59 protein-coding genes and 3 pseudogenes (1 of these 62 running past the window's edge) are annotated in these 55,385 nt (G+C 64.4%); 36 read left to right on the top strand and 26 right to left on the bottom strand.

Annotated elements, in window-relative coordinates:
* From U0023_RS29820 to U0023_RS29810, 3 genes are all read right to left on the bottom strand, one after another.
* On the bottom strand, positions 1-228 hold the 5' portion of the coding sequence (locus U0023_RS29820) for an aldo/keto reductase (RefSeq protein WP_009489657.1). Its footprint begins 606 nt before the window's first position; 228 of the gene's 834 nt are visible here — the first part of the coding sequence; the start codon lies at positions 226-228; its stop codon lies beyond the left edge, outside the window.
* A 15-nt stretch (positions 229-243) separates the two neighbouring features.
* A complete protein-coding gene (locus tag U0023_RS29815; RefSeq protein ID WP_009489658.1) occupies positions 244-1,269 on the bottom strand; it encodes an LLM class oxidoreductase in 1,026 nt (341 codons plus the stop codon).
* Between the two features lie 62 nt (positions 1,270-1,331).
* Positions 1,332-2,513, bottom strand: a complete 1,182-nt coding sequence (locus U0023_RS29810) for an MFS transporter (protein ID WP_009489659.1) — start codon at positions 2,511-2,513, stop codon at positions 1,332-1,334.
* A 159-nt stretch (positions 2,514-2,672) separates the two neighbouring features.
* Here U0023_RS29810 and U0023_RS29805 point away from each other — a divergent pair, with 159 nt between their 5' ends.
* From U0023_RS29805 to U0023_RS29795, 3 genes are all read left to right on the top strand, one after another.
* Positions 2,673-3,596: a LysR substrate-binding domain-containing protein gene (locus tag U0023_RS29805; RefSeq protein ID WP_009489660.1), complete on the top strand. Its 924-nt coding sequence runs from the start codon at positions 2,673-2,675 to the stop codon at positions 3,594-3,596.
* Positions 3,597-4,642: 1,046 nt separating this feature from the next.
* Positions 4,643-5,668: a purine-nucleoside phosphorylase gene (locus tag U0023_RS29800; RefSeq protein ID WP_009489662.1), complete on the top strand. Its 1,026-nt coding sequence runs from the start codon at positions 4,643-4,645 to the stop codon at positions 5,666-5,668.
* A 134-nt stretch (positions 5,669-5,802) separates the two neighbouring features.
* Positions 5,803-6,324, top strand: a complete 522-nt coding sequence (locus U0023_RS29795; RefSeq protein ID WP_009489663.1) for a nucleoside hydrolase — start codon at positions 5,803-5,805, stop codon at positions 6,322-6,324.
* Here the strand turns inward: U0023_RS29795 and U0023_RS29790 are convergent.
* The 6 genes from U0023_RS29790 to U0023_RS29770 all read right to left on the bottom strand — a co-directional run bounded on the left by U0023_RS29790 (position 6,306) and on the right by U0023_RS29770 (position 10,692).
* Positions 6,306-6,662 carry an integration host factor subunit alpha gene (locus tag U0023_RS29790; protein ID WP_009489664.1) on the bottom strand — a complete coding sequence of 119 codons (357 nt, stop codon included), beginning with the start codon at positions 6,660-6,662 and terminating at the stop codon, positions 6,306-6,308. The two genes, U0023_RS29795 and U0023_RS29790, sit on opposite strands and share 19 nt — an antisense overlap.
* 330 nt (positions 6,663-6,992) lie before the next feature.
* On the bottom strand, positions 6,993-7,208 hold the full coding sequence (locus U0023_RS35785; RefSeq protein WP_083861304.1) for a GcrA family cell cycle regulator: 216 nt from the start codon (positions 7,206-7,208) through the stop codon (positions 6,993-6,995).
* Positions 7,209-7,367: 159 nt separating this feature from the next.
* Positions 7,368-7,622, bottom strand: a complete 255-nt coding sequence (locus U0023_RS29785) for a WGR domain-containing protein (RefSeq protein WP_009489665.1) — start codon at positions 7,620-7,622, stop codon at positions 7,368-7,370.
* 207 nt (positions 7,623-7,829) lie between these two features.
* Positions 7,830-8,132, bottom strand: coding sequence for a GCG_CRPN prefix-to-repeats domain-containing protein (locus tag U0023_RS29780; RefSeq protein ID WP_009489667.1), 303 nt, complete (start codon positions 8,130-8,132; stop codon positions 7,830-7,832).
* A 392-nt stretch (positions 8,133-8,524) separates the two neighbouring features.
* Entirely contained in the window at positions 8,525-9,970 is a 1,446-nt protein-coding gene (locus U0023_RS29775; protein ID WP_009489668.1) for a GntP family permease, read from the bottom strand.
* Positions 9,971-10,092: 122 nt separating this feature from the next.
* Positions 10,093-10,692 (bottom strand): HupE/UreJ family protein, encoded by a 600-nt coding sequence (locus U0023_RS29770; protein WP_009489669.1) that lies wholly within the window; start codon positions 10,690-10,692, stop codon positions 10,093-10,095.
* Positions 10,693-11,186: 494 nt separating this feature from the next.
* Between U0023_RS29770 and U0023_RS29765 the strand changes: the two genes are divergently transcribed.
* The 12 genes from U0023_RS29765 (at position 11,187) to U0023_RS29715 (ending at position 19,587) form a co-directional block, all read left to right on the top strand.
* Positions 11,187-11,489, top strand: coding sequence for an urease subunit gamma (locus tag U0023_RS29765; RefSeq protein WP_009489670.1), 303 nt, complete (start codon positions 11,187-11,189; stop codon positions 11,487-11,489).
* Positions 11,490-11,522: 33 nt separating this feature from the next.
* Positions 11,523-11,972: an urease subunit beta gene (locus U0023_RS29760; protein WP_009489671.1), complete on the top strand. Its 450-nt coding sequence runs from the start codon at positions 11,523-11,525 to the stop codon at positions 11,970-11,972.
* A 51-nt stretch (positions 11,973-12,023) separates the two neighbouring features.
* Complete coding sequence (locus tag U0023_RS29755) at positions 12,024-13,745, top strand: urease subunit alpha (RefSeq protein ID WP_009489672.1); 1,722 nt, start codon at positions 12,024-12,026, stop codon at positions 13,743-13,745.
* A gap of 12 nt (positions 13,746-13,757) precedes the next feature.
* Positions 13,758-14,378: an urease accessory protein UreE gene (gene ureE, locus U0023_RS29750; RefSeq protein ID WP_009489673.1), complete on the top strand. Its 621-nt coding sequence runs from the start codon at positions 13,758-13,760 to the stop codon at positions 14,376-14,378.
* Positions 14,329-15,078, top strand: coding sequence for an urease accessory protein UreF (locus U0023_RS29745; RefSeq protein WP_009489674.1), 750 nt, complete (start codon positions 14,329-14,331; stop codon positions 15,076-15,078). The genes ureE and U0023_RS29745 overlap by 50 nt, the downstream gene beginning before the upstream one ends.
* Positions 15,079-15,090: 12 nt before the next feature.
* Positions 15,091-15,735 (top strand): urease accessory protein UreG, encoded by a 645-nt coding sequence (gene ureG, locus U0023_RS29740; protein WP_009489675.1) that lies wholly within the window; start codon positions 15,091-15,093, stop codon positions 15,733-15,735.
* The gene (locus U0023_RS29735) at positions 15,732-16,682 is read left to right on the top strand and encodes an urease accessory protein UreD (RefSeq protein WP_009489676.1); all 951 of its coding nucleotides are present in this window, start codon (positions 15,732-15,734) and stop codon (positions 16,680-16,682) included. Before ureG ends, U0023_RS29735 begins: the two co-directional genes overlap by 4 nt.
* Before the next feature lie 62 nt (positions 16,683-16,744).
* Positions 16,745-17,761, top strand: coding sequence for an urea transporter (yut, locus tag U0023_RS29730; RefSeq protein ID WP_009489677.1), 1,017 nt, complete (start codon positions 16,745-16,747; stop codon positions 17,759-17,761).
* A 182-nt stretch (positions 17,762-17,943) separates the two neighbouring features.
* Positions 17,944-18,480, top strand: a complete 537-nt coding sequence (locus U0023_RS29725; protein ID WP_009489678.1) for an NAD(P)-dependent oxidoreductase — start codon at positions 17,944-17,946, stop codon at positions 18,478-18,480.
* Between the two features lie 62 nt (positions 18,481-18,542).
* Positions 18,543-18,719: a hypothetical protein gene (locus tag U0023_RS35780; RefSeq protein WP_407667454.1), complete on the top strand. Its 177-nt coding sequence runs from the start codon at positions 18,543-18,545 to the stop codon at positions 18,717-18,719.
* A complete protein-coding gene (locus U0023_RS29720; RefSeq protein WP_009489679.1) occupies positions 18,649-18,888 on the top strand; it encodes a Rossmann-fold NAD(P)-binding domain-containing protein in 240 nt (79 codons plus the stop codon). Before U0023_RS35780 ends, U0023_RS29720 begins: the two co-directional genes overlap by 71 nt.
* Before the next feature lie 351 nt (positions 18,889-19,239).
* Positions 19,240-19,587, top strand: a complete 348-nt coding sequence (locus U0023_RS29715) for a hypothetical protein (protein ID WP_009489680.1) — start codon at positions 19,240-19,242, stop codon at positions 19,585-19,587.
* A gap of 20 nt (positions 19,588-19,607) precedes the next feature.
* Here the strand turns inward: U0023_RS29715 and U0023_RS29710 are convergent, their stop codons facing one another.
* From U0023_RS29710 to U0023_RS29695, 4 genes are all read right to left on the bottom strand, one after another.
* On the bottom strand, positions 19,608-20,489 hold the full coding sequence (locus U0023_RS29710) for a hypothetical protein (protein WP_009489681.1): 882 nt from the start codon (positions 20,487-20,489) through the stop codon (positions 19,608-19,610).
* The gene (locus U0023_RS29705; protein WP_322883895.1) at positions 20,431-21,378 is read right to left on the bottom strand and encodes a hypothetical protein; all 948 of its coding nucleotides are present in this window, start codon (positions 21,376-21,378) and stop codon (positions 20,431-20,433) included. The genes U0023_RS29710 and U0023_RS29705 overlap by 59 nt, the downstream gene beginning before the upstream one ends.
* Before the next feature lie 103 nt (positions 21,379-21,481).
* Positions 21,482-21,694: a hypothetical protein gene (locus tag U0023_RS29700; RefSeq protein ID WP_009489683.1), complete on the bottom strand. Its 213-nt coding sequence runs from the start codon at positions 21,692-21,694 to the stop codon at positions 21,482-21,484.
* A 478-nt stretch (positions 21,695-22,172) separates the two neighbouring features.
* On the bottom strand, positions 22,173-22,379 hold the full coding sequence (locus U0023_RS29695; RefSeq protein ID WP_009489684.1) for a hypothetical protein: 207 nt from the start codon (positions 22,377-22,379) through the stop codon (positions 22,173-22,175).
* A 913-nt stretch (positions 22,380-23,292) separates the two neighbouring features.
* On the opposite strand from U0023_RS29695, the gene U0023_RS29690 reads away from it, so the two are divergent.
* The 4 genes from U0023_RS29690 to U0023_RS29675 all read left to right on the top strand — a co-directional run bounded on the left by U0023_RS29690 (position 23,293) and on the right by U0023_RS29675 (position 25,472).
* Positions 23,293-23,862: a DUF1269 domain-containing protein gene (locus U0023_RS29690; RefSeq protein WP_009489686.1), complete on the top strand. Its 570-nt coding sequence runs from the start codon at positions 23,293-23,295 to the stop codon at positions 23,860-23,862.
* Positions 23,863-23,893: 31 nt separating this feature from the next.
* On the top strand, positions 23,894-24,169 hold the full coding sequence (locus U0023_RS29685) for a YXWGXW repeat-containing protein (RefSeq protein ID WP_009489687.1): 276 nt from the start codon (positions 23,894-23,896) through the stop codon (positions 24,167-24,169).
* 267 nt (positions 24,170-24,436) lie between these two features.
* A complete protein-coding gene (locus U0023_RS29680) occupies positions 24,437-24,922 on the top strand; it encodes an EF-hand domain-containing protein (RefSeq protein WP_009489689.1) in 486 nt (161 codons plus the stop codon).
* Between the two features lie 52 nt (positions 24,923-24,974).
* A complete protein-coding gene (locus U0023_RS29675; RefSeq protein ID WP_009489690.1) occupies positions 24,975-25,472 on the top strand; it encodes an EF-hand domain-containing protein in 498 nt (165 codons plus the stop codon).
* Between the two features lie 156 nt (positions 25,473-25,628).
* Here the strand turns inward: U0023_RS29675 and U0023_RS29670 are convergent, their stop codons facing one another.
* From U0023_RS29670 to U0023_RS29655, 4 genes are read right to left on the bottom strand one after another with little or no spacing between them, the layout of a single operon-like run.
* Positions 25,629-26,306 (bottom strand): HdeD family acid-resistance protein, encoded by a 678-nt coding sequence (locus U0023_RS29670; RefSeq protein WP_009489691.1) that lies wholly within the window; start codon positions 26,304-26,306, stop codon positions 25,629-25,631.
* Positions 26,303-29,461, bottom strand: a complete 3,159-nt coding sequence (locus U0023_RS29665) for an efflux RND transporter permease subunit (protein ID WP_009489692.1) — start codon at positions 29,459-29,461, stop codon at positions 26,303-26,305. Before U0023_RS29665 ends, U0023_RS29670 begins: the two co-directional genes overlap by 4 nt.
* On the bottom strand, positions 29,458-30,567 hold the full coding sequence (locus tag U0023_RS29660; protein WP_009489693.1) for an efflux RND transporter periplasmic adaptor subunit: 1,110 nt from the start codon (positions 30,565-30,567) through the stop codon (positions 29,458-29,460). Before U0023_RS29660 ends, U0023_RS29665 begins: the two co-directional genes overlap by 4 nt.
* A gap of 8 nt (positions 30,568-30,575) precedes the next feature.
* Positions 30,576-30,800, bottom strand: coding sequence for a hypothetical protein (locus U0023_RS29655; RefSeq protein WP_009489694.1), 225 nt, complete (start codon positions 30,798-30,800; stop codon positions 30,576-30,578).
* Positions 30,801-31,206: 406 nt separating this feature from the next.
* On the opposite strand from U0023_RS29655, the gene U0023_RS29650 reads away from it, so the two are divergent.
* From U0023_RS29650 to U0023_RS29625, 6 genes are all read left to right on the top strand, one after another.
* Positions 31,207-31,482 carry a hypothetical protein gene (locus U0023_RS29650; protein ID WP_009489695.1) on the top strand — a complete coding sequence of 92 codons (276 nt, stop codon included), beginning with the start codon at positions 31,207-31,209 and terminating at the stop codon, positions 31,480-31,482.
* A 421-nt stretch (positions 31,483-31,903) separates the two neighbouring features.
* Complete coding sequence (locus U0023_RS29645; protein ID WP_009489696.1) at positions 31,904-34,276, top strand: sensor histidine kinase; 2,373 nt, start codon at positions 31,904-31,906, stop codon at positions 34,274-34,276.
* Between the two features lie 136 nt (positions 34,277-34,412).
* On the top strand, positions 34,413-35,045 hold the full coding sequence (locus U0023_RS29640; RefSeq protein ID WP_009489697.1) for a response regulator: 633 nt from the start codon (positions 34,413-34,415) through the stop codon (positions 35,043-35,045).
* Positions 35,046-35,063: 18 nt separating this feature from the next.
* On the top strand, positions 35,064-36,518 hold the full coding sequence (locus U0023_RS29635) for a Na+/H+ antiporter NhaC family protein (RefSeq protein WP_009489698.1): 1,455 nt from the start codon (positions 35,064-35,066) through the stop codon (positions 36,516-36,518).
* 12 nt (positions 36,519-36,530) lie between these two features.
* Positions 36,531-37,064 (top strand): MgtC/SapB family protein, encoded by a 534-nt coding sequence (locus U0023_RS29630; protein WP_245272874.1) that lies wholly within the window; start codon positions 36,531-36,533, stop codon positions 37,062-37,064.
* Positions 36,980-37,252 carry a hypothetical protein gene (locus tag U0023_RS29625; protein ID WP_009489699.1) on the top strand — a complete coding sequence of 91 codons (273 nt, stop codon included), beginning with the start codon at positions 36,980-36,982 and terminating at the stop codon, positions 37,250-37,252. The genes U0023_RS29630 and U0023_RS29625 overlap by 85 nt, the downstream gene beginning before the upstream one ends.
* Before the next feature lie 16 nt (positions 37,253-37,268).
* Here the strand turns inward: U0023_RS29625 and U0023_RS29620 are convergent.
* Positions 37,269-38,335 (bottom strand): annotated as a pseudogene (locus U0023_RS29620) (AI-2E family transporter).
* Between the two features lie 208 nt (positions 38,336-38,543).
* Here U0023_RS29620 and U0023_RS29615 point away from each other — a divergent pair.
* The 4 genes from U0023_RS29615 (at position 38,544) to U0023_RS29600 (ending at position 42,247) form a co-directional block, all read left to right on the top strand.
* The gene (locus tag U0023_RS29615; RefSeq protein ID WP_009489702.1) at positions 38,544-39,617 is read left to right on the top strand and encodes a trypsin-like peptidase domain-containing protein; all 1,074 of its coding nucleotides are present in this window, start codon (positions 38,544-38,546) and stop codon (positions 39,615-39,617) included.
* Positions 39,614-39,967 (top strand): PDZ domain-containing protein, encoded by a 354-nt coding sequence (locus U0023_RS29610; protein WP_009489703.1) that lies wholly within the window; start codon positions 39,614-39,616, stop codon positions 39,965-39,967. The genes U0023_RS29615 and U0023_RS29610 overlap by 4 nt, the downstream gene beginning before the upstream one ends.
* A gap of 111 nt (positions 39,968-40,078) precedes the next feature.
* Positions 40,079-40,534: a response regulator gene (locus U0023_RS29605; protein WP_009489704.1), complete on the top strand. Its 456-nt coding sequence runs from the start codon at positions 40,079-40,081 to the stop codon at positions 40,532-40,534.
* A gap of 291 nt (positions 40,535-40,825) precedes the next feature.
* Entirely contained in the window at positions 40,826-42,247 is a 1,422-nt protein-coding gene (locus U0023_RS29600; protein WP_083861310.1) for an alpha/beta hydrolase, read from the top strand.
* Between the two features lie 130 nt (positions 42,248-42,377).
* Here U0023_RS29600 and U0023_RS29595 read toward each other — a convergent pair whose 3' ends face one another.
* Positions 42,378-42,974, bottom strand: a complete 597-nt coding sequence (locus U0023_RS29595) for a hypothetical protein (protein ID WP_009489706.1) — start codon at positions 42,972-42,974, stop codon at positions 42,378-42,380.
* A gap of 97 nt (positions 42,975-43,071) precedes the next feature.
* On the opposite strand from U0023_RS29595, the gene U0023_RS29590 reads away from it, so the two are divergent.
* The 3 genes from U0023_RS29590 to U0023_RS29580 all read left to right on the top strand — a co-directional run bounded on the left by U0023_RS29590 (position 43,072) and on the right by U0023_RS29580 (position 44,959).
* Complete coding sequence (locus U0023_RS29590) at positions 43,072-43,263, top strand: hypothetical protein (protein ID WP_009489707.1); 192 nt, start codon at positions 43,072-43,074, stop codon at positions 43,261-43,263.
* A gap of 208 nt (positions 43,264-43,471) precedes the next feature.
* A complete protein-coding gene (locus U0023_RS29585; protein WP_009489708.1) occupies positions 43,472-44,065 on the top strand; it encodes a DUF3611 family protein in 594 nt (197 codons plus the stop codon).
* 174 nt (positions 44,066-44,239) lie between these two features.
* Positions 44,240-44,959 carry a CBS domain-containing protein gene (locus U0023_RS29580; RefSeq protein ID WP_009489710.1) on the top strand — a complete coding sequence of 240 codons (720 nt, stop codon included), beginning with the start codon at positions 44,240-44,242 and terminating at the stop codon, positions 44,957-44,959.
* A 1,385-nt stretch (positions 44,960-46,344) separates the two neighbouring features.
* Here U0023_RS29580 and U0023_RS29575 read toward each other — a convergent pair.
* Positions 46,345-46,653, bottom strand: coding sequence for an IS110 family transposase (locus tag U0023_RS29575; protein WP_322883894.1), 309 nt, complete (start codon positions 46,651-46,653; stop codon positions 46,345-46,347).
* On the opposite strand from U0023_RS29575, the gene U0023_RS29570 reads away from it, so the two are divergent.
* Positions 46,631-46,771: a hypothetical protein gene (locus U0023_RS29570; RefSeq protein WP_322883919.1), complete on the top strand. Its 141-nt coding sequence runs from the start codon at positions 46,631-46,633 to the stop codon at positions 46,769-46,771. The genes U0023_RS29575 and U0023_RS29570 overlap by 23 nt on opposite strands.
* A 156-nt stretch (positions 46,772-46,927) precedes the next feature.
* On the opposite strand, the pseudogene U0023_RS29565 reads toward U0023_RS29570, so the two are convergent.
* Positions 46,928-47,071, bottom strand: a pseudogene (locus U0023_RS29565) (IS110 family transposase); the annotation flags it as partial.
* Between the two features lie 17 nt (positions 47,072-47,088).
* Positions 47,089-47,304: a hypothetical protein gene (locus U0023_RS29560; RefSeq protein ID WP_009489714.1), complete on the bottom strand. Its 216-nt coding sequence runs from the start codon at positions 47,302-47,304 to the stop codon at positions 47,089-47,091.
* 249 nt (positions 47,305-47,553) lie between these two features.
* On the opposite strand from U0023_RS29560, the pseudogene U0023_RS29555 reads away from it, so the two are divergent.
* A pseudogene (locus U0023_RS29555) lies at positions 47,554-47,760 on the top strand (DDE-type integrase/transposase/recombinase); the annotation flags it as partial.
* 195 nt (positions 47,761-47,955) lie between these two features.
* Here U0023_RS29555 and U0023_RS29550 read toward each other — a convergent pair.
* The 4 genes from U0023_RS29550 to U0023_RS29535 all read right to left on the bottom strand — a co-directional run bounded on the left by U0023_RS29550 (position 47,956) and on the right by U0023_RS29535 (position 52,532).
* Positions 47,956-48,543: a hypothetical protein gene (locus tag U0023_RS29550; protein ID WP_009489718.1), complete on the bottom strand. Its 588-nt coding sequence runs from the start codon at positions 48,541-48,543 to the stop codon at positions 47,956-47,958.
* A 41-nt stretch (positions 48,544-48,584) separates the two neighbouring features.
* A complete protein-coding gene (locus tag U0023_RS29545; RefSeq protein WP_009489720.1) occupies positions 48,585-49,007 on the bottom strand; it encodes a low affinity iron permease family protein in 423 nt (140 codons plus the stop codon).
* 347 nt (positions 49,008-49,354) lie between these two features.
* Positions 49,355-49,618, bottom strand: a complete 264-nt coding sequence (locus tag U0023_RS29540; protein ID WP_040638063.1) for a GlsB/YeaQ/YmgE family stress response membrane protein — start codon at positions 49,616-49,618, stop codon at positions 49,355-49,357.
* Positions 49,619-49,799: 181 nt separating this feature from the next.
* Positions 49,800-52,532 carry a UPF0182 family membrane protein gene (locus U0023_RS29535; RefSeq protein WP_009489724.1) on the bottom strand — a complete coding sequence of 911 codons (2,733 nt, stop codon included), beginning with the start codon at positions 52,530-52,532 and terminating at the stop codon, positions 49,800-49,802.
* Positions 52,533-53,621: 1,089 nt separating this feature from the next.
* Here U0023_RS29535 and U0023_RS29530 point away from each other — a divergent pair.
* Both U0023_RS29530 and U0023_RS29525 read left to right on the top strand, forming a co-directional pair.
* Positions 53,622-54,350, top strand: a complete 729-nt coding sequence (locus tag U0023_RS29530; RefSeq protein ID WP_009489728.1) for a vWA domain-containing protein — start codon at positions 53,622-53,624, stop codon at positions 54,348-54,350.
* Positions 54,350-55,060: a DnaJ domain-containing protein gene (locus tag U0023_RS29525; protein ID WP_009489730.1), complete on the top strand. Its 711-nt coding sequence runs from the start codon at positions 54,350-54,352 to the stop codon at positions 55,058-55,060. The genes U0023_RS29530 and U0023_RS29525 overlap by 1 nt, the downstream gene beginning before the upstream one ends.
* Positions 55,061-55,385: the final 325 nt, after the last annotated feature.

Genomic DNA, 55,385 nt, shown 5'->3' with positions numbered 1-55,385 from the left:
CTCGACCCAGACCTTGGTGGTCAGGAAGATATCGCCGCGCGCGACGCCCGAGGTCGCGATTGCGTCGCCGACCTCAGCCTCGTTGCCGTAGATCTGCGCGGTATCCACGTGGCGGAAGCCGACCTTGAGCGCATGCGGGACGATCTTGAGCACCTCGGCGCCGGGCATGCGGAAAGTACCGAAACCGAGGGCCGGAATGCTGGCGCCATTGGCAGTCACAGTATGCATAGTTCACTCCTTTGGTTATTCCGCAGCGGTCTTCGCTGGCGAGGATCGGGGCTTGAGAACGGGCAGGACGTCGCGCGCCAGCTCGTCGATCACTTCATCGAGGGGCCGCCGCGACGGTCGCAACAGAAGGGCCAGATGATCGACGCCAGCGTCTTCCAGCGCATGCAGACGGCCGATCAAGGTGTTGCATCCGATGCGTGCGCCGAAGCGGCGCGGCGTTGCCGGCTCGTCGGGGTCTTCAGCAAGATCGAGATGGAAGGCGCTGATGAAGGCGCCGCGCGGCAGGCCGTGTCCCTTCCGGGTCGCGCTCCAGTCGCGGGCCTGGGCGGCGAGCCGCTCCAGCCCGTTCGGATAGACGAACCGGCCCTCCATGTTGGCAGCGATCCAGTCCGGCGACTGCCGACCCTGACCGGCGATGATCATCGGGATGTGCGCCTGCTGTGGTTTCGGCAGCAGGTCGAGGTTTGGTTCGATCCGACCGTCGCCGAGCGGCAGGCCGCCCGTCTTCCAGGCATCGCGCAGATAGGAGACGGCGCTGCGAAACGCCTCACCGCGGCTCTCGAAATCAAGTCCGAGCAGCGGATACTCCACCGGACGGTCGCCGGAGGCGACGCCGAGGATCAGGCGGCCGCCCGACAATTGGTCGACCGAGGCCGCCGCCTTGGCGACCATCATCGGATGGCGCAGCGGCAGGACGATAGCCGCCGTGCCCAAAGCCACATTCTCCGTAATTCCCGCGAGGAAACCGAGATTGACGAAGGGATCGTAAACGGAGCCGGCATCGCCGAAATTGTAAGGATCGAATACCGGCACGTCACGCATCCAGACGGCGGCGAAACCGGACCGGTCGACCTGGCGGACAAGTTCGGGATAGTGGGTGAGATCGGGAACGCCAAAGGGACGGCCTTTCCTGACGCGCTGTTCTTCGCGTTCCGGCGACCAATCGTTATCGAGGGGAAGCTCGATGCCAAGAGTCAGGCCGCCTGCAGGATTGCGGATGAGATCAAGCGCGGAAGAACGTCCTGTGTTTGAAGGGGACATCAGAATTCTCCGGATTAGACTGGGCGGGAGAGGCCCGGCGTTTTGCGCCGGGCCTGTCGGGATCAGGCCGTCTTGAGAGCCGGGGCCGAGCGGCGGTCGAGCGCGCCGCTCCAGATGGTCAGAAGCAGGGCGACGGTGACGAGGATGGCGCCGACCCAGGGGGTTGCTCCGAGACCGAGCGGCGATTCGACGACCAGACCGCCAAGCCAGGCGCCGATGGCGATGCCGAGATTGAAGGCGGCGATATTGAGCGCCGAGGCAACATCGACGGCGCCGGGACGGTGCTCCTTGGCGAGCTTCACGACATAGAGCTGCAGACCCGGCACGTTGCCGAACTGGAGGAAACCGAGCGCCGCGAGGGTAACGATCGCCAGGATCGGCGAGACAGCGGTGAAGGTCAGGATGACCAGTACGATCGCCTGTAGGATGAACAGGCCGATCAGCGCCTTGACCGGGTTGTTGTTTGCGATCCGGCCGCCGGCGATGTTGCCGATGGCGATCGCGACGCCATAGAGCACGAGGATTAAGCTGACGCTCTGCTCGGAGAAGCCGGTGATTTCCTGTAGGATCGGCGCCAGGAAGGTGAAGGCGACGAAAGTGCCGCCGTAACCAAGCGCCGTCATCGCGAACACGATCAGCAGGCGGCCGGAGCCGAGAACGCGGACCTGATCGAGCAGGCTTGCCGGCGGCGCTTTCTTCAGGTTGTTCGGCAGAAGCACGGCGATGGCGAGGAATGCGACGACGCCGAGGGCAGCCACGGCCCAGAAGGTCGCACGCCAGCCGAGGATCTGGCCGATATAGGTGCCGAGGGGAACACCGGTGACGATGGCAACCGTCAGGCCCATGAACATCATGGCGATGGCCGAGGCACGGCGGTTTTCCGGCACCAGATCGGCGGCGATGGTCGAGCCGACCGAGAAGAAGACGCCGTGGGCAAAGGCTGCGAGCACACGGGCGACGAGCAGCAGCTCATAGCTCGGTGACAGTGCTGCAATCGTGTTGCCGACGATGAACAGGGCCATCAGGCCAAGCAGCAAAGGCTTTCTTTCGATCTTGCCGGTGAGCGCGGTGAGGACCGGCGCGCCAAAGGTGACGCCGAGCGCATAGACGCTGACGATCAGCCCGGCGAGCGGCAGGGTGATGCTGAGATCGCTCGCAACCGTCGGAAGAAGCCCGACAATCACGAATTCGGTGGTCCCGATCGCGTAAGCCGCGATCGTTAAGGCAAAGATGGCTAAGGGCATGACAACTTCCTCTCCGCCTCACCGTCCGTGTGAGGGGGCTGAGACAGCAACGCTGTCGGTTGATGGATTGCTGCGCCGCAATATGGCGGATGAGGACTTGCGGGATAATCCAGAGTATTGAAAAAATACCTTTGAACTCAATTCATAGGTTATTTCGACGTGGACAATCGCGCTGGGGAAATGGAAGTGTTTGTAGCGACGGCGGAATTGCAGAGCTTTTCCGCCGCGGGACGGCGGTTGAAACTCTCACCGTCAGCGGTCAGCAAGCTCGTGACCCGGATCGAGGACCGGCTCGGCACCCGTCTTATGGTGCGTTCCACCCGGGCGATGAAGCTCACCCCGGAAGGTGAGATCTATCTTGCACGGGCGCAGCGCATTCTGGCGGAGATTGCCGAGACCGAGCAGATCGTCGCTGGCGGCGGCAGGATGGTTCCGCGCGGGCTTCTTCGGGTCAACGCGTCGGTGGGGTTCGGTGAGCGATACCTGCTGCCGCTCATTCCAGCGTTTCTGGATCTCTATCCCGACGTTCAGCTCGACGTCTCGCTAACAGACGGCGTCATCGGGCTGATCGAGGAGCGTACGGATATCGCCATACGCTCGGGCCCGATGAGTGACTCGGCACTCAAGGCGAGGAAATTGTTGGAGAGCCGGCGCGTGATCGTCGCCTCTCCTGCCTACCTCAAAACGCATGGCGTCCCGAAAACGCCACAGGATCTTGCGGATCACAACTGCTTCAGCTTCAACTTCCGGCGTAGCCTCAATGAGTGGCCGTTCCGCGACCCGGGATCATCCGAGGTCTATCGTCTGCCTGTTTCGGGCAATACGTCGGTCAACAGCGGCATGATCATGCGCCGCCTCTGTCTTGCCGGCAGCGGGCTCGGACGGGTCGGCCAGTTCCATGTCCAACCGGATATCGACGCAGGTGTGCTCATCCCCGTGCTTGAGAATTACAATCCCGAAGACATCGAATTGATTCATGCGGTTTTTGTCGGACACGACCATCTTGCGGCTCGCATCCGCGCGTTCATCGATTTTTTGGCGGAACACGTCAGTGGAGAAAGAAACGAGAAATCGATCTCGTAAGGAGATGTCACATTAACGGCGAATACTACCCTGTACTCATCGAGGAAAAATCTCGTAGTAAGGAGAATCAATGACTTGGGTTGTGCAAAAACCAACCTTGTTGGTCAGCCCAACGGCTATACTCAGTTAATGTGACATCCCCCCTTTGGTGCCGACGTAGAGCGCATCGCCGCAAACAGCCATGGCGCGGGCAGCCGGCACACGGGCGAACACCGCCACGCGGGCTCCGGGTGCGGCGTGAACAATTTGGCCAAGGCACTGTGGGACCAAACCAGCGGTGGCAAGGCTGGCCAGGGCTAAGGACCGGAACGGCTTGTCGAGGTGCATCATGTCCTCGCAACCGGATCGACCAGCTCATTTATGCACCCACCGCTGAGTTTGGAAACTCACGAGTTCGCGGGAACTGGCGAGATCATGGATAGTGCAACCCGCGCTCTGCCAGGATCCGCTGGCCACGAGGATCAGACCCCTGCTCTCCCCTGCGCCCGGCGCTCCCCGCGGCAACTGGCATCGTGCTGTCCTCTTCCCTACGGGTTCAAGAGCATTGGGGCAGCAAGCGCTTATCGATTGGTGGGCCAGCCCAGTAGGTGTGAGGAACGGCCCATCATCACCCTGATGAAGTGCAGCACCAGCTGGCGCACCTTAGGCGCCGGCTGATTACTTCGGCAGGCGCTCCAGCTCGATCCGCGAGGCAGTGCCAGTGGCATGAAGAGTATGCTGCGGATGGTGCGCAGAGCCTAGTTAGAACCTTGGCCGCACTATCGGGTGATCCGCCAGGAGGGCTTCGACCCGGCAAGCGTTGGCCTCGTGCTACGGGCGATCAGCAACATCCAAGCCTAAACCACCTATCGAAGCTTGGCTGAGATGTCTACTCGATGACCAAACTTGCGATCTCAACGAGCCCTCTGCCTGCATGACAAGCACTAGAGATCGAACATTCCGATAGCCCTGATCCGGCTGGGTTTGCTAGACCGAACCCAGCCGACACCCCAATAGCCGTCTGGCTGCTGGGGAGAAATTGCGATTGCAGACTTGAGGAGCTGATGATGTTACGTCAATTTGGAGCCGGTCTTCTGGGCGTTGTGGCCGCGAGCCTCCCGCTGGCTCTTTCCGCACAGGAAGCCCCGCAGCACATCAGCCCCAAGGTCATGGTGATTACCATGTTTGCCGGTGAGGCCAAGCCCTGGCTGGATAATGAGCGATTCACCCGGAAAGTAGCGGTTCCTGGCCTGTCCAAGGCCTTTCCCGAGGTGTCGTGCACTGACGCCGGTCTGTGCCTGATGACCACCAGCATGGGCTATGCCAATGCGGCCAGTTCCGTTTCGGCTCTGATCTACAGTGGCCGCTTTGACCTCTCACAGACCTACTTCCTGATTGCCGGTATTGCCGGTGTTGATCCTGCCGATGGGACCCTGGGATCGGCCCACTGGGCACGCTTTGCGGTCGATGGGGGCCTACAGAATGCGATCGACGCCCGCGAAATGCCCAGTGACTGGAGCACCGGCTATGTCGCCATTGGCGCGAGCCGACCGGGCGAGAAGGTCGAACTCAGGTACGGAAGCGAAGTCTACCGGTTGAACGAGGAGCTTCTGCAGAAGGCGTACAGCCTGACCAAGAATGTGGAACTGAACGATGGCGACGCCGCCAAAGCCTATCGGGCGCGATATGCAGCCGCTCCGGCGAACGCAGCGCCAAGTGTGAGCATCTGCGATACGATCTCCATGGATACCTGGTGGCACGGTTCGAAGCTCGGTGCGGCCATGGAGGCATGGGCGAAGCTGATCACGAACGGCGAGGCCAACTATTGCACCACACAACAGGAGGATAATGCGACCCTCACGGCCCTTCGGCGCGGCGCGGACGCCAATCTCCTCAACTTCGACCGGATCGCCATCCTTCGGACCGCGTCGAACTTTGATCGGGAAGGATCAGGCCAGACCCCCGTGGAGTCCCTGACGGCAAAGTCGGGCGGCTATATTCCGTCGGTCACGAACGCGTATCGGGTTGGCGGCAAGTTCGCTCATACGATTGTAACAGATTGGCAGAGCTGGAATGCAGGGGTTCCGAAGTAAGGCTGCTAGCGTCGCCCATCCGGCCCTTCACAGAACTGGGTGGGCGGTCACAATCATGCGGGGATCGCAGCACTTAAACTTTGCCTTAGCATTTGCTGAAAGCAGAGGCCCGAGGTGCTCGTGAGCGCAAATGGATGAAGCAGGTTATCATCGACACTGACCCTGGCTCAGATGACGGGGTCGCCATCTTGACGGCCTTGGGCTCTCCTCTGATCGAAGTCCTCGGAGTCTGCGCTGTCGCCGGCAACGTTCCCCTTCATCATACTGTCCGAAATGTTCGCAAGATCCTGGAGCTTGCCGAGCGTCAGGACGTCAAGGCATTCACCGGAGCCGAGGCTCCTCTGACGCGTTCTCTGTTCACGGCTGAGTACGTGCACGGCAAGACAGGATTCGACGGATACGATCTGCCGGAACCAACGATGCCTATTCAGCCTCAGCATGCGGCTGACTTCATCATTCAAGAGGTCATGAGCCGGCCACCGAAGTCCATAACGATCTGTGCCCTTGGCCCCTTGACGAATATAGCAATGGTCCTGGAGCGGGACGGACGCATAGCCGAGCGAATCGAACAGATCGTCTGGATGGGCGGTGCTTTGTCGGAAGGCGGCAATGTGACTCCTGCAGCCGAGTTCAACTGCTACTCTGTTGCCGCTTGAGCTAACACAAAGGGCCCTTTCCGCCGCCTTGAGTGGGATCGGGATGTGCCGCCGTTGATCCGGGACTTCAGAAGCGGTGAGGCGCTGAAGGTCAGAGTTCGACTGGGCTCGACCGGTACTGTCTCGCCTGTCTTGGGATTGCGCCCGATCCGACCGCTCTTTTGGCGCACATTCAAGAGGCCAAAGCCCGACAGCTTCACGCTCTCACCCGATACAAGCGCATCTCCGATGGCCCCAAGAACCTGCCCGACCAACTCCGCGGATGCGGCTCGGGAGAGGCTCACCGTGTTGCAAACCACCTTGGCCAGATCGGTCCGGGAGATCGTCTTGCCCACCATGAGAATCCCTTGGGCTCTCGCTGAAGAAAAAGGCCGCTGTTGCCAGCGACCTGAGGTGCAGAGGACCTACCTCTGAAAGGAACGACGCCGTGGGTAGAGAAGCATCGACCCGCAATGGCATTATCAAATAGCGCCCGTAAATGAAATGAAATTTCTTCAGACGGCCTATGCGAGCAATGCATGAACAGTATGCACTCAGTGGGTGCCGCGACAGGAGGCGTAGGCTAGCCTGCAATTGTTTATGGCGATCACAGCAGGCTCAGGCCTGTCACCCAGCAAAGGTGATTTCTGGAGCAATGATCTGCCCATAGAATGGCAAACCTGAATTTCTTACCCAGGGGGTTTTCCAGCACCTGATCCCGCCATGGGTGTCCGCGCGTAGACCAGACGCCGGTGCCACGGGCACCAGCTTGAGCCCTCCTGCGTCTCACTTCCGCAGAAGATTGCTTTGAAATGCTCGTCCGAGACGATGAAACGGCACTGCCGCGTCTGAAGTTTAAACAGCGTGGTTCGGGTCTGCGGTGACGGCTCTCTGATCTCAGGCATGGTTCCGGCATCCAGTCCAGGGACCAGGGTGCAACACGAGGAGGGATCAGGAGAGTTCCACGCCTACTTGAACTATCAGCAATTAGATTGATGCTCCCGGGATTGCGGAGGTCACCGCGCCGCGAGGCGCTTGGGGATCCTTCCCACTCCGCCAATGGCTCAGAGATCGGTATAACCCTTGTGGCGCTGGGCTCTTGCCCAGCCTTCCAGCGCGTCCAAGGCTTGGCTCTCACTGGAGAAGTTCTCGACCTTTTCCTGGCCCTTCGACCCCACGAAACCCTCGTTGCGCACCAGCCGGATCGGGCCGAACAGGTCCCGTTCGATCATCAGGCTGAAGAACCGCGTCCTGCCCTGCTCCGGCTCGCGCCGATAAAGCACCAGGTGGTGCTTGATGGGTGACCGGGCGTCAGGCATCGTGGGAGAATTCTTAGTCGGGTTTGCCCTTCTGGAGCGTCTTCTCCATCTCGCGCATCATCGCGGCCTCGATCTCGTCGAGGTTGACCTTGACGACGCCACCATCAGTCTGAGCCTTCGCCCGGGTCACCGGCACCTGCTTGGTCTTGGGTCGGGTGAAACTACGCTCAGCATAAACCCACCCACCACAGAGGTCCTGCGGTATCCCTAATACCGCCGACGGTAATAAGCCCTAGGATAGCCGTAGTATGGGCGCCCGTAATAGGGGCGACGATAGCCATAGTATCGCCGCCCGTAGTAGCCGCCACGGTAGTAGTAGCGGGGCGCAGCATAATAGCCGCGATAGTAGTTCGGTCGACAGTTGCCATAGGGTCCCCGGTGAAAGCCAGGGCCGCAGCCCTGCGCTGCCGCGGCGGGCGCGAAGCCGATCCTACCCTGCTCCAGTGAGACCATCCCGAGCCAGGCACCGAGCAAAAGGGCAGCAAACGTTATCAGTCTCAGCGGTTTCATGACACGCGCTCCTTGGATCGAGGATGCTCGACGTTGGCGGTGTTCAACACGCCAGGCCCTCGCAAGACGCGATGGCGATTATAGAAACATACCAAAGCGCTGTCGCCTCAATGTTGAGGGACACTGCCTTTCCAACTTAGCACAAAAAACGGCTTAAAGGCCAGGAACGGGTCAACCTTTCACCTTCCGGCTGCCCAACGAACGTCGGCTCATGACCGCCGAAGCGGACCAAGTGCCTACGTCTCAGGAGTGCCAAAAGGCGACGTTCCGGTCTCCTGACTCGGCGCTACTACTCGCCCGAGATGTTCTGGTGGAGCCGGCGGTGCCGCATCCCTCGGGAGAAATACCGCTCGATGTGTTTGGCGCCAGGCGTCGCAGTGATGTCCCGGTCGTCAGAACGACCCGAAAACCGAGCCCAGCACCAGGACGGCGACAAGGGCGATGATGCAACTGACGATCACGGTCATCACCATGTCCAGATAGCTTTCACCGTGGGTCAGGCCGCTGATTTGAAGGAGCAGTAACACCGTGCCGTTGTGGGGAAGGGCGTCCAGCGTTCCAGCGCTCATCGTCGTGATCCGGTGCATCAATTCGGGATCGATGTTGTGCTCACTGGCAAGGCGCATGAAGTCGCCGCCGAAAGCATTGAGAACGATTGCCATCCCGCCGGACGCGGTACCGGTCAATCCCGCCAGCACATTCATCGCGACGGAAAGCGAGACCAGCGGTCCTCCCTGGATCGCGAAGACCGCATCGCGAACCGTCTCGAACGCCGGTAGTGCAGCAACGACCGCACCGAAGCCGACGAGACTGGCGATCATCAGCATCGGCAAGGCCGCGGAGTTCGCGCCGGCGTCCAGGCTTTCGCGGGGGGATGGCAGGCGCCGGAAGTTGACGAGAAGGACAGTCAGGTTTGCGGCCGCCAAGGCAACGATGACCGACCAGACGCCGCTCACGGCCCCGAAGGACGTCCCGCCCCACCGGGGCTCGGACAGGAACGAGAAGTCGAGGCGCGGGAACACGACAAGCGACATCAGGAAGTTCGTGACGATGACGACGACGAGGGGCAGCACGGCCAGGACGAAGGGCGGCCCGTTCTCGGCCCGCTGGCCATGCTGCAACTCGGCCGGGTCGAAGTCGCCCGCCGGCGCCGCCTGCTCGCGAACCATCTCGTCAATGACAGGAGTGGTTCCCGTCCCGCCGGTGTAGCCTTCACCAGCCTTGCGCGCGGCGGCCTCGGCCCGGCCGAGCCACCACATGCCAAAGGCGACGATGATCGCCGACGCTATGAGGCTCAGCCCAGGGGCCGCGAAGGTCGTCGTGCCGAAGTAAGGCATCGGAATGGCGTTGTTGACCGAGGGGGTTCCCGGCATCACCGACATGGTGAACGTGAAGGCACCAAGCCCGATGGCCGCTGGCATCAGGCGGGCCGGGAGGTCCGCGGCCTTGAACATCTCCCGCGCCATCGGTACAAGAACGAAGAAGGCGACGAAGACGCTGACACCTCCATAGGTGACGACGGCCGAGGCGAGCACGACCGCAAGCATCGTCCGGCGCACCCCCAACTGCTTGGTCAGGAAGCGCGCGATCGCGCTGATCGAACCGCTGTCGTCCATGAGCTTGCCGAACAGACCGCCGAGCAGGAACATCGGAAACCATTGCGCGACAAACCGTGCAGCCCCGCCCATGTAGGTCTGCGTCCAATGGGCAAGCAGCGGCTCACCGGAGATCAGGGCAGCCAGAAGTGCCGCGGCCGGGGCAACCATGAGGACGCTCCATCCCCGGTAGGCCAGCCACATGAGCAGCGCGAGTGCGACCAATATCCCGATGAGACCCATGACAGACCTTCTTTCCAGGAACTGGGGTGCAGCGGCTCAATTGCCGCTGAGACGTCCAGGCTCCGGCCCGGAACTCACCAAGTGGCCGGTTCCGCGCATGTCATGGCAGGTCCCATGGCAGCTCAGAGGGCAACGGACAGGGCAGCGAGGCCATAAAGGCCAATGGCCGCCCCACCACCACCACGCAGGACGCGCGGGCCCAGTTGTCCGCCCTTAATGCCGGCCAGCAGTGCAGCGCCGGTTCCGATGCCGATCAGCAGGACCGTCCCCATCACGAAGCCGGCTGCGTAAGCGAGACCGGATGCTCCGGCAGGCATCTCGGCTCCATGGGCATAACCGTGGAAGACGGCAAGCACGGCGATAAGGCCTGCGCCCGTTAGGGATGACAGATGAGACGGATAGGCGACGGCAAGCCCTAGTGCGACCAGGGAGCCGGCGATCCAGACCTCGAAGGACGGGAGGTCGAACCCGGTCATCCCGAGAACGGCCGCTCCTGCCATGACGGAGATGAATGTCAACGGCAGCAGCCACAGGGCTCTCCCGCCGATTAGGGCGGCCAATAGGCCGACGGACACCATGGCCAGGACATGGTCGATCCCGCTGATGGGGTGAGCGATGCCATAGGTGAACCCTGCCGCATCACCGTGCCCGGTATGCGCAAGCGCAGCGGTTGGAGCCAACATGACGGCCGAAGCCAGTGCCGCAATGATAGGACGAATCATGGCTTTCTCCTTCTCGCTCAAGGACAATCCTGGGCCTGCTCCCCTGCGCCGGGGAACGAACCGGGAAACAGATGGACCGCAACAGATCTTGCGTCGGACCTCCGGCGATCGAACCGGTCCTGCACGGCGCGCATATCTTCCCCCCTCTCGGGACGCCTGACCATTGGGAAAAACCCTTGGATCGTGCGGGGACAATACGGGGCGGGACCGATCGGAACGCTGGTCTTGAGCTAACTGCCGGCACCGCCGGCATGACACGTCCCCTGCACGCGGGGAGCCGCCTCTGAATCGCAGCCGAATGTTTTCGATGTTTCTGCTGACATTTCCGGCAGGGGTTCAGGGTTACACCCGATGGACGGGCGGCTCCCCGGGGATACACTCTCGGCCAGCAGCGGTTCGCATCGTTGCTAAGCCGATCGAATGACGGTCATCGAGCCCCACTTGAGCCCATGCCCCAGCGTCTGTGGCCTGGGGAACAAGACCTGGAGGAAGCGATGCAACTCACCCCGCGCGAGTTCGACAAACTCCTCATTTACATGATGGCCGATGTCGCCTTGAAACGAAAAGCCAAGGGCCTGAAGCTCAACTATCCGGAGGCCGTCGCGGTCATATCCGCCGTTGCGCTCGACGGCGCCCGAGCCGGCAAGACGATCGAGGACGTGACCAAGGACGCCAGCGGGGCATTGACCGCTGCCGATGTCATGGACGGTGTCCCCGATCTCATTCCCATTGTGCAGGTCGAAGCCATCTTCACTGACGGGAGCCGTCTCGTCACCGTTCACAGGCCGATTCAATAACCGGGATGTTTCGTTCAACGAGGAGGTGGCAAGATGGGTGGACCGAAGACAGGACCGGCCGTTGACCCCGACGTTGACCCGGCGACATTCGACGTACCGGTCGGCGGCTACGTTTGCAGCCCGGCGCCAATCACCTTTGATGACGACAGGGCGGAGACGACGCTCAAGGTGCGCAATACCGGCGACCGACCGATCCAAGTCGGGTCGCATTTTCACTTTTTCGAGGTCAATCCTGCCTTGGAGTTCGACCGTCCCGCGGCGTTCGGTCTCCACCTCAACATTCCATCATCCACGGCAACCCGCTTCGAGCCCGGCGACGAGCGCGAGGTGCAGCTCGTCCCCTATGGCGGCGAGCGTGCCGTCTTCGGGTTCAACAATCTCGTCGACGGTCCGACGGCCGGAAATGATGCCGCCAAACGCAAGGCAGCGGCCGTGGCGCTGGCTGAGCAGCGGGGCTACCGCTCGTCGCCACCGACATCCTGAACCGGACCTTGGTTCGGAGGGACGCATCGATCCACTTGTCTGGAGGCTTTCATGCCAACCATCTCGCGACAGGAATACGTCGGCCTTTTCGGCCCGACGACCGGCGACCGCATCCGCCTGGGCGATACCGGCTTGTTCATCGAGATCGAACGCGATCTGCGTGGCGGCCACGGCGACGAGATTGTCTTCGGCGGCGGCAAGAGCATGCGCGAAGGCATGGGCATGGACAACCAGGTGACGCGAGCAAACGGCGCCCCCGATCTGGTGATTACCAACGTGACCATCGTCGACGCCGTCCTCGGTGTGGTGAAAGCCGATATCGGGATCAAGGACGGCCGCATCTGTGCCATTGGCAAGGCCGGCAATCGCCAGACGATGGACCGGATCACGCCCGGCCTCGAGATCGGGCTCGCCACCGATGCGATCTCGGGATCGCATCTGATCCTGACGCCCGGCGGCATCGACACGCACATTCACTTCATCAGCCCCCAACAGGCCCAAGCGGCGCTTTCGAACGGCACCACCACGCTGATCGGCGGAGGCACCGGCCCGTCGGATGGCTCCAATGCCACGTCGGTCACGTCTGGTCCCGGGAACGTCACGATGATGTTGCGGGCGTTCGAAGGCTGGCCGATCAATGTCGGCATCCTTGGCAAGGGCCACGGGCATGGCAAGGCCGCGCTGGTCGAACAGATCGAGGCCGGCGCCGTCGGCTTCAAGTGCCACGAGGACTGGGGCACCAGCCCCGCAGCTCTGCGCTCGGCGCTCGCGGTCGCCGACGACATGGACGTCCAGGTCTGCATCCACACCGATACGCTCAATGAATCCGGGTTCGTCGACGACTCGATTGCGGCATTCGAGGGCCGCGCCGTGCACTCCTTCCATACCGAAGGTTCGGGCGGTGGCCATGCCCCGGACATCATCAAGATCGCCGGCCTCCCCAACGTCCTTCCGTCCTCGACCAACCCCACGCTCCCCTACGGGATCAACTCGCAGGCAGAGCTCTACGACATGATCATGGTGTGCCACCACCTCAGTCCCGACATCCCGTCGGACGTAGCATTCACCGAAAGCCGCATCCGGGCCGAGACCATCGCGGCGGAGAACGTTCTCCAGGACATGGGCGTGATCTCGATGTTCTCGAGCGATTCCCAGGCGATGGGCCGGATCGGCGAGTGCTGGCTGCGGTGCATCCAGACGGCGGATGCGATGAAGACCCAGCGCGGCAAACTCCCTGAGGATGCCTCGGGCAACGACAACCACCGGGTGCTGCGCTATGTCGCCAAAATCACGATCAATCCGGCGATCACCCATGGCATCGCCGACATGCTCGGCTCGATCGAGGTCGGCAAGATCGCCGACCTCGTGCTGTGGGAACCGGCCTTCTTCGGGGCGAAGCCGAGGATGGTCATCAAGGGCGGGTTCATCAGTTGGGCAGTCATGGGCGACCCCAATGCATCCCTGCCCACGCCGCAGCCGGTTTACTACAGACCAATGTTCGGCGCCTATGGCAATGCCCTGCCGGAGACCTGCATCACCTTCGTGTCTGGTGCGGCACACGCCTCCGGGGTTAAGGAACGGCTGGGACTGCGGCGGCAGGTTCATCCGGTCGGGAACGTGCGCAAGATCGGCAAACGCGACATGGTCCGCAATACCGGCACCCCCAACATCGAAGTGAACCCAGAGACATTCGCCGTCACCGTCGACGGCACGCACGCGACGGTGCCGCCATTGAAGTCGGTTTCCCTGAACCAGAAGTATTTCTTTAGCTGACAGGATCGTCGCATGGTCATCATCGAAACGGTTTTGGGCAATATCGGCGATCCGGAATGGGCTGCCCGTCTGAAGGATGCCGAGATCGACGTGCTGCATCTCGATCAATGGGAGGCGCAGAAGAGCCGCTTCCGAAAGGCCAGCAGGAAGGGTTCGGTGCTGGCTGTCTCCCTCAGCCGGGACACCCATATCCGCGACGGCGACGTGATGCTGTGGGATCCGCAGGTTCCTCTAGCCGTCATTGCCAGGATCGAGCTGCGCGACGTCATGATCGTGCATCTGGATGACCTTATGCACGCTGCCCCCGAGGTGGCGATGCGGACCTGCATCGAGCTCGGTCACGCCATGGGCAACCAGCATTGGCCGGCCCTGGTCAAGGGTCATGTCGTCTACGTGCCGCTGACGATTGACCGCAAGGTGATGGATTCGGTCATGCGAACGCACGCCTTCGAGCACGTCCAGTACGAATTCGCGCCCGGCACGGAGGTCATCTCGTATCTCACCCCCCACGAGTCGCGCCGGCTCTTCGGCGGGGCCGAGGGCCCGGTGCATTCGCATGTTCATGAACACGGAGGGCATGTCCATGAACACGGAGGGTCGGCACATTCCCACCGAGAGCATCGCCATGGCTGATGCTGCCACGACGGTCCAGGTGTCGGCGCTCGCACACATGCTGCAATTCGGCGACTCGATGTTCCCGATCGGCGGATTCGCCTTCTCGTCCGGGCTGGAATCGGCGGTCCAGAAAGGCGTAGTCACCGATGCATCGACCCTGCTCGCGTTCACCCTAACGGCGGTTCAACAGGCGGCTCGCGGCGACGGGATCGCCTTGATCGCCGCCCATCGAGCGGCAATGGCAGGCGACGTCACCGAGCTCATTCGCATCGATGAGGCGGTCTACGCCCGCAAGCTCTCAGACGAGGCGCGGACCATGTCGGTGCGCATGGGCAGGAAGTTCACCGAAATGGGCGTGCATGTCCTGGGCGCTCCGCTGCTCCACGTGTGGCATGACCGTATCCGGAAGGGACAGGGACACGGATGTTACCCGGTCGCGCTGGCGATCAACTTTGCTGTCCAGGACCTGTCCGAGCTTCACGCCTTCGCAGTGCACCACTACGGGATCGCGGCACCCATTCTCGGCGCGGCGCTGCGGCTGATGAAGGTGAGCCATCTCGAGACGCAGAGGATCCTCTATGAACTGAGCGAGCACATCGAGGCGGCCCACGAGCGAGCGGCCAAGGCGCGCCTGACGGACATGTCCGGCTACGCGCCCCTCATGGAGATCCTGGCCGCGGTCCACATCAAGGCACACGTGCGCCTGTTCATGAATTGATGGGAGAGGCGAATGACCAAGAAAACCACGCGCATCGGCATCGGCGGCCCCGTCGGCTCCGGGAAGACCGCGATCGTTGAGGCGATTACCCCACGGTTGCTCGAGCGCGGCATCAAGGTCCTCATCATCACGAACGACGTGGTCACGACCGAGGATGCCAAGCACGTGCAGCGCTCCCTCAAGGGAGTCCTGTTGCAGGAACACATCCTCGGAGTGGAGACCGGCGCGTGTCCCCACACGGCCGTCCGCGAGGACCCGAGCATGAACCTCGCGGCGGTCGAGGACATGGAGGAGCGCTTTCCGGACAGCGACGTGATGTTGATCGAAAGCGGGGGCGACAACCTGACCCTCACCTTCTCGCCGGCGCTCGTCGACTACTTCATCTACGTCATCGACGTTGCGGCGGGGGATAAGATCCCGCGGAAGAACGGGCCCGGCATCACGCATTCCGACATCCTGGTCATCAACAAGACCGATCTCGCCCCCTACGTCGGGGCAAGCCTCGATGTGATGCGGGACGACTCGACCCTGATGCGGGGTGGAAAGCCTTTCCTGTTCACCAACTGCAAGACCGAGGAGGGCATCCCGGAACTGGTCGAGATGATCGAACGGGAGTTCCTGTTCGACATCAATGTGGCCGAGAGGGCATCGGCATGATACAGGCGGGCTCGCCGCCGTGGGCGGCGGCCGAAGCCCTAGGCGCGTCCGTTCCGGAACTGGCCGCGTTCCAGGACGAGCCGGCTCAGATGAAGAGCGGCACCGTTGGCAAGACGGGCTACCTGCGGCTTGGGTTCGAGACCCGCGGCAGCCGGACCATCCTGGCGACCCTCGAGCGCCGTGTCCCGTACCTGGCCCAGCGTGCGCTGTATTGCGACCAGGAAATACCCGGTCTGGCCACCGTGTTTCTCATCACGACCACGGGTTGCATTCTCCAGGGAGACCGGATGGCCCTCGACCTCCAACTCGGTCATGGGGCGCAGGCGCAGGTTACGTCACAATCGGCCACCAAGATCCATGGGATGGATGCCAACTACGCGGTCCAAACTCAGACTGTTACGCTGGCTGAGGACGCCTACCTCGAGTTTGTTCCCGAGCCCATCATCCCTCATCGGCGTGCACGCTTTGTCAGCAACACACAGGTCTGCGTTGCACCGTCGGCCACGTTGCTCCTGTCGGAGATCCTCCAGCCCGGCCGGAAGCATCATCATCCTGACGAATGTTTTGGCGCAACCGTGATCTCGCTGTCGGTTGCGGCGGTGCGCCCGGATGGCCGCACGTTGTTCACGGAAAAACTCGTGATCGAGCCCGAGTGCTTTGCGATGCGGCAGACGGGTGTGATGAATGCCTTTGATGTGTTTGGCAACGTGATCCTTTGCACGCCCAAGGACAAGGCGGAGCGCATCCTTGAGCGGGCGGAGGCTGACGTTCAAATGGCTGACGGCGTGGCTTTCGGGGCTTGCCGGCTGCCGAATGACGCAGGCCTAGTCTACAAGGTGCTGGGCCACGATACGGCCCGGGTGAAGGCCAAGGTGCGGGAGTTCTGGGGAGTCGTGCGCAAGGAAGTCACCGGTGCGGACCTCCCGCCGCCGTTCCTATGGCGATGACAGGACAGTCGGCCTTGTGGCAATGCGTCGTTGGAGGACATAGCCGTATCGTGGAGGTGACGATGCAGGGGCTTCTTGCAAAATGGGACATCCTGTGCACGTCGTCGGCTGTCTTGCGGTTCGTGGACGCCAACCTGCGTGGCATCGGGCAGGTGATGTTCCAGGACAACCCGCTGACTGGCCTTCTCTTCCTCATCGCCATTGCCTGGGGCTCATACGCGGCTGGCGTGCCGCACGTGGCGATCGCGGGTGTGGTCGCCGTCATCATCGCGACCTTGACGGCTTATTGGCTTCGGCTCGACCCAGCGTCCATAGCAGCGGGCCTTTACGGCTATAACGGAGTGCTCGTCGGGCTCGCCTTGGCGACGTTTCTCGCGCCCGGAACGTTACTCTGGGGCTACGTGGTGCTGGGAGCGGCGGTCTCGGTCGTCGCCACGTGCGGGATCGCCAACGCATTAAAGCCCTGGGGTGCCTCCGCCCTGACCTTTCCGTTCGTTGTCGTCACATGGCTGCTTCTGCTGGCGTCCTACGGCTTTTCTGGGCTGATGGGCACGGCGCTCCCGACCGGCAGTGTTGTCGTTCCCTTCCAGGCCTACGAGGCAAGCCCGCTCCAGGTGATAGATCTTGTCGGAGGAACCCTCCTGAGCATTTCGCAGGTCTTCCTGAAGGCGAGCGGCCTTGCGGCCTTGATTTTCCTCATCGGCCTCGCGGTGAATTCCCTCGCCTCGGCTGTGTTCGCCCTCGGGGGCGCAATCTTGGCGGTCCTGACTGCCCATCTCCTGGGCGCCGAGAGCAGCTTGATCACCGGGGGCCTTCTCGGCTTCAGCCCGGTCCTGACGGCGATTGCGCTCGGAACGGTCCTCTATCGGCCAAGTGGTCGCGCCGCCATGTATGCTGCGGTAGGAACCGTGTTCACGGTGATCGCACAATCGGCCCTGAACGTTGCCTTGATGCCATTGGCCATCCCGGCACTGACCGCCCCCTTCGTGCTCGTGACATGGCTGTTCTTCCTTCCACGGAGCAGTGTCGAATCATCTTCATCAACTGTCCCCGGTGCCATCGACGCCAGCCCGCCGTGACACGTGCATTGACCTCTGTGCGCGGACGGGCGCTGTCGGCTGCCGCTCACGGTGATGAACCATCCTGGCCGTTCCACTGGGGGCCTCCTGGTCTGTCTCGCCTTCCTCGGCTGGAGTGCGTGTGTGCCCGGTCCCCGAACCCGGCCGGCGGCTGACCTGAATGATTTCGGTGGAGAGCGGCGATGAAGGTGGCGATCTTCGAGGAAGCGGAGTGGGAGCGCCAAGCCTATGCGGACCTGGGACCGGACTACGACGTGACGGCCGTTCCCGATCCCCTGAGTGCGCGTACGTTCGCGCAGGCCGATGCGGAGATCGTCTCGACCCGCACTGGATTGGACCTCGGCGCCGACATGCTCTGGCGGTTTCCAAGGCTGAGGATGGTGGCCACACGCTCTACCGGCTTCGATCCTGTCGATCGGGAATTCTGCCGCAGGAACGGGATCGTCGTCTGCAACGTACCGGGCTACGGCGACGTGACGGTGGCCGAGCATGCCTTCGCCCTTCTGCTGTCCATCGGTCGCCACCTGCCCGCTGCCGTCGACCGCACCCGACGCGGAGACTTCTCGCAGGCCGGGCTGCGGGGCTTCGAACTCTCGGGCAAGACCCTCGGGGTGATCGGGACGGGCCGCATCGGTCGCTGTGCGATCCCGGGGCCGCGCAGGCGCTCGGATTCCGGTACGAGGCGTTCGATGCGGTCCTGCGGCAGGCGGACGTGGTGACACTGCACGTGCCCGCAACCCCGTAGACGACCGGCCTCCTCTCGGACCGGGAGTTCGGTCTGATGAGGAAAGGTACCGTCCTAATCAACACCGCCCGCGGCGAGATCGTCGACGCTCCGGCCCTCGTCCGCCCTTGTCGAGGGGAAGCTCGCAGGAGCCGGCCTCGACGTGCTGCCGGACGAGACCCTGGTCGGGGACGAGGCCCGCCTCTTCGCCGAGGGCACGGAAGGCCAGCATGACTTGCGTGCCCTCGTGGCCAGTCAAGTGCTCCTCCGGTTTCCGAACGTGCTCGTGACGCCTCACAATGCCTACAACACGAACGAGGCCGTGCGGCGGATCATCGACACGACCATCTCCGATATCGAGTCCTCTGCGGCAGGCCAGCCCGGGAACGTGGTGTTGGACTGACGCAGCCAATCGGACGCCATGCGTGAAGGCAGCCTTCCCGTTTCGTGCCGCCGGGCACGGGCGCCACGCCCGCGACCGGCTCGGGAAGGATGATTGAGACGCCTTCTGCTGGAGACATTCTTTCTGTCTGAAGGCCATCGCGGCTCGTGGTTTCGGCTGGGTTGCAGCCCGTCCGGGCCGCCCGCATCAACGGGACCGCCGGACAACCCACATCGCGAGGATGCGCCCCATGGCCTTTTTTCGCGGCGCGTCGGGGATACCCGGACACACAGTCAGGGCATCACCCGATAGTCCGTGCGGTTGCGATGCGGGAGAATGGCGCGAGCGTACCGTCCGAAGGGGAGGATGGACATGCGATGGCCCGATGTCGACGGGAACTCCAAGACCCTTGTCACCCTGGGCCTGGTGGCCGAGGCGGCGGCGGATCTCGACAGGGCCCGGTGCCGCTGCACGCAAGCCCGGGAGATCCTGACGGGCGTGCGCGAGAGGCTCGACCGGGTGCTCGACGATGCCTTCCGCGAGGGCTCGTTCCGTCCGATCGAGGATCTCTTCCGCGAGGAGGAGGCTGCATTGGCCCGGTACGAAGAGGCCGCGGCGCGGCTGGCCGCGGCCAGGGAACGCTGTGCCGGCCTGCGGGTGGCGCTGGCCACCGAGCGGGAGCTGATGCGGCAGCTAGATCCGGGTCATCGCCCTCACTGACGGCAGCGGAACCCGGCAGATCAGCGCGGTTTAACGAGCCCGGAGAACCCCGCAAGGGCCAGCAGGCTCAACACCCATCCCACGAGGGACTGGAAGTGATGGTAATGCAGTGCAGCCTCCCCTGAAGGCTTCAGCGGATCCGGCCGCCAGTACGTCTTCTGGTCCATCTCGAGCACGGGCAGCAGCACGTCGAGCGAGTAGATCCAAGCGTTGAACCGAGGATAGCTCGACGCCTCCCATTGGCGCCGGAAGCACGCAAGCTGGGTCTCGCCCTGATCGGCGAGTCCGCTCGCGACCTCCTGGCGCGCGGCGAGGAGGCGCTGATCGGATCGACCCACTCCGCACAGCGTCCACTCGCGCGAGCGCAGGACGACCGGGCTGTTCGGCTTGAAGGCACCCTGCCGCTCGGCATAGCCGAAAACACCGACGCCGAGGGCCCAGAAGACCGCAAGCCAGGCCAATGCGAGCAGGGGCTGGCGTCCATAGACGACCGTGATCGCGAGAAGGCCGTCCTTGGCCGCGAGGGCCGCACGCCAGAGGCGATTGCGCGCACGCTTGCGGCGCGCATGCCGCTGTTGCCGCTCCTTCTCGATCAGGACCGCATTGGCATCCTCGTCATGCCCCATCTCGCGCAGGACCGACGCGAGTTGCTCGTAGGGTTGCGGCCAGAAGTCCTCGCCCCAGCGTTCCGGCACCTGCCGCGACAGCCAGTCGAGACGGCTTTCGGCGTCCACCGGCGCGCCGATGAAGGCCCCATAGCGGCACCGGTTCAACCGGAGGTCGCCCTTCCGGGGCCAGCACAGCGCCTCGTCATGCATCGTCCCGACGGACGCACCCGTCAGGTCAAGCGCTCCGTCGATCCTGGCGTCCTGCCGCAGGAAGAATGCCCCCGATTTCGGCACGGCTGAGTTGCAAGGCATCATCGCTGGGGTTGGCGATCCCCATGGACGTACAGTTCAAGTCCCCCGCGATGCTGGCTCCCAGCAAGCGCACCTCGCCATCCACAGTGGCGGAGCGCAGCAGAACGCTGCCGCCGACGTCGATCGCCTCGGCCGCGATGGCAACGTCGTCCGGTTGGAAGACTTTGGCCCCGGTACCATCGAAGTCGGCCACGAGCCGCGCGCCCCGCAAATTGATGCCGCCACGAACATCCGTGCCGCGGGCAAGGACATTGCGCACCTCAATGCCCTCGGCATTGAGGGCAAAGCTCCCGAGCGACTTGATGACGGCGCCATCGCACACGAGATTGCCGCCCAGCCCTGCGTCGGTCAGGCGGATCTCGCCGTCGACGCGGACTCCGCGCAGGTACAGCCCACCGCGTACGTCGAGCCGCTCCGCCTGAAGGCCAGGCAGTGACGAACCGTCGAGAAACGCACGGTCGATGACGGCAGACGTGAACACCGGTACGGCGTCGAAGCGGCAGTCCTTCAGCCCAATGTCGCGAGGCACCCGGCATGCCTCGAGGTCGAGAATGCCCTGGATCCATGCGCCGCTGAGCCTGACGCCCTTCTCGTGCGGCCGGTGCCCCTCGTCGCCTCCGAGGATGAGGAAGCGCAGGAACGGCGCCCGAATGGCCCGTGCCGCATCGTCCGAGGTCGGCGGCGTGCCGTCGCCGAGGCGATCGAGGCTGCCGCTGAGGAGCCGGGACAGGACCTCCTCCTCGGCTGGCAGGAGGGGTCGCAAGGCGTCGAGACGGGTCACGCCGGACGTCCCGGACACCCCTTCGACGCTCCCCGGACCAATCCGCCCGTCCTTCATGGAACGGCCGCCGGGGACTTTCCCCTCATCCATCGGGCTCTGGGGAACCAATGCCGCGGCGCCGATGGCTGATGCGCAGGCGAAGGACCGGGAAAGACAGGAACAGATGTTGAAGTACCCTCTGATTCTCGGTCGCTCATTGGTGGTCGCGAAGCCTCTTGCGGAATTCCCCGGGGCGCCGGTGCCCAGGCTCATGCCTGACATCACCAGTGATCCGGCTCTTCGGCGGACCCCGGGTGACCTTCAGCGGGTCGCTGGCCGGGAACGTGTCCTCGAGTTCCTCGTCCAGATCCCGATCCAGTTCCTCGCGCCGCTCCTCGGCCGTCGGCTCGCGTGGGTTGCGTGCCATGTCGCGTCCTCATCAAGTCGCGTCAGCCGCCGTGCCCCGCATTCCCGGCAATCTGCCATCGGGAAAAGAGAAGCCGTCGCGAAACGGCTCAGGTGGCAGCCTCGTAGGAGGTATCATCGGGAGCGGGAACGGGCTGCGTATCGAAACTTACGTATCGGTGGGCTCGGCGCAATCGGGCATAACCCTGATTTCGGGCCGGGCGAATCCTACCCGAACCTGGAATGCAGCGCCGGGCCGGTCCCGGGCCAACCGGTCCGGCACCCGCCGGACGGCTGTCCCAAGGAGTTGCGACGTGACGACCGCAGGATTCCCATGCCCCTCCCCCACCTGCTTGCCCGCCGGGCATCGTGCCCGGCCCTTTCCGCGTAGGTGCAGCGGATGCGCTCAGTTGCTCCGAAGCACGTGGTGCACCGTCGCAGCAAGTTCTTGTCCCAGGACGTGGCGGCATGATTGCACTGTACCGATCAATCGTCCCCGGTCAGAGCGGGCCGCTCGCATTGCGCCGTGCGATCTTCAGCACCATCAGCATGATGCCGGCCGCAGCAATGAGAACCCCGAGCATCGCCCGCCCCATCGAGCCGTCCTCGAAGGACAGTGCGGCCAGCACAACACCGCAGATGATGAGGATGAGTCCCGCGACCTTCTTGAACAGGAGGATGGAATTCCCGGATGCCTGTGTGATCATGATGCATTCCCTCAATGAGCCGAAAACCGATCTTGCCCTGCCGCGCTCCCGGGGGCGGGAGCATCCCGTGCCGATGGGAGCGGAGTTGATCAGGACGCATGTCTGCACCGGGGTCGCACAGGATCCACTGGTCGTCGATCGGATCGGAGTCGCGAAGACGGGTGCGGCGGCTGCGCAGCCGCCGCACCGATGGCAACACCCGTCGCTAGCCCGGCCAGCCCCCAGCCCCACGGGTTGGGGCGTCGATAGTAGATGGGCCGGCCCCAATAGGCGGACCCGTCCGCAGTTCCGGGAATAGTCGCGTGCATGTCTCCACCGCCGGCCATCCCACCAGCAGGAATAGACCCAATGCCCCGCCATACCGGCCCCGCCCAACGGCGGTCCCTCTCCCAGCGGACGGGACGCGTACGAACCGGGCGGAACTGCCAGCCGGAGCGAACCGCCGGCCTGAAGCTGCCGCCGTGGATGCCTGGGGAAGCCGGCCACTGCTGGGCAAACGCTTCCCCGGCCATGAGGGTGACGAGCAGGAGGGCGGACGCGAGCAGGACGATCAGACCGCGCATGGCAGTCTCTCTGTTTCCGGTTGCTCCCGGAACTAACGCGGCCGCTCTGGGTGCCGTTGCTCAGGTCGAATACCGAGAAAGCGCGGAAAGAATACCGAGCCGCCCTGGGCGAGGTGCTGGTCCTCCGGCGGCGGGCCTCCCGGGAGGCTCAAATCGGCGCCCGGGTTGCCCAAGCTTGCCCCCTCCTGAGACGCCCTGGCTGCCACCTACCGGGGATTGGTTTTTGGCATGCAGACTCAGGCCGTTCCTGGCCTCTGTTCGGGGTAAGACCCGATACCCTCGTCGCGCGGATCCGGTACTCTTCCGGCTTGTTGCGGCCCGCCTTGGGTCGCCGTGCGAGGAGGAGAGCCATGTCTGAGCTGGTGGTCGTCGGGTTCGACAACCCGCAGGACGCGGACCGGGTCCTGACGGAACTGATCCGCATGAAGAAGGAATACCTGATCGACCTCGAGGACGCGGTCGTCGCCATCCGCGACACGGGCGGCGTGATCCGGATCAAGCAGAGCGTCAACCTAGTGAGCCTCGGCGCCGCCGGGGGTGGCCTGCGCGGAGCTATGTGGGGCAGCCTGATAGGCCTGCTGTTCCTCAACCCGCTCGCGGGTTTGGCCATCGGCGGCGCCGTCGGGGCCGGCTCGGGCGCCCTGTCGGGGGGCATGATGGATTACGGCATCAACGACGACTTCATCAAGTCGATCGGCGACACCCTGAAGCCCGACACCTCGGCCCTGTTCCTGCTGATCCGCAAATCGCAGCCCGAGAAGGTTCTCGCCGAGCTGTCGGGGTTCAAGGGACACGTGATCCGGTCCTCGCTGTCGCCGGAGCAGGAAGCCAAGCTCCAGGCGGCGCTCTCGAAGGCTCATCCGCCGAGCCCGAGTGAGGGCGTCGAGGCCGCGAGCGCCGTGGCGGCACAGCCGACCTGATACGGCAAACCACCCGGGAAAGGAGATCGCCATGCTGTCCCGACGTTCCCTTCTGACCGGATTGCTCGGCGCGGTGGTGGCCATCCCGCTCGGCACGATCGCAACGACCGATGCGGAAGCCCAGCCGCGGCCCGACCGTCGTCCTGAACAGCCAAGGCGCGGCCGACCGCCGCCACGCCGGCGGGAGCGACGGCCGAGGCCCCGCCCTGGCTTTGTCTGGGTGCCGGGCCGCTGGATCTGGAGCGCCCGCCGCGGCCGCTGGGTCTGGGTGTCGGGCCATTGGGTTCGCCGCAGGGGCCGTCGGTAGACGGTCACTGACGCCGTCAGCGACCGTCTGGGCGGGATCCCCGAGGCGTGAACGGTAAAGGAGCCTGCCATGCGCTTCCGTCGGAACCGCTTGCCGCCGCGGCTGTTCGCCTTGCGCTGGATCCTGCTCGGCGTCACGGTCCTGATAGTTGCCGCGCTCGCAGTCGGCGCGACGTTTTGAGGGCCCGGGGCGGCTTCCAGTGGGGCCAACGGCATTTCGTGAGCCCTCGGCCGTGTCCCGGCCGAGGGCAAGGCCAGGGAGGGTCCGATGAGGAAAGCCGCCGCCATCGTCGTCACAGCAATTGTGGTCGCCGCCATGGCGACCCAGACGGTTGCGGCGCAGGGGGATCGGGCCTCTGACTTCGAACGGGCGCTGCGGGCGCTGTTCGACAGCATAGATAGGAACGGCGACGGCCTGATCGATGGAGCCGAAACGAGGCGCTTCGCCGACGCAACCTTCGCCACGTTGGATGCCGACGGCAACCTAAGGCTCACCTACACCGAGTTCCAACAGTTCGATTTCGGACTGGGCGCCCTGGCGGAGCGTCATGACCGGCAGAAGCTGTACGCCGATGCCCGTGAACGCATCTGGCAGCGGTGGCGCCATCCGCGGCCGAGGGAGGTGACCAGGGCCGCCTTTCGCCAGCACCTGCGCGGCGACCTCCTGCGCGTCTCCCGCGGACACTCCGGCGTGAGCTACGCGGAATTCCAGCAGGCGCCCTTCGTTCAGGATCTCGCGACGGCTTTCAGGTGATGCCGCGTCTCCGGACAAACCGCGACAACCCATTCGTCCGTGGGAGACAGCGATGATGACATGTTTGAAGTGGATGATCTCCTCTAGCCTGACCCTTGCCGCGATCGGCCTTGCGCCGCTGCACGTTCAGGCCGCCGTGCCGGCCGGGGAGATCGACCAGGCGATGTGGGCGGTCTTCGGGATCATAGACCGCAACGGAAACGGCCGCATCGAGGCCGTCGAGCTCAACCGCTATGTGGCCAACGTCTTCGCCGCGATGGACACTGCCAGGGACGGCCGGCTCACGCGAAAGGAGTTCGACGGGTTGAGCCTCGGCCTCCTCCCCCTGGCGCAACGCCATGGCCGGATGGCGCAATACGCGGCGGCACGCGAGCGCATCTGGACCCGGTGGCGGAACAGGGGAAGCGCAACGATGAGCCGGGCCAAGTTCCGGCTCGGCGCCAAGAACGAGCTGTCGAAGGTTGGAGCACGCGGGCAGTTCATGGCCCTGACCTTCGTTGAATTCAAGCAGGCCCGGTTCGTGCGCGAGCTCACGGCCTCGCTGCGGTAGGCGAGAATGGGCAAGGACCGATGCTGGCGTTCAGTACTGGATCCTCACGAAAGCCGGTCCCTCGCATGTCGATCCTCCCTCCGGGCGGTCCGCGCCCGCCCACTCTCCCGCACCTGAACCCTTGGGCCATCGGATCATGCCCCGCCGCGTCCGGCACTACGCCGCCCCAGCCTTCCGAGGAAAGGCATAACCGAGCCATGCGCCACCGTGCCCGATGAGATCGATCCCGAGCAGCAGCCCGAAGACCCAGAGCCCTGTCTTCGGGAACTCGGCCAGGGCGATGAGACCTGCCACGATACCGAAGGCGCCTGACACCAGCATCACCCAGCCGCTCTCCGGCCAGCGTCTCCATCCGAGGATGATCCTGACGACGCCCGACAGCAGGAGCAGCAGGCCGAGCCCATAGGTGAGCAGCAGTTCGCCCGAACGGACGGACCGTGCAACACCAGGCGCCGCGACTATCTCACCTGCACCGGGCCCGCCGAGGAGAACCATGCCGACAGCCACGTACAGGAGGCCGAGCAGGATCTGCCACGTCAGGACGCCCCAGCCCCTCGTCCACACGGCGTGGACGATCTCGAAGGTGCCGACGGCAATGGCAGCCGCCCCGAGGAAGGCCGAACTGACGAGGGAGGCAAACGCGACGTCGGCCAGGACGGTAACTCCCGCCAGGATCATGACGGCACCGAGCATAGGGCGAACCCAACTGGGAGGTCTCATCGGGGGGCCTTCCGTGACGTCTGAGGTGGTATCCGGGAGCGTCATGACTTCCTCCTCGACCATGATCTCGGCCGCAACGGGCAATGCGAGGCCGCGCCGGTTGCCGTCCATCATTCGCCCGACACAAGCTCCGGCCGTGGGACCGATGCTTCGGCGCGGGAGCCGAACAGCCGGGCTTTGCTGCGTTCTCGGACGGTCTGGACCATCACGTAGAGGGCCGGGATCAGCACGAGCCCGATCACGGTCCCGATGAGCAATCCGCCGAACAGGGTCATGCCGATGGAGCGGCGGCTGCCCGCCCCGGCGCCCGTTGCAACGACGAGCGGGATCACGCCGAGGATCGACGCGAAGGCCGTCATGAGCACGGGACGGTAGCGCTGGCTGGTGCCCTCGGCAGCGGCCTCGCGGATGCCCATGCCCTCCTCCCGCCGCGCCTTGGCGAACTCGACGATCAGGATCGCGTTCTTGGCCGCCAAGCCGATGAGCAGAACGAGGCCGATCTGGGCGTAGACGTCGATGGCGATCCCGGCGAGCCCCAGGCTCGCGAGCGCGCCGAGGACCGCCACCGACACCGACAGCATGACGGCCACCGGCACGCTCCAGCTCTCGTACTGGGCGACCAGGAACAGGTAGGTGAAGACGATGCCCATCACGAGGATGATTGCCGTCTGATTGCCCGCCTGCCGCTCCTGCAAGGCGAGGCCCGCCCACTCAAAGCCGAAGCCCGCCGGCAATGTCTCCCGCGCCACCGACTCCATCGCGGCCAATGCATGCCCGGTGCTCGTTCCCGGGGCCGCCTGGCCATTGATCGAGGCCGCGGGGAACAGGTTGTAGCGGCTGATCGCATTGGGGCCAAAGGAGGTCGACACCGTCACCAGCGTTTGCAGCGGCACGAGCTCGCCACGCTGGCTGCGCACGTGCAGGCGCTGGATGTCCCCGACGCGGCCGCGGAATTCCGGCTCGTCCTGGATGCGGACCTGATAGACGCGCGAGAGGATGTTGAAGTCGTCGACGTAGGCCGAGCCCAGATGCGCCTGCAACGTCGCGAAGATCCCGGCCGGCGAGACACCGAGAAGCTCCGCCCGCTTGCGGTCGATGTCGAGATAGACCTGGGGCACGTCCGCCCTGAAGGTGCTGAACACGCCCGTCAGGCCCGGCGTCTGATTGGCTTCGAAGATCAAGCCCCGCATGGCCTCGGCGAGCTCTTGCTGGCTTTGGCCGGCGCGGGCCTGGAGACGCAGGTCGAAGCCGCCCGTGGTGCCGAGACCGGGGATCGCGGGCGGATTGAACGGAACGACGGTGGCCGCGGGAAGTCCGGCGAACTGTGTGCGCAGGTGGGTCAGGATGCCGTCGATGCTCTCGGCCCGACCACTGCGCTCGCCCCACGGCACGAGGGCGGCGATCACCATGCCGGCCTCGGAGCCGCCTCCGCCGATCATGCTGCTGCCGGCGATACCGATGACGTTGGCGACACCGGGGGTCTCGCGTAGGATCCCGGTGACCTCGCCGAGCACCGCCTCCGTGCGTTCGAGGGATGCGGCGTTCGGCAGTTGCACGTTCACGAAGAGATAGCCGAGATCCTCGGACGGGATGAACCCGGTCGGCAGCAGGCGGAACAGGCCGTAGATGCCCCCGAAGATCGCGACCACCAGCACCGAGGCGAGCACGAGTTGCCGTCCGAGGCGCGCCAGCAACCCGAGATACCAGTTGCGCGAGGTGTCGAGCGCGCGGTTGAACGCCGCGAACACCCGGCCGCGGTTCTCGGCCGGCGGCCGCAGCAGAAGGGCGCACAGCGCCGGGCTCAAGGTGAGGGCATTGATCGTGGAGAAGGTGATCGTAACCAGGATGGTGACGGCGAACTGGCGGTAGAGCTGGCCCGTGATCCCGGCCAGAAACCCGATCGGCACGAACAGGGCTGCGAGCACCAGGGTGGTGGCGACAATCGGTCCGGTGACCTGGCGCATCGTGCGGCGGGTCGCCTCGACGACGTCAACGCCCTCCTCCTTCATCACGCGCTGCACGTTCTCGACCACGATGATGGCGTCGTCGACCACGAGGCTGATGGCGAGCACGATCGCGAACAGGGTGATGGTGTTGGCGGAGTAGCCCAGCAGGTAGAGCACCGCGAAGCCGCCGACGAGGGAGACTGGGATCGTCAGCGTCGGGATCAGGGTCGCTCGCCAGTCCTGGAGGAACAGGTACGTGACGAGGACCACCAGCACGAAGGTGATCATGAGCGTGATGATGATCTCGCGGATCGTCTCGCTCACGAAGGCGGTGGTATCGAATACCACCGTGTAGGCGAGATCCTCCGGGAACTGCGTCGAAAGGCGCTGGATCTCATCCTGCACGGCCCTTGAGACCGCCAGCGCGTTGGCGTCGGGTGATTGGTACACAACCAGGGTCGCGCTCGGCTGCCCATTGAACCGCGAGGTGGAGTCGTAGGACTGCGCCCCGAGTTCGAGCCGAGCCACGTCACGCAGGCGGACGATCGCGCCGTTGGCATTCGTGCGCACCACGATGGCCCTGAACTCGTCGGGACTCGCCAGCCGCCCGCGGGCCATCACCGTCATCTGGAGCTGCTGGCCCAGCTGGGCCGGCGCGGAGCCGATCAGGCCGGCCGAGGCCTGGGCGTTCTGCGCCTGGATCGCCGCGATCAGGTCGGAGGCCGTGATGCCGAGCGCCTGCATGCGGTCGGGGTTCATCCACACCCGCATGCTGTAGACCGGGCCGAAGATGGCGGCCTCGCCGACGCCGGCCACGCGCGCAAGAGCATCCCGTACGTTGATCGAGGCATAGTTGCTGATGAAGATCTCATCATGCGTCCCCTTGGGCGAGTAGACCGCGATGCCCATCAGCATGCTGGTCGAGCGGCTGCGCACCGAGACCCCAGTCTGCGTCACGGCCGGCGGCAGGCGCGGGGCTGCGAGCGCGACGCGGTTCTGGACGTTCACCTGGGCGATGGCCGGATCGGTGCCGACCGCGAAGGTAACCGTGAGCGAATAGACGCCGTTGTTGGTGCTCGAGGACGCCATATATAGCATGTCCTCGACCCCGTTGACCTGATCCTCGATCGGCGCCCCGATGCTGTCCATGACGACCTCGGCATTGGCGCCCGGGTAGGCAGCCGTGACCTGGACCTCCGGTGGCGTGATTGGCGGAAACTGCGCCACCGGGATCTGCGTCAGGGCCAGCAGTCCGGCGAGCAGCATCACGACGGCAATCACCATGGCGAAACGGGGCCGATCGATGAACAGGGATGAGATCATCGCACAGCCGCTCCCGTGCTTGGGCCAGGCACGATACCCTGCGCAGGGATGACACTGACCTGAGCGCCCGGCCGGGCGTTCCGGAAACCCTGCACGATCAGGCGCTCGCCACCTTGCAGCCCGTCCTCCACCGTCCAGTTCTGGCCGATCTGCGGGCCCGTCCGGATGCGCCGCAGGGCCACCTTGTCGCCCTCCTCCAGGATCAGGACGAAGCGGCCCTCACGGTCGAGCTGCACGGCCCCGACCGGCACGACGGGACGGCGTCGCGGATCGGACGGACGGACCACGACGGTCACGAATTGGCCCGGCACCAGTAGGGCGTCCGGGTTCGGGAAGCGCGCCCGGACCGGAAGCGTTCCGGTGGTCGGATCGATCTCGTTGCCGGCGAACTCGATCTCGCCCTTACCCGGGTAGTCGCGGCCATTGGAGAGCCGCAATGTCGGGATGAATCCCTTGGCCAATTCCTCCTTGCTGGCGTCGCCTGCCGCGCTCCGGAAGTCGAGGATGGCGCGGTCGCTGACGGAAAAGACTACCCGGATCGGATCGACCTGAACCACACGGGCGAGCGCCCCGGACGCGGGGCCGACGAAGCTCCCCACGGCGAAGGCGGCGGCCCCGATCCGCCCCACGATCGGTGCCCTGATGGTGGTGTAGCCGAGGTTCAGGTCGGCCCGGCGCACGCTGGCCTCGGCGGCCATCACGTTGGCCTGGGCCGTGTCGCGGGCGGCCTGGATCTCCTCCAGGGCGGCTTGCGACACCGCCTGGGTCCGGCGCAGCTCCTGGTTGCGTTGCAGCCGTCCCTCAGCGTCCCGAAGGGCCGCCTGCGCCCCGGCGAGGCTCGCGCGTGCGGCCGAAAGGGCTGCCTCGTAGGCACCATCCTCGAGGATGAAGAGTTCCTGCCACTCGCGCACCTCCTGCCCTTCGGCAAACGGACGTGCCTCGATGAAGCCCTCGACCCGGGCCCGGATGTCGACGGCGTTCACAGCCTCGACGCGCCCGACGAACTCCGACGACGGGGATGCGTCCTCGATCAGCACGGGCATCACGCCGACCGCAGGCAGCGGCGCCTGGGCGAGCGCCGGGCCGCCGATCGCCAGCGCGGCCAATCCGCGGATCAGGCAGCTTGGTCGAGCCAGCCGGCCAGGAAGCGAAACAGGAGCGCGAGCAGGGCACAGATCACGCTGCCGACAAGGTCTGCGGTGACCGTCATCTGGAGATTCGCCAGACCCAGGGCCGTCGCGATCGCGAGGATCAGCATCAGGACCGCGGTGCCGAGCAGGATCCAGCTCAGGCCATACAGCAGAAGGGCCGAGATGTTGAACCCTATGCGAATACGCATGTTTCGCTCCCATCGCGGTCGACCTGCCCTTCCTGTGGCGGATCCTTGCCTGGCGGCGCACCAAGGGCATGCGGTCTCCCGCCGACGGCGTGGCCCGCAAGAGAGTACTGCTCGCGGGCCACGACACCATCGGGTGTAACCCCGATCGGCCGCGGTAATTCTCCCGAGAACGCGTTGAAAAAGCAGCCTGCGCCGCACCGCCATACTGCCGCAATCGGCTGTGCGACCGTCATCCGCGGGCGTTGCCTCCGCCGCGCCGGAGGTTGGTTGAAACCGACCCGCTTGGGGTTCCGCACTGACGATCTCGTGGTTTCCCCCAATATCCGAACACGCATCCATGGTTGATTCTGTCGGCATCCGCGACACGTCGCGGGTGTGCGATCCGTAATCGAGAAGGAAAGGTCCGATGAGAAAGATCATGACAGCCTTCGCCACCGCTGCGCTCACGCTCTCCGTCGCAGCGTGCGAAACCCCGGGTGAGCGGGCCGTCGGCGGTGCCGCCATTGGCGGCCTCGCGGGAGCCGCAATCGGCGGTGTGGCCACGGGCCGGGCCGGCGGCGCCCTGGCCGGAGGGGCGATCGGTGCGGCGGGAGGCGCCATCGTCGGCAGCGCGACCGCCCCGCGCAGTCCGTGTCCCTACGGCACCTTCCGCGATCGGTGGGGCAATCTCCGCTGCCGCTGAGCACCGGACAGGCGGGAACGGGGAGAAATCCCTGTCCATTTCCGCCTTCCAGAGAACCAGTCATCGCAAAGCCACTCCGACGTCGACCTGGTGGGTCTTGCAGATGGCGTGCCATGGTTAGTGCACGCGATCATCCACGGTCGGGACGGGATGCATACCTTCCGGACCACCTGGGCACGCATGCGCCCCCTGCTTGTGCCCGCATTAACATGGGTTTATTCTCCGAGCTCGATTGCCAGCCTCGCGATTCTGGTCGGAAGGATGAAATCGCGAGGCTGGCAATCGGGGAGTGGGAGAGTGTTCCTTCCATCAGGGAGGCTTCCTGCGGGAAGCGCCGTCCCGCTTCCGCCGAGATCTCCGGCCCTTGCGTTTTGGTAAGCCCGTCAGCGTGCCCCGAAACACAACCTGAGCAGGAGGCGACATGTTCTCCTCAATGGAAATCAGCGTCCCAACCCTCGGGGTGTCCGGCCGCGGCGGAACCCGCCGATCGATCATTATCATCGCCGTGTCCACGGTCGGCCTCTCCCTCCTGACCACGTGGATGGCCCTGTTCTGGCATGCCTACGGGGTCCGACACGAGATAGCTCATCACGGCCTGGCGACAGCCATGACAGCAGCCAACGCGGTCGAGCGCGAGGTGCAGGGCATGGGGTATCTCCTCAAGGGGCTGTCGCGCTCGCCGCTGCTCCAGACCGGCGACCTCGAAGGGTTCTATCGTCAGCTCCAGGCGACTCCCCGGCCGGACGGGGCTTGGTTCACCCTTTGGGACCGTGACAGGGTGCTTCTCAGGACCAGGGACCCCTTCGGGGCCACCCTGCCCCGCATCAATGAACTACCCGGCATCCGCGATCGCCTTGAGGTCGTCCGTACCGAGGGACTCAGCATGTCGGACCGCATGCCCTCCCCGGTCACCGGGCACTGGATCGTCTCGGTCAGCCTTCGGCTGGACGACGCAAACGGCGAGATGAACCGTGTGCTGTCGCTACTCGTGCCGGAGGAGCATCTCAACCAGGCTGTCCAGGACGCCGTCCGCCCGACCGAGTGGGAGACGGTTCTTCTCGATCGCAAGCTCCAGCGGCTCGTCACCGGGGCGGCCAGTCCCATCGCCACCTCGTCACCCCCATTGGCGTGGCTGGTCTCCAGGCGCAACCGTCAGCTCGAGACAATCGAAGGCCACCTCGCCACCTTCGAACGGTCGCCCAAGACCGGTTATACGGCCGTTTCGGTGCTTCCTGCGGCCGTGTCCAACGCCCCCATCCTCGGCGCGCTCTACCAATCGTCGCTCGCCAGCCTCGCCCTGCTCCTGGTCGGGGGCGCCGCGGTCCGGGCCCTGCTGCGCAACGTGGGACCGGTCGATTCCCTCAGGCTCACGGCTTCGGCCACGCAGACCGAGCTCCTGGCTGCCAACCAGCGCCTAGCCGAGCTCTTGGAGAGCATGAGCGATTGCCACATCACAATCGACCGCTCCTACCGCATCACGTTCATCAATGCTGCGACCTTGCGCTGGTGCGGCCGGCCGCGGGACGAGATCGTCGGGCGGTCCTACCTCGACCTCATCGGGCGCAAGGGAGACTGCGTGGCCGCGGCGGTCCAGGCTGTCGAGCACCGGAACCCCTTCCACGGCGAGATTAGGTCCGGGCTGCGCCCCGACCGCGTCATCGACCTGCGTGTGTTCCCCTCACCCGAGGGCGCCAGCGTCTACTTCAGCGACATCACCGACCGGTTTCTCGCCCACCGCGCCACCGTCGAGGAGCGGGAACTCCTCCAGGCCTCGCTCGATGCCCTGACCAAGCAGATCGCCATCCTCGACGGGAACGGCCGCATCCTTGCCGTGAACCAGGCTTGGCGCCGCTTTGTCGACGGCACGGGAACCGGCGTTCCCGCGCACGGCATCGGGGCTAGGTATCTTGACATCGCTGTGCCGGATGAGCGGCGGTTCAGCGCGATGGAGGACGTGATCGCGGGGATCCGCCCGAACTTCCAGGCCCTCTACCAGACCCCCTCCCCCGAAGGCGACCGTTGGTTCACGATCCGTGCCCGCCGCTTCCGGATCGGGGACAAGGCCCGCATCGTCGTGTCCCACGAGGACATCACGGAGCTGAGTGCCGCCCGGGCCGCGGTGAGCGAGCTGTCGGAGCGCCTGCTGACGCTTCAGGACGAGGAGCGCCAGCGCATCGCCTCCGAACTCCACGACTCCACGACGCAGTACCTGGTCGCGGTCGGGCTCAACCTGATGAAGATCGAGCGGCTTCTGCCGCAACGGGACGGGCAACGGCTGCTCGGCGAGATCGACTGCCTGCTGGAGGAGGCGCTCAAGGAGTTGCGTCTGTTCACCTACCTGCTCCATCCAGCCAGCCTCGAGGAGAGCGGTTTCCCCGAGGCTATCCAGGCCTTCGCCGACGGCTTCTCGGACCGCACCGGCCTGGAGGTCACGTGCCGGATCGACAGGGGTGCGGACGAGCTGCGGGTGGAGGTCCGCCGGGCCCTGTTCCGGATCGTCCAGGAGGCCTTATCGAACGTCCACCGCCATGCCGGCGCCACGAGGGTCGTCGTCGACCTGCGCACCCCCCCGGGGGAGGTCGTCCTGTGTGTAGCGGACGACGGGCACGGGATGCAGGCGAAGCCGACCGCGCCGGAAACTGCCAGACCGACCCTGGGCGTCGGCATTCCGGGCATGCGCATCCGCCTGCACCAGTTCGGCGGCACCCTCCGGATCCGGACCGGGCGCACCGGAACCGTGATCCGCGCTCGCGTACCCCACGACCTGGACAACTTGGCCAGCCATGATCACTAGGCATGGGAAGGACTGGCACTACGCTCCATCCGCCTTGGGACTCTCGTCGCAGGATCTCGGGGTTTTACCCGAGTGTCACGGCAGGCCTTCGGGTGTATGAATGGCGAAATCGCCGCGAATGGCCCGGTGCTCGACCATGCTCCGCCTCCTGATCGCTGATGACCATGATGTCGTCCGCTCCGGCCTTCACGCCATCCTGAGCAGCCAGCCTGGATGGGAGGTTGTTGCCGAGGCCGAGGACGGCAAGCGCGCGGTCGAACTGGCAGCGGAGACGCAGCCGACTGTCGCCATCCTCGACTATCAGCTCCCGTTCATGAACGGCATCGACGCGACCCACGAAATCCGGGCGTTCCAGCCCGAGACCGAGGTGCTCATCTTCACCATGCACGAGAGCGAGCTGCTGATCCGCGAACTCCTCGAGGCGGGCGCCAGGGGCTACCTGCTCAAATCCGACGCGCGGCGTTTCCTGATCGCAGCCGTCGAGACCCTGGCCCGGCATCAGCCGTTCTTCACCGGGCGGGTCTCGGAGACCCTGCTGAACGCCTATCTCGCCAACGGGCACCCAACCGGCGACGTCCTGACGCATCGGGAGCGCGGCGTGGTGCAGCTCATCGCGGAGGGGCGCACGAACAAGGAGGCGGCCCAGCTCCTCGCCATTAACCTGAAGACCGTTGAGAGTCACCGCGCCGCCGCCATGCGCAAGCTCAACGCGCATACGTCCGCCGACCTGGTCCGCTACGCCATCCGCAACAAGCTAGTCGAGCCCTAGGCGGCTCCTGGCACTGGCATGACGGACGAAACCTCCCTGTCCGGTCGGGTCCACCAGGAGCCATCCTACCTCGACGCGATCCTGCCGATCGTCGCCCTTGCCGTGCTGATCGGGGGAGCGATGGCCCTGTTCGGGCTCGCCGCGACCGAGGGGCCGTTGCAGGTGGCCTTGATCCTTGCCGCCATGATCGCCGCCCTGATCGGGCTCGGGAACGGCCACCGTTGGGAGGACGTCGAGGCCGTAGGACGCAGGGGCATGGCCTCGATGGTCGGCGTCACCTACATCCTTCTGGCTACCGGTGCCCTCATCGGCACCTGGAACCTGTCGGGCACGATCCCGACCCTGGTGTTCTACGGCCTCCGGCTCTTCCATCCCGATTGGTTCTACCTTGCCGCGGCTATGAGCTGCGCTGTCCTTGCCTTCAGCATCGGCAGCACCTGGGCCACGGCCGGCACCGTTGGGGTGGGGCTGATGGGATTGGCCACCCTGGTCGGGGTCTCGCCCGTGATCACGGCGGGTGCCGTCATCTCGGGAACCTTCTTCGGGGCCAAGCTCTCCCCACGCTCGCCCAGCACCGTCCTGGTTGCCGAGCTCACCGGGAACACCATGCCCACCCACCTCTGCTACCAAGCCAAAACATCGGCCCCCACGTTCATCCTCGCTATCGTGATCTTCGCGATCCTCGGCCTGGCGGACGGCACCGACGGGGCCGGCGACGCCGTAATTGCCTCGGAGCTGGCGGCGCTCGACACCCTGTTCAGGATCACGCCGCTCAACCTGTTGCCCCTCGTGCTCCTGTTCGCCCTGTCCGCCTTCGGGGTTCCAGCCTCCCTGGCGATCATGGCTGCTGCGCTGTTCGCGGGACTGATGGCGCCGGTCCTGCAACCCAACGCCGTCTTAACCTTCGTCGGCTCAACAGATCTCGGCACGCCGGCCGCCTTCCTCAAGGGCGTATGGCAGGCGATGGCGACCGGTTACCAGGCCAACTCGGGCATTCCCGCTGTTGACGGCCTGCTGACGCGCGGCGGCATGGACAGCATGCTCATGACCATCTGGCTGATCCTGGGCGCGCTCACCTATGGAAGCCTGCTCAAGGAGTTCGGTCTGCTCTCCAAACTCGTGATGCCGACGATCCGGATGTCCCGAACGCCGGCACAGCTCATCGCCGCGGTTGCGGTCACCGCATTCGCGCTCAACGTCATCGTCGGCGACCGGTACGTGGCCGTGATCCTGCCCGCCCGGCTGTTCCGGGACGAGTTCGAGAGACGCGGTATTCCGGGCACGAGCCTGTCGCATACCATCGCCGATGCCGGAACGGTTACGTCCCCGCTCGTGCCCTGGAACTCGTGCGGCGCCTACATGGCGGCCGTGCTCGGCATACCCACCCTGCTCTACCTGCCGTTCTGCTTCTTCAACATCGCAAGTCCCCTGCTGGCGCTGGCGCTTGCCTTCAAGGCCGCACGGCGGCCTTAGGAAAGCAGGCGCATGGAACCCAATCTGACCTCTGGCAATCTCGCTGTCCTGTCGGTCACGCTCAACCTCGCGCTTGGCCTCGTCCTTGGCGCGTCAATCGGTCTTGAGCGGCAGTGGCGGCAGCGCCACGCCGGGTTGGCCACCCATGCCCTGGTGGCAGTCGGCGCGGCCGCGTTCACATCCGTGCCGGGGCTGCTCCCCTCTGTCGGAGACGCGACCCGCATGGGCGCCCAGGTCGTCACGGACATCGGCTTTCTCGGTGCCGGGCTGATCATGCGCGACGGCCTGAGCGTGCGCGGTCTCAGCACGGCCGCCACAGTCTGGGCGACCGGCGCGGTCGGGGTGCTGGCCGGCTATGGTCTGCCATCGAGGCCGCGGAGACCGCCGTCTTCATCATCGGAGCCAACCTCCTGCTCTCACGTGCGGGCTCCTGGATCGAGCGATTGCGGCCGGAGCCCGGGATGGCCGAGCGGTTCTACGTCATCGAGCTCACATGCGCGGCCAGGGACGAGGCGACCGTGCGCACCCAGCTCCTCCAGGCGGTGAGCGCCCGCGGACTGCGGCTGCAAGGCCTCGAGAGCCACACTGCGGAAGGATCGTCGCGGGTCGAGGTCCAGGCAACCGTCTACACGGCCCGCCAGGAGGATACCCTCGTAGAACTGCTCGTCAGCGAGCTCAGCCGGCTGCCGCACATCCACGCGACCGGCTGGACCTCCGCGGCTCCCCCGGAGTGAGACGGTGCCGGAAGGGTCACCGTCCGATCGCATCCTTCCTCAGGGCATCCGCCTCGCCGATGGACGGGTCCGGTGGCCCGAACAGGATCGCCATCCATCGGGTGTCCGGATGCCGGGCGCAGAAGGTCAGGACCGCGACCGCGATCGGGACGCCGATGAAGGTTCCCGACAGGCCCCACAGGAACGTCCACAGGAAGATCGAGAACAGGACAATGGACGGCGACATCGACAGGGCCGTGCCGGACAGGCGCGGTTCGACGTAGCTGCCGACCACCGCCTGGATCACGTTGAGGCTGGCGAACACCGCCACGACGGCCTGCCAGCTCCCGAACTCCACCATCGCGAGCAGGGTCGGGAACAGGGTGGCGATGATGGGACCGATGAACGGGATGTAGTTGAGCACGAAGGCGATGACCCCCACTCCCGCGCGAGCGGCAGGCCGAACAGGGTCGCGAAGAGCCAGACGAGGACGCCGGTCAGCAGGCTCATCAGGGTCCGCACCGCCATGAACCTCCTGAACTTGGCGGCCGCGGCCGCGCTGCCTTCGCCCAGGAGCCGGGCGATCGTGCGGTTCGGCAGCGCCTCGATCTTGCGGGCGGTGCCATCCACCTCCAGCAGGCCAATGATCACGTAGACCAGCACCACCACCCAGAAGCTCAGGGTCGTGTTCACCTGGCTGGTGAACCTCTGCATGAGGGCCAGGAGCCACCCCACGTTGAAATGATCCGCCCACAGGCTCGCAACCGCGATCCCGTGCTCCTCGAGCCAGAGCGTCGTCCGGTCGTAGTAGGCCTGAAGGCGGCCAATGTCGGCGACGATCCAATGCCCCACGCGCCCGAAGGCCCAGGCGGCCAGGGAGGCGAACGCGGTGAACGTCGTGACGAGCACCACGACCGTGGCGGCCAGGGCAACGAGCCGGGGCATCCTCGCCTGGAACCGGCGCTGCAACGGCCACAGGAGGGCGATCAGGAACAGGGCGAAGGCGACCGGCGCGAACACCGCCCTGGCGACGGACAGGGCGGCGAGCACGGCCACCACGCCGATCACGCCCGTCCAGGCATTGAGGATCCTTGCCTTCGTCATGCGCCTGTCATCCCGAACCGTGTGCGCACGGCATTCGACCAAGCCCGAGGCGCCGCGTCAATCAAGGCGAGTACCCCGCTCCCGTCAGGATTCATGCCCGCGTCCTCTCGGCCATCGCGCGCCCCGATCTCGGGGTTCATCCGCATAGGCAGGCGGCCCGGTCGGGAGGAAACTGGGGTCGGCTCTGGCATTGCCGGGGAGACGCCGCATGCCGCTTCGGACATGGCAAACGACCCTTTGCTCCTTTGTGATCGCAGGCGCCCTCGTCGGTGCGGCAGGTTCCGCGACGGTCACGCCGGCCCTCGCCCAGGGGCCTTCCGCCCCGGCCGACTTCACGGCCATCGCGCGCGAGAGGATGCCGGCGGTCATCGCCATCACGGCCCGGCAGCGGGTCCGGGAACGGGAGACTGCCCCGGCCCTGCCGGAGGACCTGCCGTTCCGCGAGTTCTTCCGCCGTTACTTCGAGGAGCGCATGGACCCGCGGGAGGCCCTCGGGGCCGGTTTCGTGATCAGCCCGGGCGGCCACGTGGTGACCAACGATCACGTCATGGGCAATGCCGAGGAGGTCCAGGTCGTGTTCGGGACCAGCACCCGCGGTCCGGTGCGCCTCGTCGGCCGCGATCCCGCTACCGACTTGGCGGTGCTGAAGGTCGATCCGCCTCCCCGCATGATGGTGACCGCATGGGGCGACTCCGATGCGGCCGAACCCGGCTCGTGGGCCATCGCCATCGGTAGCCCCTTCGGGCTCGGCGGCACGGTCAGGGTCGGCGTGATCTCAGCGCAGTCCCGCGACATCCGGTCGGGGCCGTACGATGACTACCTCCAGACGGATGCCTTGATCAACCGCGGCAATTCCGGCGGCCCGCTGTTCAACGCCCGCGGCGAGGTGATCGGTGTCGACACGGCGATCTTCTCGCCCATCGGTGGCAATGTCGGCATCGGTTTTGCCGTACCGTCCCGTGTCACCAGGAGCGTCACCGACCAGTTGATCCGGACCGGATGGGTCGAGCGCGGGCACATCGGGGTGAGCTTGCAGGAACTCACCCCCGCGAATGCCCAGGCGCTCGGCCGCCCGAACGAGATGGGCGTGCTCGTTGCCGCGGTGGAACCCGGCGGCCCGGCCGCACGGGCAGGACTGAGGGTCGGCGACATCGTCACGGCCTTCAGCGGCAATCCGGTCGAGAGCGGACGCCACCTGTCGCGGGCGGTTGCGGCGGCGAAGCCCGGCACCGAGGCCCGGATCACCGTCTTCGGCGACGGGCGGACGAAGGAGCTGGCATGACCATCGGGCCGCGGCCGGACGGGCAGCCGCAGCAGGCCGCACTCAAGGGCTCGAGTGCCGGTGGCAGGCGGCTCGGCATGGCCCTGGCCCCGGTGCCGGAGGCGGCCCGCGGCCGGCTCGGCCTCGAGCTGGGAACGTCGGGTCTCCTGATCCAGCAGGTCGAGCCCGGCAGTCCCGCGGCCGAAACCGGGCTGCGGCCGGTAGACGCCATCGTCTCGGCCAGCAACCGGCCCGTGACCGCCCCCGCCGAAGTCGCGAATGCCTGGACTGAGGCCCAGGGGCAGAACAGGCCAGTCCTGCTGCGGATCAACCGCGACCGGCAGTCGCTGTTCGTGGCCGTTGGGGGATGACAGCGTGGTGAGCGTTCGCCGCGCCCCCGTCCCGGCAGCCGTTCATGCAGCGTTCGGGGTCGCGCCTGGACCATGAGCCATGGCGCCCGATCCCCGTGAGGTTCTTCGTCGATGACGCGTTCAGCCACAATCCGCATCCTGATCGCCGATGATCACGCCGAGGTGCGGTCCAGCCTTCGCGCGATCCTCAGCGGGCAGCCAGGGTGGGAGATTGTGGCGGAAGCCGCCAACGGCCTTCAGGCGGTTGAACTCGCCGCCGAGACCCGCCCGGATGTCGCGATTCTGGATTACCGGCTTCCGCTCCAGAACGGCATCGAGGCCGCCCGGGCGATCCGCGCGTCATGCCCTGCGACCGAAGTGCTGCTCTTCACCATACATGGGGGCAGGCAACTGATTCGGAAGCTGCTTGAGGCCGGTGCCCGCGGCTACCTATCCAAGTCCGAGGCGCGCCGGTACCTGATCGCGGCGGTCGAGGCGCTGTCGCGGCACGAACCCTTCTTCCCGGACAGTGTGCCGAGGGACCTCCTAGACGCGTGCCTCGGCAAGCGTGCCGCCGAGCCGGATTGACGAAGGGACAATCGGGAGCAGGCCCCTGCCGGCGCCCAGCCGGGAGCGGACTGCAAGGGCAGTCGATCAAATCAGCCCGGCTCAGGGTTTCTTCCTTGATGGTTCGGGGTTTTTCCCAATGGCAAGTGCAATCGGTGGGGGCGAACCTCAAGGATCGTCCCGTGACGGGACCGGGCTTGATTTTGCCGCTCGGACCCGGCTCGGGGCACCGAGGAGCGCACCTTGAGGCTGATCACCCGTGCAGGGCTGAAGCGAGTTGCGGTCGGCGCAGGCCTCCTCGTGACGCTGACCATGTTCCTCGTCGTCGCCGGTCTCTCGTTCCGGGCCTATGACGCCCTTCGCGCCCCGCCGTTGGAGGCTTGGCACACCTTCGTGCCGGACGAACCCGATGCCGACGCCATCGATGCCATGGACTGGGCAGGGTATCTCCGGGTGGAGGGGCAACTCATCGCCGACGTGAGGCGGGAGGTCTTCCGCCCTCCGGAAGCCGGTGCGGCGATCCCGCTGGACCGCTATGTCACCGGCAGTGCCGTCGACCCGCAGACGTTTGGGACCGACTGGAACCGCTCCTATGTCATGGAGCCTGACGGCATTCCGATCGGAGCTGCCGTGCTCCTGCACGGGCTCACCGACGCCCCCTACAGCATGCGCCATCTCGCCGCCGTCTACCGCGACCGCGGCTTCGTCGCCGTCGGCATCCGCCTGCCTGGCCACGGCACCGTTCCCGCAGCGCTCACGGAGGTGGAGTGGGAGGACTGGTTGGCGGCGGCCCGGCTCGCCGTGCGGGAGGCCGTCCGCCGCGCCGGGCCGGGCAAGCCCCTGCACGTCGTCGGGTTCTCGAACGGCGGCGCGCTCGCGCTGAAGTATGCCCTTGATGCACTCGAGGACGAGCGGCTGGCACGGCCGGAGCGGCTCGTCCTTCTCTCTCCGATGATCGGCATCACCGCCTTCGCGCGCTACGCCGGGCTGGCCGGGTTGCCCGCCTTCTTTCCGGCCTTCGCCAAGGCCGCTTGGCTCGGCATTCTTCCCGAGTTCAATCCATTCAAGTACAATTCGTTTCCCGTGAACGGGGCACGCCAGTCGTACCAGGTGACCCAGGCGCTCCAGGGCCAGCTCCAGCGGGCGGAGGCCAGCGGCACGATTGCCAGGCTCCCGCCGATCCACACGTTCCAGTCGGTCGCCGACTTCACGGTCAGCACCCGCGCCATCGTCTCGAACCTCTACGCGCGGCTGCCGAACAACGGCAGCGAGCTGACGCTGTTCGACCTCAATCGGGCGGTCAAGCTCGGTCCGCTCATCGCCCGATCGGCGGAGACGGCCGTCGACCGAATCCTGCCGCCTGCCCCGCGGAGATTCCGGACGACGCTCATCACGAATGCCGACACGTCCTCGCTGGAAGCCGTCGAGAGGGCGACGGAGAGCGGCGCGACGGCCGAGACGGTTACGGCACTCGGCCTCGCGTTCCCGCTGACCGCCTTCTCGCTGTCCCACGTCGCCCTTCCGTTTCCGGAGACGGATCCGCTCTACGGCTCGCAACCGGGCCCGGGCGAGAGCTTCGGCGTCAACCTCGGCACCCTGACGCCCCGGGGCGAGCGCGGCGTCCTTGTGGTACCGCTCGATGCGCTGGTGCGGATCTCGTCCAACCCGTTCTACCCGTACATCGCGCGCAGGGTTGCCGAAGGGATCGACCGGATGCCGCGGCAGGCCCCCTGACCACGCGTGATCCGCACATGCAGGGCTTCGACGCCACCGCATCAGCCCGACGGCCCCATCGTGGGCCGGCGCCGCAGCATGATCGCGGCAGCCGGCTTGGTGCCGGAGACGGGTGGGCGAACCCTGCCGATTACCGGCTCTCCGCACGGCGCTTTGCCGCTAGGTCGCTGTATCGGATGATCGTTTCGCGGATCGTCCCAAGCTGGTGGATGAGCAGGCATCGCCCGTGGTTGTGCTGGTCGTTGTAGCTGCCTGGGATCTGCACGGACTGGGTGAGGATCACGTTGCGAAAGATGTTCCGCTCGCGCAGCCCGAAGTTCACCTGCAAGTACTGCTGCACCTTCTCATGCCATTCCGCACGTCGCCGCTGCCATTTCTCGAAATCGGCATCGCTCTCGACCACGGCGTTGAAGACTTGGGAGCTCCCCTCGTCGAAATAGGACGACAGTTCGTCCAGCGCCCTTTCGGTATCCGCGATGCCTCTCAGCTCCGTCCTGCCGCTCGCGGCATAATCCAGCAGCCACCACATGATCATGGTACCGGCGATCGCAATGGCAATGGCGAAGGGCAGATACGCGAAGGGGCCGTCCGCATCGATCAGGATACCGAACTTGAGCATCGCAAAGTCCAGCAGCCCGCCGGCGGCGACCGTTAGGGACGGCAAGATATATCGGCGATGCCCGCCGGCGGCGGAGAAGGCTGCCGTGAGTTCCTTGAGCTGTGCCATTCGATCCGTTCCCACGCTGAGGTCAGGGAAAGGGGATTCGATCGGATGCGTGCAACGCACCTCATTCTTGCATTTGTTGCTCGGGAGGCAATTCCCAATGGACGCAAGCAAGATCCCGTCGATCGGTGCCGGCGCCGTGCACCCCATGTTCCTGCGTCTGGAGCGCGGCCCCAAGGGGTGCAGGGATGGTGACGGGAAGTCGGCCGGAGCGGCTTCCGCCACGGCCGAGGAATCGCCAAGGGACCTGTGCGGGCATTCCTCGCGGTGGGTCAGGGATTTCCCCAATTGAAAATACCCGCGGGACGCGCAAACTCCCGGTCATGCGCAGCGACGCCGATGTGCTTGGACTTCCCCGCTCAAGCACGTCGGCAGTTCCCCGCATGTCCCTGGAATGAAGGATCGAGCCATGGACTTGCGGAGCCACCAGCCACGGCAATGGGACGTGCTCAAGTGGCGTTGGCTGAGTGGCGGGACACCCTCGCGCGGGAGGTTGCAGGATGGGCGATCTTGCGAAGGCATTCCTGCGGATGGGCCGGATCGGATTCTGGGCGCAGGTGGGCATCGGCGTGGTCTCCGTCGCCATGGCCATCTCCGCCATCGTCTTGGACCGCAGGACGGGTATGGGGACGCGCGATAACCCAACGCTGATCCAATACCTCACTGGCGTAAGCTTGCTCGGGTTGGCGTTCACGACAGCCTGGTCCTATCGGTACATCTTGCTCGCGGACCGCATCGCCGATCCGGCACGCGGCCTATCCATGGCCTCGCTGCGGCAGATCGTATGGACGGGCGTCGCGGCAAGTGCAATGAGCCTTGTCCTCTCGATGCTCATCATTCTGTTCGAGGCTGTGCAACTGTTCCTATACTTCCTCCGTGCACCGCAAGCTGGCATCAACGTGATCCAGACCACAGATGGGCCGGCGACGTGGGTTTCGGCGGGCGATATCCTCAGCCTGACAGTCGTCATCCTCATGACCTTCATCGAGGTTCTCGTGCTCGCACTGGGCCTTTGGCTGCTGTTCACCACGACAACGTACCCGGCCGAGGAACCTGCTCCCCAGGAGGCACATGACGAGGTCTTGTCGCAGTGACTCAAACTGATCACGAAGAATCCGGTCGAACGGATTCCCCGGGGGCGCGGTCCGCCCCGCATCACGCGATCATCGCATGTCCCCGGGGCACCTCGCGAACGGGTGGCCGTTGCCCCGTTGTTGGGTTCGCCGGCCACGAGCCGGGACATGCACCCATGCCTTCAGGAGGGATCCATGATCGTTGAGGATGTCATGGCCACACCGGTGATCAGCGTCGAACCATCCGCCACCGTCGCTGAAGCAGCAAGGCTCATGCTGGCGGATCGGATCAGCGGCCTTCCGGTCACCACCCGGGACGGCACGCTCGTCGGGATGATCAGCGAAGGTGACCTCCTGCGCCGGGGGGAGCTGGGCACCGACCGCAAGCGGTCCTCATGGCTGGAGTTCCTCGTCGGTCCCGGAACGCTGGCCGACGAATATGTCAGGACCCACGGCCGCAAGGTCGAGCAGGTGATGTCGGGTGATCCCGTGACGACGCGCCGGGATGCGCCGCTCGAGGAGGTCGTCACGGCGATGGGCCGCCACGGCATCAAGCGGCTGCCGGTGCTCGAGAGCCGCAAGGTGGTCGGGATCGTGGCACGCTCCGACGTCCTGCGGGCCCTGGCGCGGACCATGCCGACGAATGCCTCATACTGCGTCACCGATGATCGGATCCGGGAGGCCGTACTGGTGAAATTGGACGAGCAGAAGTGGGGCAGCAAATTCATCAGGGTGCGCGTCGAGAACGGGGTAGTGACCTTGACCGGCACCATCTTCGATGAACGCGAGCGGCAGGCGGCCAAGGTGGTAGCCGAGAACGTGCCCGGTGTGAAGGCGGTGGTTGATCAGATAGCGTGGATCGAGCCTTTCTCGGGAATGGTGGTCCTTCCGGAGGAGAGTGGGACCCATACATGAGTTCTCCACAGCGGATGGTTTGGAGTACATCGCCACTGGAAGGTCCGCAGCGGGTCGAGGGGTGGGATGGCAGTGGTATTTTGAGAATACCGCTAAAGGCCTTGTTCTTGTTGATGTTGGACCCGAGAGACACGTGAGGCCGCCGGAGAAATTCTAGAGTTCCCTGCCTCTCTCACATCCGCATTGCCTCCACACATTTCCCGTAAAGCACGGTATAATCCCCAACACGAAGGGAGTTGCGCCCGAACTGGTCTGGAGAACAGCCATGGCCGACACTGTAACACGTCCAGTGATCTTATGGGACACCCTGAAACTCTCAGCCAAGCCCTTGCGAAGCCGAAGCGATATTCTGGTCGTGGCTGATGTGAAGGTTCAGGAGAGAGGGCACAAGCGTTCTGACGAGTACAGGATCAACTTTGAGCTTAACCGGCATCATGGCCTCGTGTCCGTTGATACCGAAGTCATGGAAACAGCGGGGCGAGATGGTCCCCACTGGAGATACTCAGGTAGGCGCGATGTGGTCATGGCGGTTAGGGACCACTTCCTCACCACGCAGCTATATGCACACGTGGCTGGGCAACTGGGGTGGGTCCCAAACCCAAGTGTTGAGCTAGTTAAAGAACCTTTGGACCCATGAACTAATTGGCCAATGCACGCTGGAACGTTGCCTATCCAGGGTTGTTTGTCCCTGCCTTCACGGTTCCTCCTGTTCGTGATGGTTTCTCCCTCTGGTGAAGGCTTGAGCCCTGAGTGTGTCTTGGGGCTTTCTTTTGCTGGGCTTCATTTTGGTTGGAGCCCCCTCACACGAAGCTCAAGGCGGATTGCACGTAATCGCCCCCGAAGCTCAAGTTCACGGCGGTGGAACTCCTCCTCAAGTTTTGTCAGTTCGCGTATTAGGGAACCGTACTCTGACACCAACTCCGCATCATCCTGACCCGCTAGTGTGGACGGAGATTTGAGCCCGGTTTGGACGATTGAACGAACCTGCCTGACCGTCGGTGGGCCAAACCCGGCAAGCGTCATCAGGAGATCGTCTGAGAGAGCAGCCACTTCCAAGAGGGAGGGTCGGCGGCCACCAAACTCAGCCAGGATACTTTGCTGTGCCTGAAACCTTACGGATGTATTTGACAAGCCGTTTTCGATAGCAGACAGCTCTTTTGTCTTTCGCCACTGCCCTGCAGTCGTTCGCGTCCAACCGCTCACTGTTCGATTGGAGTGCGCCAGGGCCTGACGAGAGGCGCGCTGGGGCTGCCTGGATTGCAAGAGCGCAGACGGCTCGGGCCTACCGGCGAGTGGATTGGCAGGGCTGGTTTTGCTATAGTTGACAGGCTCGGGTGCCCCCGGAGCGAAGAGCAGGGCGTGAGGTTGCAACCCTGCCGCGCAGCTTAGGATCGTCGCACCTCATTGGCGGCACCCGAGCACCCTTTCGGCGCTCGCTTTTTCCAGGTGGCCACCGACTTGCCGCGCTTGTTCCTGATACGGACGAAGAAAGCCCGCAGGGGACCAGGTACGCCGGAGATCACCCAAGCGGCTTCAACCAGCATTGACCGGGCGTGGGCCCGTCCCTGTTTGCTGATGCGGCCATGGTAGGCGGGCTTGTCGCCGGACTGCCGCACCTTCGGATTGAGGCCGAAGTAGCTCACCAGCTTTTGCGGCGAGGAGAACCGCTTGATGTCGCCGATCGCCGCCAGCACGCTCATGGCCACCGTGGCATTCACCCCCGTGATCGTCATCAAGCGCCTTCTGGGCGAGGCTCTTGTCCAGCTCCGCGAGCTCGGCCCCAAGCCGATCCAGTTCACCGGCATGGCGTAGCACGACACGACGCTGATCCTCGGCGAGCGGGAGGGCCTCCGACCAGGCCCTTCCGCGTTTCGAGAACAGGCTGCCTTGATAGGGTGGGATCAGGTGAGCGTGCAGAACCGCGTGGATCCGGTTCTTGAGGCGGGTCATCTGCGCGACCAGTTGGGGGCGTTCTGCCGAGACACGGCGGCGGGCCTCGGTCTCCTCGTCCGGCATCCAGACTGCGGGCAGGAACCCGCTGGCATGGAGCTTCGCCAGCACGCGAGCATCAATCTTGTCGGTCTTGACCTTAGCCCAGGCGATCGCCCGCACCAGGTTGGGATTGGCAATCACCACCCGTGCCACGAACGGCGACAGCAGGCGCACGATGGCGCTGGTGTTGCCGTCGGCTCCAGGACGACCTCGTCGTCAGGCCTCAGGGACTGGGCGAACCGCCGCAGGCGGCTGCGTTCAAGATCCACCTTGCCAGCATCCCGGATAACTCCGTTCTCCAGGATTGCCATCTGGGCGAAGGACCGATGGACATCGAGAGCAATGATCCTCATCTCCGGCTCCTGTTCGGTTGCTCAACCTCGGGAGCCGGTGGGCCACACGACAACTACGGATCCGCGCTCGCAGCGCACCCGGGCCAGTCGAAGGGGCGGCCAGATAACAACACGAGCTCTCAGCTCACAGATATTTTCGGCCTGCCCACCTTCCGTGCTCCCGACACCCCTATCCCGGTGTGCTGATGGTAACCGACCCTTCAGCCGTCTGAAAGGCGGATCGAGGTGTCGCGCCTATTCATGCCCGATAACAACATCGTTGAGCAGGATCACCGACGTATCAAGCGGTTGGTTCGCCCTGGGCTGGGCTTCAAGAGCTTCACGACGGCCTCACGGACAATCGCGGGCTACGAGGTCATGGCGATGATCCGCAAAGGACAGGTTGACCGTGCACCCGCGAATGACATGGGCACTCAGCGCGACTTCATTGCCGCGCTCTTCGGCACGGCTGCTTGACCTGAGGTCCATTCCGACTCGTGCGTGACCTATGTCAGGGGTTGCAACGGAACCGGCTCGTGACAGAAGAGCATGCCATAGTTCTGTATCGGCATATGGTCGAGGCGATTGCCTTTCCGGGCGATCTCGTGAGTGACGAGGTCGGCCGGAATACCCTTGAGACCGGATTCATGCAGGCGTGCTGCCGGAGCGGCATTACCGTCTCGTGGATGAGCTTTCCACCACGTAGGAGCGGATCCGCGTCCTCCCGTGGCTGAGATCCCGTTGGCCGACACCGGAGTGCTCCGCCGCTTCTGCTGTCACCTCTTCGCTGACGGAGGCCGAATGGTCGCCGGTGGTCAGGTTGGCGGCCGATCCGGAAAGGTCATCTCTGGTCGACACACCGGACCATCCCTCCGCTCGCCAGGAGTCGGCGCGCTCGTCCATGTCGATGGTGCCTGCGTCGTCGAGGATGTCGAGCACACGCTCATACTGCTCATCGCTGGCATCGACCGAGATCAGGTAACCACCGCGGTTGAGGCCCTCCGCATAGGTGTGCCGGTCCGCGTCAGGCAGAAACCAACCACCCAAAGCGCCCCAGAATCCCCCTGGCTCGGTACGGCGGGCTGCGGCGGGATCATCCGGTGGATCACGCTCGTCACCAGGCATGAAGCGGATGCTGTCGCGGGGTAGCCCGGCATCCACCAGACGCTCGATGGCGTCCTCGGCATTGCTGCGCCTGTCGAAGAAGGCTGTCACCACCTTCCGGGACAATGAAGAACCTGTGGGTATGCTGGACGTCATCGGTCTGTCTCCTCCTCGATGATGATCTAACTATCTGAAGCTCATGGTTCTGCGGTCTTCCGGTTCACTGCTCCCTCCGCCATCTCAGTCGCCTGCCTCGCGCCCTGGACCTTCTTAGCCCGTGCCTCGCAATGCGTGCGAAGCTCCTTCAGTTCTTCTTCCGTGAGGTGCTCGATGCCGATAAACGTGTTCTGGGCAGCACTGGCCCGGATCAACTCGTCGAGCTTGGTCTGCATTGCCGCCCCGTCACGGTTCTGAGTGTTCTGGATCAGGAACACCATCAGGAACGTGACAATCATGGTGCCGGTGTTGATCACCAACTGCCAAGCATCTGAGAAGTGAAAGGTCGGTCCAGTGATGGCCCAGCCGACCACCACCACTACGCATAAAGCGAAGGTGACCGGCTTGCCGGTCGCATGCGCCTCATGTTCGGCAAAGCCACTGAAGGTCTGGGACAGAGACATCGGCCCCTCCATCAGGAGCCAAGCCAAGCGGCAGTGCTAAGGTGGCCCCGGGCTAAACATTGTCCGCCTGCTTGCCGACCATCGTCAACCCAACGGAAGGCCGGAGCACCGGTCGTCGCAGAGGTCGATCGTCACTCCACCTCAGCGTTGGACCGTGGAACACCGCCGCCTGCCCGGCGCGATCGCCTGAGCCTGAACCGCGTTTGGTTTGGAGGCGGTGGGCCTGCCCACGTTCGAGCATTCACAGCTTAGGTATAGACTGGGCCGGTTCGCCGCGATCCGGTCCATGCCTGCCGTCCGTTCATGCACCGGGTCTACCCAAAGCCGGGCCGTCGGCTCCAGGTCACCTAGATCGAGGAGCCGCTCCGACCTGCTACAGCATGGTAGAGCGCCAGCACAACGATCACTCCGATGACAGCGAGGACCATGCTCCAGAGGTTGAAGCCGGTCACGCCAACATGCCCGATGGCGTTGAAGATGAAGCCGCCAACCACAGCCCCGACGATGCCGAGCACAATGTCGAGGATGACGCCCTCGCCCGATTTGTTCACGATCTTGCTTGCGATGAAGCCCGCAATGAGGCCGAGAACCAGCCAGCCGATGATCGACATGCCACTCACCCGTGCTGCCTCCGAACTAACGGTGACGCGTGAATAGAGTTCGGGCGCTTCGTAGAACGCCTCATCGGGAGTGGAACAAGAACTGATGGTGGGCGCCTCCCTCAAGCGGTGTCCAACACCGCCACTGTGGCACACCAAGCCCGTTGGGAGCGTCCACCCTATTGGAACCCATCTAGCGCTCGCCCGTGGCCGCACTCGAGCGCTCAAGAACAATTCGCAGCTGATCCAGTTCCGCTCCAAAGCCCTGCCAATCTCCCGCCTTCAGCCGCTCCATCGCCTGCTGGTAGTGGCTGAGAGCCTCCCGGGCGCGGTCGGCTTTCGGACGGACCGTCACATCTCGGGACGGTGCCCCGGCCTGCTGTGAGGCGTGCACCGGTTCCGGGAACAGAGCCGCCAGGGCCTGAGGGAGCGTTTCCTCCATGACAACCTGGTCGCCATAGGCAGCGATCACGCGCTTGAGTTCCGGAATCTGTCCCGTCGATGCGCGCAGATACAATGGTGATACATATAGAATGGAATTCTCGATTGGGATCACATGGAGGTTCCCGCGGATGACGCGCGAGCCGAGCTGGTTCCAGAGGGAGAGTTGCTGCGATATCGCAGTATTCTGATTGATGCGGGCTTCGATCTGGAACGGCCCGTAGACGAGCTTGTCCTTAGAAAATTCGAACACGATCATCTCGCCGTAATGGGGCGGATCGCACCGGGCGGCCAGCCAGGCAATCATGTTCTCGCGCTGGCTCGGCACCATTGGGAGCATCAGAATGTTCTCGGCCGCAGGCTCGCCGGGCAGGCGCATGATCATATAATAGGGTGCCATCGTGCCAGAGCCACCGTCGGTCGGCTGGCGGGGAAACTGCCAGAGATCCTCCCGATTATAGAACACCTCCGGCGCTTCCATGTGGTACGCCCCGTATGTGCGCGCCTGGATGAGGAATAGATCCTCCGGGTAGCGAATATGCCTCTGCAAGTCCGGCGGCAGGGCCGCAAAGGCCTTGAACAAACCTGGAAAGATGCGCTGATAGGTTGTGGCAATCGGGTCTGAGGGATCGGCCAGGTACAGGTCGACAGAACCGTTGTAGGCATCAACCACGACCTTGACGGAGTTGCGGATATAATTGAGCCCTCCACCTCCGTCATAAGGGACGGCGTATGGGAAGTAATCGCTCGTCGTGTAGGCATCCTGCACCCAGAAGAGACGACCATCGCTGACCACAGGGTAAGGGTTGTGGTCGAGGCGGAGAAATGGCGCAATCGTCTCCACGCGCTCTTTGATGGTCCGTCGGAACATGACCCGGCTCTCGGCGGTGGCGTAGCTGCTGATCAGAATGTTTGGGTCGCTGAAATACCAAGCGAAGAGGACCCTCCGCGCCGCACTTCCCACCGGGACCCCACCATTGCCGCCATACGGCGCATAGACATTCTCTTTGCCCTTGGGGTAATCGAATTCCGGGGTGCTGCCCTGGACGAGAACGTAGGTGTCGGTCAGTTCGCCGTAATAGATGCGGGGCTCGCGAACGGGAGGGCCCCCGGTCGCGATGGGCGGAATGTCTCCGAGATAGAAGACCGGCAGCCCTTCGGCGCTTTTGCGGGTAACCGGGCTCATGATCACACCATTCCCATGCGTGAACAGCACATGGCGGTTGACCCAGGTCTGAGCATTGGCGGGCAGGAGGTTGGAAGCGAGTTCGCGAGCCGACAGCATCACCTGCCGGTATGCGCCGTCGAGCCAGTAACGATCGACATCGACGTCCCCGAACTTATAGTAGGTCCGGATTTCCTGCAGTTGACGATAGGTAGCCATCAACGGTTGCTCATCCCATAGCCGGATATTGTCGATGGTCGCCTGATTGGTCTGGATCGAGGCGGACGTGAGGCTCTGCTCGACCGGGAAGGCTCTGGTGGTTATGCGATGGAGGTTATAGGCCTGTCGGGTGAGCGTGATGTTCTGCTGGATGTAGGGCTTCTCCAGCTCCAGCTCGTTGGGTTTCACGACCAGGCGCTCAAACAGGACGGGAAATACCTCGCCCAGGACGAAGGCACTCCCGAACACCAGCGCTGCCGCGACGAGCGGGAGCTTGTAAGTGCGGACCGACACATTGGTCCACGACACAACAGCGGCAATAACCGCAAGTCCCATCAGCAGCCAGAGGACCGGCAGTCCAACGTGCACATCCGTATAACTGGCTCCCACCACGACGCCATTGTCACCGTAAAGCAGGAGATAGCGGTCCAGCGCGTAAGACCACGCTTTGACAGCAAAGAAGACGCCGAGCAAAGCAGAGCCATGGGCAATTGCCGTCCGGGACATTACTCGGCGGTGACCGTCGAGCTCGATATGGCCACGCACCCAATATACGGTTCCGGCACTGAGAACGCTCAGGCTAAGCGTCAGCAGCATCCAGTTTCTGAGAGCGAGATAAGCTGGGAGCAAGAAGAGATAGAAGCTGACATCGTTGCCAAAGACCGGATCGCGTTGGCCGTCGGGCACCTGATAGACAAATCGTAGGAGAACACCCCAATTGGTCATCGCCCAAACGGCCAATAGAGCTCCGAGGATGACGGCCGCACTCAGGAGGACAAGAGGGAGGCGTCTAAGCACGATGTCTGGCACACCCGCCGATGTCTGCGGGTAGCCCGTGCCTCGGGCCAGCTCGAGGAAGCGTCCCGTCTCTAACTTCGCAAATCGGGATGCGAGCCAGCCGTTCCACCCGATGATGATTGCGGTTGTCCCAAAGACCGTCAGGAACAACAAGGCCTTGGTCCTGAGAACCGTCCAGAACACATCGGCGTAGCCGAGCGCCGAAAACCATGTCCAGTCGACCACGAGGTCGAGGACTATGTCCAATACGATCAGGCAGGTCACGATCACGGCTGCCGCGACGGCCGTGCGTCTCCAGGGCATGATCCACCTCCGTCTGGTGGCTCCCACGGGCCCCGTCCCAGCAGGGCGCACCCGAAGTTTGTGGACTCAGTATATGCGCTTTTGGACCTTGGTGTCAGTGGAGATAATGGCGCCGCGGGATTCCGGGTGGTCGCGCAGCGCCTGGCGAGCTGCGGAGGGTGGCTGCGAAGGAACGGAGATCGAAGCGAGTGAAACTTAGCAGCATTGACGTTCTCGATCATGCAGGGGCTGAAATTGGCCCCGGCTCGACTAATGCCCAAGCAGCACTTGCCGGTTTCAGCTCATCGTTACCATCCGCACACCCCTGCACACTACGAATCTGTCCCAAAGGACTTGGCTATCCGGTCCGTGGCTGATGCTACGGCCGGACAAGGGCATCTCAGTCCGCCGTGCCGAAGCGCTCGGCGTCAGCAGGGCGACCATCAGGCGCGAGCGAGCCTTGAAGAATGGCGTGGTCAAGATCGACGGACTCTATGTGAGCGGCAAGCCGCGGCCGGATGGCCAGCGAGCATCACGCGGCCGCGGACGCAAAGGCGAGCTCAAGACCTTGAAAAGCCCAGCGCTCGTGGCTGTAAAGAGGCCGCCGCCCTGAGCCCCGGCTCACTCTTGGCCAGGTTCGGGTCGCAGTGATTGAGGATCAGTCTGAGCCCAGAGCTGCCCCGGTTCTCACCGCATCCAGCGAGCCCATGGCTCATCTGATGAGAGACGAACGGAAAGCCTTCGCCCCAATGGGCAGCGCGTTCGCAGGTCCTGCTACCGGTTTACCGCAATCCCCGCCTGGCCCAAGAACAATGAGGCGGACAGCCGGGGCTCCGAGAAGGATGGCATGTAGACACGCCTTTACCAAGTTGGCGCACCTGGGCGTTATTGGTTTTTGTAGCGCTCCTCGGGATTGCGCGCGCATCAGATTATAACCCGGCCCCTGATTGCACGTATTGGTTGTATTTACAATGTCTGCGCAACGATCAGGATTCCTACTCATCCTGTTCATCCTGGCAGGGCCCGCAAGAAGGGCATGCCCGTGAAAGCTACATCCACCGGATTTACAGGCCCTCGCTCGAACCCCACATCTTGGGAGAGGGAGAGACGATGGCTGACAAGAAGGACCTCACACGACCACCCATCGCTGGCGCCAGTCCGGCTTCGAGGATCGACTCGTTCCTGGACGACGCTAAGCGTCTTGGGCCACTGGCCGGCAATGCTCCCCGGGCTCGGCTCGTGTTTGCTCTCGACGCCACAATGAGCCGGCAGCCGACCTGGGATCTGGCCTGTCGCGTTCAGGGCGAAATGTTTGCCGCGGCCAGTGCGGCCGGCGGCCTCTCTGTGCAGCTGGTGTATTTCCGAGGCTTCGGTGAGTGCCGCGCATCGCGTTGGGTCGCTGATCCGCGGGCCCTCACCGACCTCATGACCAAGATCAGCTGCCGGGGTGGTCAAACCCAGATCGCGCGGGTGCTCCGCCACGTCCGGACAGAGGCAGGCCAGAGCCCGTTGAAAGTTCTTGTTTACGTTGGTGATGCCATGGAGGAGCCGATCGATGACCTCTGTGCCATGGCGGGAGAACTCGGTCTCCTCGGAATCAAGGCTTTCATGTTCCACGAGGGGCACGACCCAGATGCGGCCCGCGCCTTTCAAGAAATTGCCCGCCTGAGCGGCGGAGCTTACTCCCGGTTCGATGCCGGAACTCCTCAGGTCCTGTCCGAACTCCTGCGCGCCGCAGCCGCCTATGCGACTGGCGGTGTTGCAGGTCTTGCGGAGTTGACTGCCGGCAGCGCACAAGCTCGGGGCCTGCTCACTGCCATCACTGAGCGTAAGCCGTGATGCTGCTGTATGGCATTGCGGCCGTTGCGGTTCTGTGGTGGTTCATGAGCAACTTTGCACATGCCAACCCTGCTACTCTGGCGAGGTTTCTTAAGGTCATTGGCGGGGTAGTGGCATTGTGCCTTGCGGGCCTGCTCGCGGTGCGGGGGCGGATCGACATGGCCCTGCTGATCGGAAGCTTCGGCGCCTGGCTCCTCGGATGGAACCGCCTTGCCTTCCCCAGTCTGGGGGGACGCGCCCAGCGGGCCTCCGGCCACATGTCACGCGTTCGTTCGCAGCTGATTCAAATGACACTGGATCACGATACGGGCGAAATGGAGGGCTCAGTGCTTGCCGGTGCCTTCGAAGGACAGCAACTCGGGTCCCTGGATGAGGCTCGCCTGCGGGATCTGCTGGCCGAGTGTCACGCGCGCGATCCTGATGGTGTTCGCCTTCTCGAGGCCTATCTCGACCGCCGTTCTCCTCGTTGGCGTGAACACGCTCAGACCGGAGAGGCGCCGCAGGCAGACGCTCCCTTCCCATCGGGCGCGATTACCCCCGAGGAAGCCTATCGGATCCTGGATCTCCATCCAGGGGCCAGTCCCGATGAGATCCGGCAGGCCCATCGGACCCTGATGAAGAAGCTCCACCCGGACCAAGGTGGTTCGACCTATCTCGCGGCGCGTGTCAACCAAGCCAAGGACGTTCTGTTGAAACGGGGCTACAGGTAATCGCGGAGGTGCGTGCTTGCTGCGTCCTTCGTTCCGCGTGTTTGGACGCAATCCGTGTATCCGGTGCCGATCGGCTGGCTCTCTGAAAGCTACGCTTCATCCCAACAGCTAAAGTGTTGATATAATTAGGTATGACGGAAACAGAGAAAGTTAAAGTGGAGATTACTACGGCATGCCCTTAAGATGTTCCGTCTTTCTCGGACGGGATCAAAAGCGGCTTCGTTTGGGATCGGATCGCGGAGGCTTGTAGTAGCCTCCTCTCATCAGCCGAGCTGCTAATGCCAGTAGTGTGGTGAAGGTTCTGCAAATCGCCTGATCGGGGCGG

This window comes from Microvirga lotononidis (assembly GCF_034627025.1).
Lineage (GTDB): Bacteria > Pseudomonadota > Alphaproteobacteria > Rhizobiales > Beijerinckiaceae > Microvirga > Microvirga lotononidis.
This window is presented reverse-complemented; position numbering and strand designations above follow the sequence as displayed.

Coding starts and splice junctions, on each gene's coding strand:
- U0023_RS29670 (WP_009489691.1), bottom strand. CDS start 26,306: ATGATGGACGGCAACCGGCGCGGCCTCGCATTGCCCGTTGCGGCCGAG.
- U0023_RS29755 (WP_009489672.1), top strand. CDS start 12,024: ATGCCAACCATCTCGCGACAGGAATACGTCGGCCTTTTCGGCCCGACG.
- U0023_RS29765 (WP_009489670.1), top strand. CDS start 11,187: ATGCAACTCACCCCGCGCGAGTTCGACAAACTCCTCATTTACATGATG.
- U0023_RS29535 (WP_009489724.1), bottom strand. CDS start 52,532: ATGCCCTGGAGACGCACGGCCGTCGCGGCAGCCGTGATCGTGACCTGC.
- U0023_RS29695 (WP_009489684.1), bottom strand. CDS start 22,379: ATGATCACACAGGCATCCGGGAATTCCATCCTCCTGTTCAAGAAGGTC.
- U0023_RS29585 (WP_009489708.1), top strand. CDS start 43,472: ATGGGCGATCTTGCGAAGGCATTCCTGCGGATGGGCCGGATCGGATTC.
- U0023_RS29680 (WP_009489689.1), top strand. CDS start 24,437: ATGAGGAAAGCCGCCGCCATCGTCGTCACAGCAATTGTGGTCGCCGCC.
- U0023_RS29690 (WP_009489686.1), top strand. CDS start 23,293: ATGTCTGAGCTGGTGGTCGTCGGGTTCGACAACCCGCAGGACGCGGAC.
- U0023_RS35780 (WP_407667454.1), top strand. CDS start 18,543: ATGAGGAAAGGTACCGTCCTAATCAACACCGCCCGCGGCGAGATCGTC.
- U0023_RS29655 (WP_009489694.1), bottom strand. CDS start 30,800: ATGCGTATTCGCATAGGGTTCAACATCTCGGCCCTTCTGCTGTATGGC.
- U0023_RS29715 (WP_009489680.1), top strand. CDS start 19,240: ATGCGATGGCCCGATGTCGACGGGAACTCCAAGACCCTTGTCACCCTG.
- U0023_RS29630 (WP_245272874.1), top strand. CDS start 36,531: ATGGAACCCAATCTGACCTCTGGCAATCTCGCTGTCCTGTCGGTCACG.
- U0023_RS35785 (WP_083861304.1), bottom strand. CDS start 7,208: ATGCCTGAGATCAGAGAGCCGTCACCGCAGACCCGAACCACGCTGTTT.
- U0023_RS29675 (WP_009489690.1), top strand. CDS start 24,975: ATGATGACATGTTTGAAGTGGATGATCTCCTCTAGCCTGACCCTTGCC.
- U0023_RS29735 (WP_009489676.1), top strand. CDS start 15,732: ATGATACAGGCGGGCTCGCCGCCGTGGGCGGCGGCCGAAGCCCTAGGC.
- U0023_RS29815 (WP_009489658.1), bottom strand. CDS start 1,269: ATGTCCCCTTCAAACACAGGACGTTCTTCCGCGCTTGATCTCATCCGC.
- U0023_RS29635 (WP_009489698.1), top strand. CDS start 35,064: ATGACGGACGAAACCTCCCTGTCCGGTCGGGTCCACCAGGAGCCATCC.
- U0023_RS29810 (WP_009489659.1), bottom strand. CDS start 2,513: ATGCCCTTAGCCATCTTTGCCTTAACGATCGCGGCTTACGCGATCGGG.
- U0023_RS29570 (WP_322883919.1), top strand. CDS start 46,631: ATGTCGCCGATCGCCGCCAGCACGCTCATGGCCACCGTGGCATTCACC.
- U0023_RS29650 (WP_009489695.1), top strand. CDS start 31,207: ATGAGAAAGATCATGACAGCCTTCGCCACCGCTGCGCTCACGCTCTCC.
- U0023_RS29605 (WP_009489704.1), top strand. CDS start 40,079: ATGACGCGTTCAGCCACAATCCGCATCCTGATCGCCGATGATCACGCC.
- U0023_RS29790 (WP_009489664.1), bottom strand. CDS start 6,662: ATGGTGGGCAAGACGATCTCCCGGACCGATCTGGCCAAGGTGGTTTGC.
- U0023_RS29700 (WP_009489683.1), bottom strand. CDS start 21,694: ATGGCACGCAACCCACGCGAGCCGACGGCCGAGGAGCGGCGCGAGGAA.
- ureG (WP_009489675.1), top strand. CDS start 15,091: ATGACCAAGAAAACCACGCGCATCGGCATCGGCGGCCCCGTCGGCTCC.
- U0023_RS29590 (WP_009489707.1), top strand. CDS start 43,072: ATGGACGCAAGCAAGATCCCGTCGATCGGTGCCGGCGCCGTGCACCCC.
- yut (WP_009489677.1), top strand. CDS start 16,745: ATGCAGGGGCTTCTTGCAAAATGGGACATCCTGTGCACGTCGTCGGCT.
- U0023_RS29665 (WP_009489692.1), bottom strand. CDS start 29,461: ATGATCTCATCCCTGTTCATCGATCGGCCCCGTTTCGCCATGGTGATT.
- U0023_RS29540 (WP_040638063.1), bottom strand. CDS start 49,618: ATGTCGATCATCGGCTGGCTGGTTCTCGGCCTCATTGCGGGCTTCATC.
- U0023_RS29800 (WP_009489662.1), top strand. CDS start 4,643: ATGTTACGTCAATTTGGAGCCGGTCTTCTGGGCGTTGTGGCCGCGAGC.
- U0023_RS29770 (WP_009489669.1), bottom strand. CDS start 10,692: ATGATTCGTCCTATCATTGCGGCACTGGCTTCGGCCGTCATGTTGGCT.
- U0023_RS29705 (WP_322883895.1), bottom strand. CDS start 21,378: ATGGATGAGGGGAAAGTCCCCGGCGGCCGTTCCATGAAGGACGGGCGG.
- ureE (WP_009489673.1), top strand. CDS start 13,758: ATGGTCATCATCGAAACGGTTTTGGGCAATATCGGCGATCCGGAATGG.
- U0023_RS29525 (WP_009489730.1), top strand. CDS start 54,350: ATGCTGCTGTATGGCATTGCGGCCGTTGCGGTTCTGTGGTGGTTCATG.
- U0023_RS29545 (WP_009489720.1), bottom strand. CDS start 49,007: ATGTCTCTGTCCCAGACCTTCAGTGGCTTTGCCGAACATGAGGCGCAT.
- U0023_RS29560 (WP_009489714.1), bottom strand. CDS start 47,304: ATGAGGATCATTGCTCTCGATGTCCATCGGTCCTTCGCCCAGATGGCA.
- U0023_RS29785 (WP_009489665.1), bottom strand. CDS start 7,622: ATGCCTGACGCCCGGTCACCCATCAAGCACCACCTGGTGCTTTATCGG.
- U0023_RS29780 (WP_009489667.1), bottom strand. CDS start 8,132: ATGAAACCGCTGAGACTGATAACGTTTGCTGCCCTTTTGCTCGGTGCC.
- U0023_RS29550 (WP_009489718.1), bottom strand. CDS start 48,543: ATGACGTCCAGCATACCCACAGGTTCTTCATTGTCCCGGAAGGTGGTG.
- U0023_RS29725 (WP_009489678.1), top strand. CDS start 17,944: ATGAAGGTGGCGATCTTCGAGGAAGCGGAGTGGGAGCGCCAAGCCTAT.
- U0023_RS29595 (WP_009489706.1), bottom strand. CDS start 42,974: ATGGCACAGCTCAAGGAACTCACGGCAGCCTTCTCCGCCGCCGGCGGG.
- U0023_RS29760 (WP_009489671.1), top strand. CDS start 11,523: ATGGGTGGACCGAAGACAGGACCGGCCGTTGACCCCGACGTTGACCCG.
- U0023_RS29640 (WP_009489697.1), top strand. CDS start 34,413: ATGCTCCGCCTCCTGATCGCTGATGACCATGATGTCGTCCGCTCCGGC.
- U0023_RS29685 (WP_009489687.1), top strand. CDS start 23,894: ATGCTGTCCCGACGTTCCCTTCTGACCGGATTGCTCGGCGCGGTGGTG.
- U0023_RS29625 (WP_009489699.1), top strand. CDS start 36,980: ATGGCCGAGCGGTTCTACGTCATCGAGCTCACATGCGCGGCCAGGGAC.
- U0023_RS29600 (WP_083861310.1), top strand. CDS start 40,826: ATGTTCCTCGTCGTCGCCGGTCTCTCGTTCCGGGCCTATGACGCCCTT.
- U0023_RS29610 (WP_009489703.1), top strand. CDS start 39,614: ATGACCATCGGGCCGCGGCCGGACGGGCAGCCGCAGCAGGCCGCACTC.
- U0023_RS29795 (WP_009489663.1), top strand. CDS start 5,803: ATGAAGCAGGTTATCATCGACACTGACCCTGGCTCAGATGACGGGGTC.
- U0023_RS29775 (WP_009489668.1), bottom strand. CDS start 9,970: ATGGGTCTCATCGGGATATTGGTCGCACTCGCGCTGCTCATGTGGCTG.
- U0023_RS29580 (WP_009489710.1), top strand. CDS start 44,240: ATGATCGTTGAGGATGTCATGGCCACACCGGTGATCAGCGTCGAACCA.
- U0023_RS29745 (WP_009489674.1), top strand. CDS start 14,329: ATGAACACGGAGGGTCGGCACATTCCCACCGAGAGCATCGCCATGGCT.
- U0023_RS29530 (WP_009489728.1), top strand. CDS start 53,622: ATGGCTGACAAGAAGGACCTCACACGACCACCCATCGCTGGCGCCAGT.
- U0023_RS29645 (WP_009489696.1), top strand. CDS start 31,904: ATGTTCTCCTCAATGGAAATCAGCGTCCCAACCCTCGGGGTGTCCGGC.
- U0023_RS29615 (WP_009489702.1), top strand. CDS start 38,544: ATGCCGCTTCGGACATGGCAAACGACCCTTTGCTCCTTTGTGATCGCA.